This window comes from Rhodocyclaceae bacterium (assembly GCA_020248265.1).
Lineage (GTDB): Bacteria > Pseudomonadota > Gammaproteobacteria > Burkholderiales > CAIKXV01 > CAIKXV01.
Window position 1 is genome coordinate 1 of sequence record JADCHX010000003.1, and the last position, 44,813, is coordinate 44,813.

Annotated in this window: 41 protein-coding genes; 23 read left to right on the forward strand and 18 right to left on the reverse strand. The window is 69.8% G+C overall.

All coding sequences use genetic code 11. The annotated features are described in order from the left end of the window. From ING98_03530 to ompR, 4 genes are all read right to left on the reverse strand, one after another. Window positions 1–444, reverse strand: a 444-nt coding sequence (locus tag ING98_03530; protein ID MCA3100919.1) for a saccharopine dehydrogenase NADP-binding domain-containing protein, incomplete at its 3' end; no start/stop codon positions are given. A gap of 387 nt (window positions 445–831) precedes the next feature. Beyond that, entirely contained in the window at window positions 832–1,272 is a 441-nt protein-coding gene (locus ING98_03535) for a host attachment protein (protein ID MCA3100920.1), read from the reverse strand. Window positions 1,273–1,401: 129 nt separating this feature from the next. After that, the gene (locus tag ING98_03540) at window positions 1,402–2,709 is read right to left on the reverse strand and encodes a HAMP domain-containing protein (GenBank protein MCA3100921.1); all 1,308 of its coding nucleotides are present in this window, start codon (window positions 2,707–2,709) and stop codon (window positions 1,402–1,404) included. Window positions 2,710–2,742: 33 nt separating this feature from the next. Further along, the gene (gene ompR, locus ING98_03545) at window positions 2,743–3,468 is read right to left on the reverse strand and encodes a two-component system response regulator OmpR (protein ID MCA3100922.1); all 726 of its coding nucleotides are present in this window, start codon (window positions 3,466–3,468) and stop codon (window positions 2,743–2,745) included. Window positions 3,469–3,645: 177 nt separating this feature from the next. On the opposite strand from ompR, the gene ING98_03550 reads away from it, so the two are divergent. From ING98_03550 to ING98_03580, 7 genes are all read left to right on the forward strand, one after another. Continuing rightward, complete coding sequence (locus ING98_03550; GenBank protein ID MCA3100923.1) at window positions 3,646–3,969, forward strand: hypothetical protein; 324 nt, start codon at window positions 3,646–3,648, stop codon at window positions 3,967–3,969. 108 nt (window positions 3,970–4,077) lie between these two features. Beyond that, window positions 4,078–4,866, forward strand: a complete 789-nt coding sequence (gene tsaB, locus ING98_03555) for a tRNA (adenosine(37)-N6)-threonylcarbamoyltransferase complex dimerization subunit type 1 TsaB (protein MCA3100924.1) — start codon at window positions 4,078–4,080, stop codon at window positions 4,864–4,866. A gap of 35 nt (window positions 4,867–4,901) precedes the next feature. Further along, on the forward strand, window positions 4,902–5,324 hold the full coding sequence (gene rimI / locus ING98_03560) for a ribosomal protein S18-alanine N-acetyltransferase (protein MCA3100925.1): 423 nt from the start codon (window positions 4,902–4,904) through the stop codon (window positions 5,322–5,324). 28 nt (window positions 5,325–5,352) lie between these two features. Further along, a complete protein-coding gene (locus tag ING98_03565) occupies window positions 5,353–6,144 on the forward strand; it encodes a uracil-DNA glycosylase (GenBank protein MCA3100926.1) in 792 nt (263 codons plus the stop codon). Between the two features lie 96 nt (window positions 6,145–6,240). Beyond that, on the forward strand, window positions 6,241–6,891 hold the full coding sequence (locus ING98_03570; GenBank protein ID MCA3100927.1) for a LemA family protein: 651 nt from the start codon (window positions 6,241–6,243) through the stop codon (window positions 6,889–6,891). A gap of 109 nt (window positions 6,892–7,000) precedes the next feature. Next, window positions 7,001–7,840, forward strand: coding sequence for a TPM domain-containing protein (locus ING98_03575; GenBank protein ID MCA3100928.1), 840 nt, complete (start codon window positions 7,001–7,003; stop codon window positions 7,838–7,840). Window positions 7,841–7,853: 13 nt separating this feature from the next. Then, window positions 7,854–8,351, forward strand: a complete 498-nt coding sequence (locus ING98_03580; protein MCA3100929.1) for a TPM domain-containing protein — start codon at window positions 7,854–7,856, stop codon at window positions 8,349–8,351. 22 nt (window positions 8,352–8,373) lie between these two features. Here the strand turns inward: ING98_03580 and ING98_03585 are convergent, their stop codons facing one another. From ING98_03585 to ING98_03595, 3 genes are all read right to left on the reverse strand, one after another. Next, entirely contained in the window at window positions 8,374–8,856 is a 483-nt protein-coding gene (locus ING98_03585) for a hypothetical protein (protein MCA3100930.1), read from the reverse strand. Between the two features lie 186 nt (window positions 8,857–9,042). Continuing rightward, window positions 9,043–10,182: a glycosyltransferase gene (locus tag ING98_03590; protein ID MCA3100931.1), complete on the reverse strand. Its 1,140-nt coding sequence runs from the start codon at window positions 10,180–10,182 to the stop codon at window positions 9,043–9,045. Between the two features lie 8 nt (window positions 10,183–10,190). Next, window positions 10,191–11,504 (reverse strand): DUF3422 domain-containing protein, encoded by a 1,314-nt coding sequence (locus tag ING98_03595; protein MCA3100932.1) that lies wholly within the window; start codon window positions 11,502–11,504, stop codon window positions 10,191–10,193. 107 nt (window positions 11,505–11,611) lie between these two features. On the opposite strand from ING98_03595, the gene ING98_03600 reads away from it, so the two are divergent. The 10 genes from ING98_03600 to ING98_03645 all read left to right on the forward strand — a co-directional run bounded on the left by ING98_03600 (window position 11,612) and on the right by ING98_03645 (window position 29,699). Next, on the forward strand, window positions 11,612–17,653 hold the full coding sequence (locus ING98_03600) for an alpha-2-macroglobulin (GenBank protein ID MCA3100933.1): 6,042 nt from the start codon (window positions 11,612–11,614) through the stop codon (window positions 17,651–17,653). After that, the gene (gene pbpC / locus ING98_03605; protein ID MCA3100934.1) at window positions 17,650–19,890 is read left to right on the forward strand and encodes a penicillin-binding protein 1C; all 2,241 of its coding nucleotides are present in this window, start codon (window positions 17,650–17,652) and stop codon (window positions 19,888–19,890) included. Before ING98_03600 ends, pbpC begins: the two co-directional genes overlap by 4 nt. A gap of 65 nt (window positions 19,891–19,955) precedes the next feature. After that, window positions 19,956–20,798 (forward strand): CbbQ/NirQ/NorQ/GpvN family protein, encoded by an 843-nt coding sequence (locus tag ING98_03610; protein ID MCA3100935.1) that lies wholly within the window; start codon window positions 19,956–19,958, stop codon window positions 20,796–20,798. Window positions 20,799–20,846: 48 nt separating this feature from the next. Continuing rightward, window positions 20,847–21,437 carry a DedA family protein gene (locus tag ING98_03615; GenBank protein ID MCA3100936.1) on the forward strand — a complete coding sequence of 197 codons (591 nt, stop codon included), beginning with the start codon at window positions 20,847–20,849 and terminating at the stop codon, window positions 21,435–21,437. Window position 21,438: 1 nt separating this feature from the next. Continuing rightward, window positions 21,439–24,030, forward strand: a complete 2,592-nt coding sequence (locus ING98_03620; GenBank protein MCA3100937.1) for a VWA domain-containing protein — start codon at window positions 21,439–21,441, stop codon at window positions 24,028–24,030. 30 nt (window positions 24,031–24,060) lie between these two features. Then, a complete protein-coding gene (locus tag ING98_03625; GenBank protein MCA3100938.1) occupies window positions 24,061–25,047 on the forward strand; it encodes a hypothetical protein in 987 nt (328 codons plus the stop codon). A 65-nt stretch (window positions 25,048–25,112) separates the two neighbouring features. Next, window positions 25,113–26,342, forward strand: a complete 1,230-nt coding sequence (locus ING98_03630) for a CoA transferase (GenBank protein MCA3100939.1) — start codon at window positions 25,113–25,115, stop codon at window positions 26,340–26,342. A 48-nt stretch (window positions 26,343–26,390) separates the two neighbouring features. Further along, complete coding sequence (locus ING98_03635; GenBank protein MCA3100940.1) at window positions 26,391–27,365, forward strand: tripartite tricarboxylate transporter substrate binding protein; 975 nt, start codon at window positions 26,391–26,393, stop codon at window positions 27,363–27,365. 81 nt (window positions 27,366–27,446) lie between these two features. Then, entirely contained in the window at window positions 27,447–28,475 is a 1,029-nt protein-coding gene (locus ING98_03640; protein ID MCA3100941.1) for a tripartite tricarboxylate transporter substrate binding protein, read from the forward strand. 90 nt (window positions 28,476–28,565) lie between these two features. Then, entirely contained in the window at window positions 28,566–29,699 is a 1,134-nt protein-coding gene (locus ING98_03645; protein ID MCA3100942.1) for an alanine racemase, read from the forward strand. Between the two features lie 46 nt (window positions 29,700–29,745). Here the strand turns inward: ING98_03645 and ING98_03650 are convergent, their stop codons facing one another. Next, window positions 29,746–30,564 carry an MliC family protein gene (locus ING98_03650; protein ID MCA3100943.1) on the reverse strand — a complete coding sequence of 273 codons (819 nt, stop codon included), beginning with the start codon at window positions 30,562–30,564 and terminating at the stop codon, window positions 29,746–29,748. A 140-nt stretch (window positions 30,565–30,704) separates the two neighbouring features. Between ING98_03650 and ING98_03655 the strand changes: the two genes are divergently transcribed. Next, window positions 30,705–31,460 (forward strand): class II aldolase/adducin family protein, encoded by a 756-nt coding sequence (locus ING98_03655; protein ID MCA3100944.1) that lies wholly within the window; start codon window positions 30,705–30,707, stop codon window positions 31,458–31,460. A 59-nt stretch (window positions 31,461–31,519) separates the two neighbouring features. Beyond that, window positions 31,520–32,491: a tripartite tricarboxylate transporter substrate binding protein gene (locus ING98_03660; protein ID MCA3100945.1), complete on the forward strand. Its 972-nt coding sequence runs from the start codon at window positions 31,520–31,522 to the stop codon at window positions 32,489–32,491. Window positions 32,492–32,537: 46 nt separating this feature from the next. Here the strand turns inward: ING98_03660 and ING98_03665 are convergent, their stop codons facing one another. From ING98_03665 to ING98_03685, 5 genes are all read right to left on the reverse strand, one after another. Next, window positions 32,538–33,389 (reverse strand): alpha/beta hydrolase, encoded by an 852-nt coding sequence (locus tag ING98_03665; GenBank protein MCA3100946.1) that lies wholly within the window; start codon window positions 33,387–33,389, stop codon window positions 32,538–32,540. A gap of 78 nt (window positions 33,390–33,467) precedes the next feature. After that, window positions 33,468–34,319, reverse strand: a complete 852-nt coding sequence (locus ING98_03670) for an alpha/beta hydrolase (GenBank protein MCA3100947.1) — start codon at window positions 34,317–34,319, stop codon at window positions 33,468–33,470. Between the two features lie 103 nt (window positions 34,320–34,422). Continuing rightward, a complete protein-coding gene (locus ING98_03675; GenBank protein MCA3100948.1) occupies window positions 34,423–34,737 on the reverse strand; it encodes a redoxin domain-containing protein in 315 nt (104 codons plus the stop codon). Window positions 34,738–34,746: 9 nt separating this feature from the next. Continuing rightward, window positions 34,747–34,884 carry a redoxin family protein gene (locus tag ING98_03680; protein ID MCA3100949.1) on the reverse strand — a complete coding sequence of 46 codons (138 nt, stop codon included), beginning with the start codon at window positions 34,882–34,884 and terminating at the stop codon, window positions 34,747–34,749. A 110-nt stretch (window positions 34,885–34,994) separates the two neighbouring features. Further along, the gene (locus tag ING98_03685) at window positions 34,995–35,963 is read right to left on the reverse strand and encodes an ornithine cyclodeaminase family protein (GenBank protein ID MCA3100950.1); all 969 of its coding nucleotides are present in this window, start codon (window positions 35,961–35,963) and stop codon (window positions 34,995–34,997) included. A 138-nt stretch (window positions 35,964–36,101) separates the two neighbouring features. On the opposite strand from ING98_03685, the gene ING98_03690 reads away from it, so the two are divergent. Next, window positions 36,102–37,124 (forward strand): LLM class flavin-dependent oxidoreductase, encoded by a 1,023-nt coding sequence (locus ING98_03690; protein MCA3100951.1) that lies wholly within the window; start codon window positions 36,102–36,104, stop codon window positions 37,122–37,124. Between the two features lie 33 nt (window positions 37,125–37,157). Here the strand turns inward: ING98_03690 and ING98_03695 are convergent, their stop codons facing one another. Next, window positions 37,158–38,390 carry an insulinase family protein gene (locus ING98_03695; protein MCA3100952.1) on the reverse strand — a complete coding sequence of 411 codons (1,233 nt, stop codon included), beginning with the start codon at window positions 38,388–38,390 and terminating at the stop codon, window positions 37,158–37,160. 187 nt (window positions 38,391–38,577) lie between these two features. Between ING98_03695 and ING98_03700 the strand changes: the two genes are divergently transcribed. From ING98_03700 to ING98_03710, 3 genes are all read left to right on the forward strand, one after another. After that, window positions 38,578–40,065: a DUF945 family protein gene (locus tag ING98_03700; protein MCA3100953.1), complete on the forward strand. Its 1,488-nt coding sequence runs from the start codon at window positions 38,578–38,580 to the stop codon at window positions 40,063–40,065. A 71-nt stretch (window positions 40,066–40,136) separates the two neighbouring features. After that, window positions 40,137–40,406, forward strand: a complete 270-nt coding sequence (locus ING98_03705) for a hypothetical protein (GenBank protein MCA3100954.1) — start codon at window positions 40,137–40,139, stop codon at window positions 40,404–40,406. 136 nt (window positions 40,407–40,542) lie between these two features. Further along, window positions 40,543–41,493 carry a tripartite tricarboxylate transporter substrate binding protein gene (locus tag ING98_03710; GenBank protein ID MCA3100955.1) on the forward strand — a complete coding sequence of 317 codons (951 nt, stop codon included), beginning with the start codon at window positions 40,543–40,545 and terminating at the stop codon, window positions 41,491–41,493. An 85-nt stretch (window positions 41,494–41,578) separates the two neighbouring features. Here the strand turns inward: ING98_03710 and ING98_03715 are convergent, their stop codons facing one another. The 4 genes from ING98_03715 to nthA all read right to left on the reverse strand — a co-directional run bounded on the left by ING98_03715 (window position 41,579) and on the right by nthA (window position 44,299). Continuing rightward, the gene (locus ING98_03715) at window positions 41,579–42,562 is read right to left on the reverse strand and encodes a tripartite tricarboxylate transporter substrate binding protein (protein ID MCA3100956.1); all 984 of its coding nucleotides are present in this window, start codon (window positions 42,560–42,562) and stop codon (window positions 41,579–41,581) included. A gap of 84 nt (window positions 42,563–42,646) precedes the next feature. Continuing rightward, the gene (locus ING98_03720; GenBank protein ID MCA3100957.1) at window positions 42,647–43,030 is read right to left on the reverse strand and encodes a nitrile hydratase accessory protein; all 384 of its coding nucleotides are present in this window, start codon (window positions 43,028–43,030) and stop codon (window positions 42,647–42,649) included. After that, complete coding sequence (gene nthB / locus ING98_03725; protein ID MCA3100958.1) at window positions 43,008–43,667, reverse strand: nitrile hydratase subunit beta; 660 nt, start codon at window positions 43,665–43,667, stop codon at window positions 43,008–43,010. Before nthB ends, ING98_03720 begins: the two co-directional genes overlap by 23 nt. Then, complete coding sequence (gene nthA, locus ING98_03730; GenBank protein MCA3100959.1) at window positions 43,664–44,299, reverse strand: nitrile hydratase subunit alpha; 636 nt, start codon at window positions 44,297–44,299, stop codon at window positions 43,664–43,666. Before nthA ends, nthB begins: the two co-directional genes overlap by 4 nt. Between the last annotated feature and the right edge of the window lie 514 nt (window positions 44,300–44,813).

A 44,813-nucleotide genomic window follows, 5' to 3' on the forward strand; every position in this document is an offset into this window, starting at 1 on the left:
CGCGATTCCTGCGGCGATGTCTGAGGGCGCGACGTTGAAGCCGGCGCCGGGCATGATCATGAGGTTTGCCAGGCGCGCCCTTTCGTCAAAGGTAAACGCGTGCGAAGTGTCCGCCACCTCACCGGCGAGGTCGACATAGTGGACACCTGAAACGAGGCAGGCCTCGATGAGAAGCGTCTGGGTGGTCAGGAACTGGCCGGAAAGGTGCAGGAGAAGTCGTACCCCCTGAAGGCGGCGCTCGATCTCGCGCGGGTCGCTCAAATCGAAAATCGACGATTCGAGGTCCAGCCGAGCCGCTAATCCGCGCACGGCGTCCTGGCGCCCGCCAAGGACGGGACGCAACCCGGCCCCAACAAACCCCTCGGCGCAAATCCGGCCCGTATAGCCCGCTGCGCCATAAATCAAAACTTCCGACACGGCTCCTTCTTCACCAAGATGGATCATCGGTGGGGCAGATAGAGCCAGATGATGTCACTCCCACCCCCCCCTCCCGAACTTGTCGAGGTTGTCCTGTTCCCTCTCGGTCGTGGCGACTGTATCCGCTGACCAACAGGAACTTGAAGCGCTTTTCCTCGCTAGACAAGGCCGACGGCCGCGACATCGCAGGTCAGGTTGGTCGCCAGTACGACTTACTCCCAGACCTGCGCGTTGTCCTGCACCTCGTCGTGCGGCAGGGCCAGCACATCAGTTCGGGCTCTTGCTGGCGGCGCTGGCCTAGACGCTGCTGCAGCGACTTCGGGTGTTGGCGCTACAGCACACGGAACTGCAGCGCGCCAGCGCGGCCGGTTGCCCTGCTTACCCCTTGCAGCAGTGACTGGTGAAACACTTGGGCTAGAGGTAGATGCACCCCTCCAGCTTGCGCGTGAGGCTGCGGGGGTCTGCCTTCGTGTAGTCTTTCTCGAAACAGTCGGTGAGCATCCGCTGCAGCGGCGCACCGAAGTGGCGCCTGAGCCGCCCCATGAACTGCGGTGCGGCGCAGACGATCAGGCGCTGGTAGTGCTGCTGCTGGCGGCCAGTCTCGAGTGCATCCTTCAGTTCGCTCGCGAACCGTTCTGCCTCGGTGGCCCTGGGATCGGTAGCCGGCTGGTAGGCGGCGCGCTGGGAGGCGCCGCTTCGACCGTGCGCCGAATGGTCGGTGATCAGTTCGGCGAGCTTGGCCCGACTTCGGGCGTGGGCAAACTCGCGGAGCTTGCGCAGGCCTTTCTTCGGGCCCTCGTTGATGTACAGGCTTGCTGCACTTGCATTCGCCACCAGGATCCAGGTCACACTCATCGCGCTACCTCCGTTGGTCGACTGCTGCGGGATCATTATGGACACCGGTTGCATCGGACCGCAAACGGTTTCTGCGCGACGCGCGAAATCCGGGTCGGTGGCGGTGGGCAAGCGGTACAAGTCCATTCTTCACTTTATCGGCAGCTCGACCGTAACCTTTAGCCCGCCGCCCTCGCGGTCTTCGAGCAGGACGCGCCCGCCATGCAGCCGCGCGATGCGGTCGACGATCGCAAGCCCCAGTCCTGAACCCGGATCGGTGCGCGCGCTGCCGATGCGCTGGAACGGCTGCAGCATGCGTGCGCGCTGCGCCTCGGGGATGCCCGGCCCCCGATCGAGCACGCTGACCTGAACGCTCGACGCGCCGGTGCGTCCGGCACGGATCTCGACTGCGCTACCGCCGTGACGAAGGGCATTGTCGATGAGGTTCGACAGCAGGCGCTGGAAAGACAGCGGACGCAGGCGGACCTTCGGCAGCTCCCCGGCCTGCGCGTGCACTGGCTGCCCGCGGCGTTCGTAGCGTTCGACGACCGCGCGCACCGCCGCGCCAAGGTCGGTGTCGATCGTTGCCTCTTCGTTGCTGCCCTCGCGCACGTAGCTGAGGAACTGGTCGATGATCGCATCCATGTCCGCAATGTCCTGCACCATGCCCGCGCCGAGCGAGGCATCGCCCCCGGACGGCAGCATTTCGACGCCCAGCCGCAGTCGCGCGAGCGGCGTGCGCAGGTCGTGCGAGATGCCGGCCAGCAGGAGCTTGCGGTCCGCGTCGAGCGAGCGGACATCGCGCGCCATCTCGTTGAACGCACGCCCGAGCGCCGCCACTTCCTGCGGGCCCGACTCGGGCAGCGGCGGGGGCAGTTCGCCGCGGCCGATCGCGGCGGCCGCCGGCACTGCGGCACGCAGCGGTGCCGTGATCCGGTGCACGATCAGATAGGCGCCGATGATCGAGAGCATCAGTACCAGCAGGCCCCAGGCGAACCACGTCCACGGGAACGGGTGCCGTTCGCGCGCCGGTGGCAGCTCGACCCAGAACAGGTCCTCGTCGATGCGAAAGCTCACCCACAGTGCGCGCTCGCCGCCGCGGGCATCGTAGATGATCGTGTCTTCGCCGAGCCGCCGCCGCAGTTCGGCCACCACATGACCGATCACCGGACCGGTGCCGAGCGTGCCCTCGGGCAGTGAATCGTCGCCGGGATAGACGCGGATGCCCTCGGACTCGTTCAGTTCCGCCAGCAAAGCGCGGCGGCGCTCCGGTCGGGAGCCGATCAGTGCCGCCCGGGTGAGGTTGACCACGCTCGATACCCGCTCGGCGATCTGCCGCGCGCGCGGCTCCCGCTCGGACAGCGACAGCAGGGCGAACCAGGCCAGTTGCGACAGCACCAGCAGCGGGATCAGCATCGCGACCGTGCGCCAGAGCAGGCTGCGCGGCCAGGGGATCATCGTGGCCCCGACGGCTGCGCCGCGCGCTGGCGGTCAGCGCGACGCATCGGGGACGAAAACGTAGCCGAAGCCCCAGACGGTCTGGATATAGCGCGGCTTCGCAGGATCTTCCTCGACCAGCTTGCGCAGGCGCGACACCTGCACGTCGATGCTGCGGTCGAACGGTTCCAGTTCGCGCCCGCGCGCGAGTTCCATGAGCTTGTCGCGCGAAAGCGGCGTGCCCGGGCTGGCGGCGAGCACCTTCAGCAGCGAGAATTCGCCCGTGGTCAGCGCCACGGATTTTCCGTCGCGGAGCAGGGTCCGGTTGCCGGTGTTCAGCGTGAAGGGGCCGAAGGTCACGTTGCCAGCCTGCGCATCGGGCGCGCCGGGGGGTGTTGTCGGGCCACGCCGACGCAGCACCGCGTTGATCCGCGCGACCAGTTCGCGCGGGCTGAACGGCTTGGGCAGATAGTCGTCCGCGCCCAGTTCGAGGCCGACGATGCGGTCGACCTCGTCTCCCTTCGCGGTCAGCATCACGATCGGCAGCGTGGGCGAGGCCGCACGCAGCCGGCGGCAGATCGACAGGCCGTCCTCGCCCGGCAGCATCAGGTCGAGCACGACGAGATCGATCACGTTGCGTGCGAGCTGCTTGTCCATCGCCGCCCCGTCTGCCGCCACCTGCACCTGGAACCCCTGCTCGGTGAGGTAGCGGTTGAGCAGTTCGCGCAGCCGCACATCGTCGTCGACCACCAGCAGTCGCGTCTTGATCGTCTTGTCCATGGGTTGCATCGTAGCGCCACGCGGGGCAGGCGTGTGCGGGCGTCGTCCGCCGCTTGTAACCGGGCATGACCCCGGTACAGGGGGGCCAACATATTGTTACAAAGGACCGCTTCCATCGCTTGGGTTGCGCCGTCAATCGCTCTACGATCGGAGCCTGGGCATTCCTTCGGGGCAGGCATGGTCGATCGGCAGCAGGCAACACGGGGTTTCGGGAGGCGTCCGGCGCTGCATGCGCTGTGCCTGCTGATGCTGCTCGTGCTGTTGCCGCCTGGGCGGGCGTCGGCTCAGCCTGCCGAGCCGCAAGGCGGGGCGCGCGAACGTTTCGAAGAGCGCCGGCAACGGCGCGACGACGCCCGCAATGATCACCGCCGCGACGAATTCCGGGAGCAGCGCCGTCGCCATCTCGAGGAACGGCGCGACCGCATGACGCCGGAAGAGCGACGCAGCCTTCGGCGCGACCTGCACGAGGCCGGACGCGACCTGTACCGCCAGGATCGTTGATCCCGTTGCGATGCCCCCAGCAGTGCTCCTTGCCGCGGGGCACCGCGGCTGCACGCCGGTGGCTGCCGGTGCTCCGGTAGAATCAGCATTCCGCGCCGGTTGCCCACCATGGTCCTGCTCGCCGTCGATACCACTGCCGGTTGCTGTTCTGTCGCACTTCTGCGTGACGGTCGCCTGTGCGCGCGCAGCGCGGACGCCGGGCAGGGTGCGTCGTCCGCGTCGCCGCCGGCCCATTCGCAGCTGCTGCTGCCGATGATCGATGCGTTGCTGGCCGAGGCGGGTACGCCACTGTCGGCGCTCGACGCGATCGCCTTCGGTGCGGGGCCGGGTTCGTTCACCGGGCTGCGCATCGCCTGCGGCGTCGCGCAGGGGATCGGTCTGGCTATCGACCGGCCGCTGATTGCGGTCGATTCGCTGTCGTCGATCGCATGGGCCAGCGGACAGCCCCAGGTGATCGCCTGCCTGGACGCGCGGATGGGCGAGGTGTACTGCGCCGCATACCGGATCTGCCGCACGCAAGCCGGCCCGCATCTGCCCGACGTCCCCGATGCCTCGATCGAGGTGGTTTTCGAGCCCTGGGCCTGTGCGCCGGATGCCGTGCCGGTGCCGCCTGGTGCGGGCTGGGTGGGCGGCGGCAACGGCTTCGCCGCGTACGGCGCTGCGCTGCGCCGGCGCCTGCCGGAACTGGGCACGATCGACGCCGCGCTGATGCCCGATGCACGCGCGGTGGCCGCACTGGGGGCGATCGCCTATCGCGCCGGCGCTGCCGTGGATGCCGCGCTGGCGGCGCCGTTGTACGTACGCGACAAGGTGGCGCTCGACTCGGCCGAGCAGGCCGCGCTGCGCGCTGGGGCCGTGCAGTCGCGTGCCGCGGTGCCGGCCGGGGTGGCGCGGTGAGTGCGCGCTGGGATGTCCAGCCGGTTGCCCGCCGGATGCTCGTGCAGGACCTGCCCGATGTGATCTCGATCGAGAATCGCATCTACGACTTCCCGTGGACCGACGGAAACTTCCGCGATGCGATCCGATCGGGCTACGATGCCGTGGTGGTGGAGTTCGGCGGCTCGCTGGTCGGCTATCGCGTGATGATGTTCGGCCCGGGCGAAGCGCACCTGCTGAACCTGTCCGTTGCGGCCGACTGGCAGCGCCGCGGCTTCGGGCGGCACCTGCTGGTGGCGTCGATCCACGACGCTCGGCGCGCGGACGCGCAGGCACTTTTCCTGGAAGTGCGCCCCTCTAATGCTGCCGGTATCTCGCTGTACGAAGGCATCGGCTTCAAGCGGGTCGGCGTGCGCAAGGGCTACTACCCCGCGCTCGGTGGCCGCGAGGATGCGTGGGTGATGTCGCTGCCGCTGTGACCGACCTGGACCCGTTCTGCCCTGCACGATGAGCCGCCGCAGCGAAATCCTCGATGAAATGGGCCTTTCTCCGCGCTGGACACTGCGCGAGGGTCTCGCGCGTGCTACGCCAACGGTGGCGCCAGGCACCGTGGCCAGCGCCCCGGCTGCGGCGGACGACGCACGCGGTCCGGACACGCACGCAGCGCCTGCAGCCGTCGATGCGCAGGGTCGTGCCGCGGCGATCATGCAGATGGACTGGCCACCGCTTGCCGAAGCGGTGGCGGGCTGCACGGCCTGCCCGCTCGCGGCCACCCGCAACTGCACGGTATTCGGCGTCGGCGACCGGAAGGCGTCCTGGCTGTTCGTCGGCGAGGGGCCGGGCGCCGAAGAAGACGAGCGCGGCGAACCGTTCGTCGGCCAGGCGGGGCGCCTGCTCGACAACATGCTTGCCGCACTCGGGATGAAGCGTGGCGACGACGTCTATGTCGCGAACATCGTCAAGTGCCGGCCACCGGGCAACCGCGTGCCGGCGGCCGCCGAAGTCGCTGCCTGCGAGCCCTACCTGCACCGGCAGATCCAGCTGCTGCAGCCGAAGGTGATCGTCGCGCTGGGCAAGACCGCGGCGGTCACGCTGCTGGGCAAGGAGCAATCGATCGCCAGCATGCGCGGCAAGGTGTTCCGCTATCGCGACACGCCGCTGATGGTGACCTATCACCCGGCCTATCTCCTGCGCACCCTGCCGGACAAGATCAAGGCCTGGGAAGACCTCTGCTTCATCCGCGAGCGGGTGGCCGAATGGCGCGCCGGCGCGGTACAGGATCTCCAGCCGCCGGGCTGAGTCCGTCGTCCGGGCTTGAATGGCGTGGTAGCGTCCCCATGTTCCCGTCATTGCCCGGGGTGTGTCCGGGCACCGCCCCGATCCAAGGAGTCACCGATGCGCCGACCGCTCTCCATACTTTCGCTCTGTACCGCGCTGCTGCTGGGCGGCTGCGGCTACAACACGCTGCAGGTGACCGACGAGACGATCAAGTCGTCCTGGTCGGAAGTGATCAACCAGTACCAGCGCCGGGCCGACCTGGTGCCGAACCTGGTGGCGACGGTCAAGGGCTTCGCCGAACAGGAGAAGGACATCCTGCTCGGGGTGACCAACGCGCGTGCGCGGGTCGGGTCGCTGCAGGCCACGCCCGAACTGGTGAACGACCCTGCTGCGTTCGCGAAGTTCCAGTCGGCGCAGGGAGAGCTGTCGTCGGCACTGTCGAGGCTGCTGGTGGTCGCGGAGAACTATCCGCAGCTGAAGTCGGACCAGAACTTCCGCGACCTGCAGGCGCAGCTCGAAGGGACGGAGAACCGGATCACCGTCGCGCGCAAGCGCTACATCGATGCGGTGCAGGCGTACAACGTGACCGTGCGCCAGTTCCCCAGCAACCTCACCGCCATGGTGTTCGGCTACGGCGTCAAGGCGAACTTCACGGTCGAGAACGAGGCAGCGATCGCGAAGCCGCCGACGGTGGATTTCGGTGCGCGGCCTCCTGTACCGGCTGCACCGGCGGCGCCCGCCGCGCCGGCGCCTGCCCCCGCGAAATAGCGTGACCTGCGGCCGCATCGCACCGTCCCCGGCAGGCGTGCCTGCCGGCGGTCGCCGGTGGCAGGCCGCCTTGCGCACGGCGGCGGCGCTTCTCGCGGCCGTCCTCTGGCTGTCTTCGCTTCTGGTGGCCGTCGTGCCATCCACGGCCGTGGCACAGTCGCTGGTGGCCGTGCCTGCACTGGAGCGCCGGGTCACCGACCTCACGAAGACGCTCGATGCCGCCCAGGCCGCCGCTCTGGAGGCGAAGCTGGCGGCGTTCGAGGCGCGCAAGGGCAGCCAGATCACGGTGCTGATGCTGCCCACGACGAAGCCGGAAGCGATCGAGCAGTACTCGTTGCGCGTGGCGGAGGCATGGAAGATCGGCCGGCGCAAGGTCGACGATGGCGCGCTGCTGCTGGTGGCGAAGGACGACCGGGCGTTGCGTATCGAGGTCGGCTATGGCCTGGAAGGCGCGCTGCCCGATGCGGTGGCCCGGCGCATCATCGACGAGGTGATCGTGCCGCGCTTTCGCAGCGGAGACTTCGCCGGTGGCATCGATGCAGGCGTCGATCGGATGATCCGGGTGATCGACGGCGAACCACTGCCTCCACCGCCGGCACGCCAGGGCGGCCAGAAGCGTGACGGTATCGATTACGAAGCATTGCTGGTGCTGGTGCTGGTAGGCACTGCGTTTGCAGGCGGCATCCTGCGCGCGATCGTCGGCAAGGGCTGGGCTGCCGGTATCGTCGGCACCGGCATCGGATTGATCGCCTGGTCGATGAGCGGCGTGCTGGTGGTCGCCGTGGTGGCGGCGTTGATCGCGCTGGTCCTGACGCTGGCCGGTGCCGGCACCCGCGGCGGTGGCTGGTCTTCCGGCGGCGGCTGGTCCTCCGGCGGCGGCAGCAGTGGCGGAAGCTGGGGCGGCGGTGGCGGCGGGTTCGGGGGCGGCGGCGCCTCCGGCCGCTGGTAGGGGAGGCCTGCCGATGAGCCTTTCGCGACGGCTGCGCCACCTGTTTACCGCCGAGCGTGCGATGCGCCGTGCCTTTCCGCCGTCCACCCTAGACCGTATCGAGCAGGCGATCGCACGCACCGAACGCCTGCACCGCGGGCAGATCTGCTTCGCGATCGAAGCCTCGCTCGACGGCGATGCGTTGTGGTCAGGGCAGCACGCGACCGACCGCGCGATCGAACAGTTCGGCCGGCTGCGCGTCTGGGACACTGCCGAGAACAACGGCGTGCTGATCTACCTGCTCTGGGCCGATCGCGATGTCGAGATCGTCGCAGACCGCGGCATCCATGATCAGGTCGGTGCCGACGCGTGGGAGGCCGTGTGCCGGCAGATGGAAGCCGCATTCCGCGAAGGGCGCTTCGAGGAGGGTGCGATCGCAGGCATCGAGGCGGTGGGCGTACTGCTCGGGCGCCACTTCCCGGGCGATGGCAGCGAGCCGAACGAGGTGTCCGACCGTCCGGTCATCCTGTAGGCGCTGCGCATTCGGCTGCGGATCACCCGTGTGGCCCGGCGCGGCCGAATGCGCCGCGCCAGAAGAACAGGACGAGCCTCGCGAGTTCGAGCACGCCGACGATACAGGCGGGGGCAACCAGCAGGGCGAGCAGCGGTGACTGCGCCCCGTGATCCTTGATGACCAGAGCGCCCGCGCAGATCAGGGCGAGTGCGCCCACGATCAGCACAGTGCCTGACGCGAGCCAAGAACGACCGATACGCTCCGGGCCCGCGATGATCATCCACAACAGTACGCCTGGCGCGACACCGCTGGCCAGCATGAATATCGCGCCAAGGCCGGTGATGTGCCGATGCGCGGCTGCGTTGAGCGGATCGCGCGGCGACTCGAAGAATCCCCAGCCGAACACCATGCCCACGACGAGCGCAAATGGTGCGATAGCCAGGGTCGGGAGGACGGCCATCACCTTGAGTGCGAGTCCGAGGTCGGCCAGCGTGCTCCGGCCAGATGTCGAGGAAGAGTCCATGGAGGTATGTGAACATGGCGACTACTGCAGCCACTGCCGGGTACGTCGCGGATCCGGATCGGCCCGGGCCGACCGCGGCATGCATGCGCGGGTCGGTGCCGAGGCCTGGGAGGCCGCATGCCGGCAGATTACAGGCGCTGCGCGTCAGACGTCCAGCGTCAGACGTCCAGCGTCAGACGTCCAGCGTCAGACGCCGAGCACGCGCGCCAGTTCGCCGGTGACCTTCGACCAGGTGAAGTGGCCATGCACCGCGGCACTGACCGTTGCCGGATCGAAGCGGCGGCGTCCGTCGATGACCTGGCCGAGCGCCTCGAACAGCGACTCGGGATCGGGCTCCAGCCAGGCCCGCTGGCCGGACTGCATCCGGCGGCTGTCGACCTGCAGGCCGATCGCCGGGTCGAAGTAGTCGTCGGTCGATCCGCCGCGCGTGACGACGATCGGCACGCCGCAGGCGGCCGCTTCCAGCGGCGTGAGGTTGAAGCCTTCGGCCTTGTACGGCGACACGTAGCAATCCGCCGCGCCGTACAGCGCAGCCAGCTCGGCGATGCCGAGGTTGTGCGATACGAACACGATCGACGACACCACGTCTTCGGTGAACAGGTGGCCGTCCGGTGACGCGGCGAGTCGCGCCAGGATGCGGTCGGCGGTCAACCCGTACAGGTTGCTCTGGTCCTTGAGCACCAGCTTCAGGTGCCGGTGCTTCGGACGCAGCCGTGCAAAGGCGGTGAGCAGCAGGTCGATACCCTTGTTCTCGGTCATCGCGCCCACCGACAGCAGCACGAAGTCGTCGTTGCGCACCCGCATCAGGTTGCGCAGGGTCTTGCGCGCCCTGCGCTCGATCGGCCTGAAGCTCGCCGGGTCGATGCCATGGGGCACCACATGAACCCGCGCCGGATCGAAGCCGGTGGCGACGAAGCCGGCCTTCGACCAGTGCGAGGGCGTGACGATGGACAGCCGCTCGTCGCCGATCGCGCGTGCCGTATCGCCGCTGCCGAACATGCCGTCGGTGTGCTGGTACTCGGCGGTGCCGAACACGAACACGCGGCCGGCCTCGCAGGGGGACACATCGAACGGGAAGGCGATCCGCAGGACGACATCGGGCACTTCGCCCGGTCGCGGACCGCGGACGCCCTCGATCAGCTGCCGCTGCGCCGCGCTGAAGCCGCTGCCGTTGGCGCCGGCGTTCCAGCCGGCGTTGAAGAACGGCCGATCGACATGGCACAGGTCGAGGTCCGGGCGGCGGCACAGTTCCAGCAGCTGCCACTGGTTGACGATCGCATACGAGTGGTTGATGCCGCGCCAGCCTTCGACCTGCAGTGTCTTCATCGACGGCTTCAGTCGCCGATCGGGGTGGGCGGGTTGCGCGCGGGGGCGCTACCCACGACCCGGCGCCGCACCCACCGGACGGTCATCGCCACCGCGAATGCCACCAGCGGAATCGCCACTCCGGACACGATCGCCGCATCGATGCCGGTGCCGGCTGCCTCCAGGCCCTTCGCGGCATAGTCGATCAGCCCGACCACGTAGTAGCTGATCGCGACCACGGACAGTCCTTCCACCGTCTGCTGCAGCCGCAGTTGCAGCCGTGCACGGCGGTCCATCGAGGCGAGCAGCGCCTGGTTCTGCTTCTCGCGCGCGATGCTCACGCGCGTGGACAGCAGGCTGCTCGCGCGCGCGACCCGCTCTGACAGTTCCTGCAACCGGCTCGACAGCGAGGCACAGGTCGCCATGGCCGGCGACAGCCGCCGCGCCATGAATTCCTCGATGGTCTGCAGGCCGGTGATGCGGCGCTCGCGCAGTTCGCTGATGCGTGCGGTGACCAGCGCGTTGTACGCACGGCTGGCGCCGAACCGGTACTGGCTGGATGCGATCGCGCTCTCGACCTGCGCCGCGAGCTGGGTGAGTTCGCCGAGCAGCGTCTCGTCGCCGCGGTCCTCGTTCGCCATTTCCTGGGTGAGCATGGCGAGCGAGCGCTCGATCTCGACCACGCGCGGCGATTCGCGCCGGGCGATCGGCAGCGCGAGCAGTGCCAGCACGCGGTAGGCCTCGATCTCGAACAGCCGCTGCATCATCCGCCCGGCCTGGTAGTCGGTGAATGCGCAGGACAGCATCAGGAAGCGCACGAACCCGTCGTGCTGGATCTTGAAGTCGGTGTACGCGAAGCCCGCGCCGTCGCCGATCGCCGCGCCGACGACCGCCGCCGAGCCGAAGAAATCCTGCAGCAGTGCCGGGTCGTCCGGCGTCTCGGGCGCGCGCATCACCTGTGCATGGGTCGCCACGATCACCCGGCCGGGGATGTCGGCCAGCCACTCCGGTGGCAGGTATTCGATCGCCGGCTGTGCGAACGGACGGCTCGGCAGCCCGGGTACCAGCACGATGTAGGTGGAGAACTCGCCATGGCGCTCCCACTTCAGCTGGAACTCGCCGAACGGCACGCTGAACTGGTTCAGGTCTTCGCCCGGCGGCGAGCAGCCGAAGCGCTCGCACAGCGTGCGCAGGTGCGCGCGTTCGAGTTCTCGCTGTCCGGTTTCGACCTGGATCGCGAGGTAGGACCCGCGCACCGGGATGTCCAGCGGCTCGTAGGGTCGTGCATGCACCTCGTTCGCGGCGAGGAATCGGTCTGGAAGGTCGGGCGGCAGGCGGATCATCGTTGGTATGTAGCCTGAAGGCATCGGTGGCCGCAAGCCCCACGATGGAAAACGGAGCGATACACTCGACCGTCCGATCGACTGACGGTTCCATGAATGGTTGCGGGATGACATTCCTCGCGCGGGCAAGGCTCCTGTGGCTGGCCGTGCTGGCGTCGGTTGCCGCTGCCGCTGCCGGCGCCACGCCGGTGTCGGTCGAGACCGCGCCGTCGGGTACGGTGAAGAACGTGCGCCAGTTCACCGCGCGCTTCTCCGAGCCGATGGTCCGGTTCGGCGATCCAAGGCTGGCCGATCCGATGGAGGTGTCTTGCCCGGTGCCCGGGCGCGGCCGCTGGATCGATGACCGGACATGGGCCTACGACTTTGCTCGCGCGCTGCCCGGCGGCCTGCAGTGTCGGTTCACGCTGCGCGACGGACAACGCTCGGTCGCGGGGGCGCCGGTCGAGACGGGGCGTGCCGCCGGGTTTTCGACCGGGGGGCCGGCGATCGTCGCGGTGGCGCCGAGGGCCGGCGCCGGCGATGGCGACGGCCGGATCGGCGAAGACCAGGTGTTCGTCCTCGCGCTCGATGCGCATGCGACCACCGCCAGCGTGCTGGCCCATGCCTATTGCAGCGCCGACGGGATCAACGAACGCATCCCGGTGCGCATGGTCACCGGCAGCCTGCGCGCCGCCATCCTCGCGCGCAGCGAACTTGCGCCGGTCGGGGAGGTCGACAGTGGCGGGTTCGAGGCCTTTCTGGAGGCGAGTGCCGGCGCCGAGGCAAGGTCGCGCCGGCTGCTGGTCCGCTGCAGCCGCGAGTTGCCCGGCGACCGCGACGTGCGCCTGGTCTGGGGCAGGGGTATCGCGACGCCTGACGGCGTCGCCACCAGCGACGATCAGGTGCTGGCCTTCCGTACCCGCCCGGCGTTCCGTGCGCGGTTCAGCTGCACCCGTGCGAACCAGGCCGCGCAGTGCATCCCGGTGCTGCCGATGCGCGTAGCGTTCACCGCCCCGATCCCGGCCTCCATGGCCAAGGCGGTGACGCTGCGTGGGCCCGACGGGCGGCGCTACGCGCCCGTCCTGGAAGGCGAGGATCGGCCGGACGCAGGCGGGGACGTGGCGGCAGCCGCCGCGCCGGAGGGCTTCGTCGGTCGCTTGCGCGGCTGGTGGTCGGCGCTCACCGGCCGGTTGCGCGCATCCTGGCGCGATCCCGCGGTCGACTGGGTGGAGTTCCGCGGGCCGTTTCAGGAGAACGCGTCGTTCACGCTGGAACTGCCGCCGCGGCTGCGCGATGACGCCGGGCGCCCGCTGGCCAACGCGGACAGCTTTCCGCTCACGGTGCGCACCGACGAAGATCCGCCGCTGATCCGCTTCGCGGCGCGCTTCGGGCTGGTCGAGGCGAACGCGGGCGCGCTGCTGCCGGTCACGGTCCGCAACCTCGACGCCGGCAGCGGTGCCGACGGCACACAAGGCCGGCTGTTGCGCGTGGAGTCCCCGACGCCGCGGGAACTGGTCATGTGGATGCAGCGCGCCAGCGAGCATGGCGGCGATGGCGGGGGGCCGGGCAAACAGTCGATCCTGCGCGGCGTGGAAGCTGCGCGCGACCTTTCGCTGCCGCGGACCACCGGTCCGCGCGAGTTCGAGGTGATCGGCATCCCGCTGCAGCGGCCGGGCTTCTATGTGGTCGAGTTCGCCAGCCGCCGGCTCGGCGCGGCACTGCACGACACGCCGGAGGCGCAGCGGCAGCGCGAGGCGATCGACCGCGCCGCGGCCGAGGGACGGCCGCGCCCGTCCTTCGCCCCTCCGGCGCCGTCGCGCGACCCGTACTACGTGCCAGCCACGGCACTGGTGACCAACCTGGTCGCCCACTTCAAGCGGGGCCGCGAGGGGTCGCTGGTCTGGGTGACCTCGCTCGACCGCGGCGAACCGGTGGAAGGGGCGCGTGTCCGGGTGCTCGATTGCGACGGCCGTACCTATCACGAAGGCATGAGCGATCGTGATGGACTGGTGCGGGTGGAGGTGGCATTGCCCACGGACGACCTGCTGCCGGGCTGCGAAAGCCGCTACGACCGGCGCCTGATGGTGATGGCTTCGCGGGGCGAGGATTTCACGTTCACGATGACCGGCTGGGACGACGGCATCGCGCCTTGGCGGTTCAACCTCCCGACCGGCGACGCCGACGATCCCTACTCGGTGCGTGCCGTGCTCGACCGGTCTCTCCTGCGGGCCGGCGAGACGCTGCACCTGAAGCTGTTCGCGCGCGAGCGCCGGCGCACCGGCTTCGCGCTGCCGCCGCCCGCGCTGCTCGTGCCGACGGTGGTGATCGAACACCTCGGCAGCGAACAGAAGTACGAGGTGCCGGTGCAGTGGGAGCCGCGTGGCGGCAGCGCACTCGGCACCTGGGATGTCCCGAAGGACGCCCGCCTCGGCGCGTACCGGATCGTCGCCCGCGAGCGACTGCCGGCCCGCGGCGGCGGCAGCCGCGAGCGTACCCGCGAACTCGGCGAGTTCAGGGTCGAACAGTTCCGGCTGCCGACGATGCGCGCGGCCGTGCGCCCGCCCGCGCTGCCGCTGGTCGGCGCATCGGAGGCCTCGGTCGACGTGCAACTCGCCTACCTGGCGGGCGGGCCTGCCGGCGGGGCTGCGGTGCGCCTGCGTACCGCAGCGATGCCGCGCACGATGGGCTTCCCGGGCTACGAAGGCTTCGTGTTCGCCAATGGTGATGTGGCGGAGGGCGTGATCGGCAGCCGTACCGAGGTCGACCTGCTGGACGAACTGGATGGCGGCGCAGCCGAGCCGGACAGCCGCCGTGTGCGCGCCGACGACGATGCGCTGAAGGTGGTCGGCCTGCAGCGTGCGACGCTCGATGCCGCCGGCGGGGCCCGGCTGCGCGTGGCGGGCCTGCCTGCAGCCGCGATCCCTCAGGACCTGCTGTTCGAGCTCGAGTACCGCGACGCCAACGGCGAGACGCTCACCGCGAGCGCGCGCTCGGCCTGGCTTCCCTCGGCCGTGGTGGTCGGCCTGCGCGCCGATGACTGGGCCCGCGCGCGCGACCGCGTGAAGATGGAGGCGGTCGTGGTCGATCCGTCCGGAAAGCCGATGGCCGGGCTGCCGGTCACGGTGGACATGTTCCGGCGCGAGACCTTCTCGCACCGGCGCAGGCTGCTCGGGGGCTTCTATGCCTTCGAGAGCTACACGGAGACGTCGCGGCTGGGCACGCTCTGCAGCGCGCGCACCGATGCCGCCGGGCGCCTGTCCTGCGAAGGCAAGCCGCCGGCCAGCGGCAACCTGATCCTGCGTGCACGCGCGGTGGACGCAGCAGGCCGGCCGAGCATCGGGCATCGCGAGGTCTGGATCGCCGGCGGCGAGCCCTGGTGGTTCGGCCAGCAGGACAGTGATCGCATGGACGTGCTGCCCGAAGCGCCGCGCTATGAGCCGGGGCAGACCGCGCGCTTCCAGGTGCGCATGCCGTTCCGCTCCGCCACCGTGCTGGTCACCCATGAACGCGAGGGCGTGGTCGATGCCGTCGTGCGCCGGCTGGCCGGCGATTCGCCGGTGATCGAGGTGCCGGTGCTGGCACGGCATGCCCCGAACATGTTCGTGTCGGTGCTTGCCGTGCGCGGGCGGGCGGGCGAGGTGCAGCCGACCGCGACCGTGGACCTCGGCAAGCCGGCGTTCCGGATGGGCATCGGCGAGATCGCGGTCGGCTGGCGCGCGCACGAACTGAAGGTGCAGGTCCGTCCGGAGCGCGAGGTCTACCGCGTGCGCGAGCGCGCGCGGGTGAACATCCGGGTGACGCGCGCCGACGGTTCCATCCCGCCGGTGGGCAGCGAGATCGCGCTGGCCGCTGTCGATGAAGCATTGCTCGAACTGGCGCCGAACGATACGTGGGCACTGTTGCAGGCCATGATGGGCCGGCGCGGCATCGAGGTGCAGACCGCCACCGCCCAGATGCATGTCGTCGGCCGCCGCCACTTCGGCAAGAAGGCGGTGCTGTCTGGCGGTGGCGGCGGCCGGCAGTCCGCGCGCGAACTGTTCGACACGCTGCTCGCATGGCGCGGACGGGTCGCGCTCGACGCGAATGGTGAAGCGGTGGTCGAAGTGCCGCTGAACGATTCGCTCAGTGCGTTCCGGATCGTGGCCATCGCCTCTGCCGGCGACGCGATGGGCGCCGGCCTGTTCGGAACCGGCTCGGCCAGCCTGCGCACGACGCAGGACCTGATGCTGCTGTCCTCGCTGCCTGCCCTTGCGCGCGAGGGTGACCGGTTCGACGCCGAGGTGGTGGTGCGCAATGCGTCGGAGCGCGCGATCGAGGTCATGGTTTCGGCCTCCGTCACGCCCGCGCCGGGCGGCGGCCCACCGGGTGCCGGCGCACGCCCGTCGCCTGCGGCGCCGATGCCGCTCGCCGCGCAAGCCCTGTCGCTGGCACCGGGGGAGGCGAAGCCGGCACGCTGGGCGTTCCAGGTGCCGGCCGGTGTCGATCTGCTCGCCTGGGAGATCGCCGCCGGCGAGCGCGGTGCGGCGAGCGCCGACCGGCTGCGCGTCGCGCAGCGGATCGTGCCGGCCGTGCCGGTGCGCACCCTGCAGGCCACCCTCGTGCAACTCGCCGCGCCAGGCGAAGCGATCGTGGTGCCGGTGCAGCGTCCGGCCGACGCGCTGCCCGGGCGCGGCGCGATCGAGGTGTCGCTGGCGCGTACCCTCGGCGGCGACCTGCGCGGGGTGCGCGAGTACATGCAGCAGTACCCGTACTCCTGCCTCGAACAGCAGGGCTCGCGCGCGATCGCGCTCGGCGACCGCGCGGGCTGGGATCGGCTGATGGGTTCTCTGCCGGCCTGGCTCGACCGCGACGGGTTCGCCCGCTACTTTCCGTCGATGCGCGAAGGCAGCGACGTGCTGACCAGCTACCTGCTCACCGTTTCGCACGAAGCGGGATGGCCGATCCCGAAGGCCGCTCGCGACACGATGGCCGACGCGCTTCGCCGCTTCGTCGAAGGTCGCGTCTCGCGCGCATCGGAGATGCCCGCGGCCGACCTGCTGCTGCGCAAGCTCGCCGCACTCGATGCGCTGGCGCGCAGCGGCGTCGAGATCGAGCCGCGCTGGCTCGAGGCGTTGTCGATCGCCCCGCAGTCGTGGCCGACCTCCGCGCTGCTCGACTGGCAGTCGCTGCTGCGCCGGGCGACGAAGCTGCCCGACCGTGAGCGCCGGCTGGAGGAGGCCGCGCGCATCCTGCGCGCACGCCTGACGATGCAGGGCACGGTGATGGGTTTCTCCACCGAGAAGACCGACCAGCTCTGGTGGCTGATGGTGTCCGGCGACGTCAACGCCAACCGGATGCTGATCGCGGCGCTGGACGATCCGCGTGCCGCCGATGAGGCCGGTGCCCAGGACCTCGCGCGCCTCGCACGCGGTGCGCTCTCGCGCCAGCAGCGCGGCCGCTGGAACACCACGGTCGCCAATGCCTGGGGCGTGCTGGCGCTGGCCAGGTTCGCCGCGCGCTTCGAGGCGCAGCCGGTGGCCGGCCGCACGCTGGCGTCCACCGGCGGCGCCGCGGCACCGGTGTCCGTCGACTGGTCGCTGCCGGATGCAGTGCCCGGCACCGGCCGCGAGGCTTCGCTGCCCTGGCCGGAGGGCGCGACCGGCTCGCTGATGCTGCGCCAGGACGGCAGCGGGCGCCCGTGGGCGACCGTGCGCAGCCGTGCCGCGGTGCCGCTGCGCGAACGCCTCGACGCGGGTTTCCGCGTCGAACGCGAGGTCAGTGCCGTCCAGCAGAAGGTTGCCGGCCGCTGGTCGGTCGGCGACCTGATGCGGGTACGGCTGACGGTCGATGCGCAGGCGGACATGACCTGGGTGGTGCTGAGCGACCCGGTACCCGCCGGTGCGACGATCATCGGTTCCGGCCTCGGCGGACAGTCCTCGCTCGTGGCCGAGGCGCGCGGCGCAGGGCGGGGCCGGGTGGCCGAACCGGTGGCGCCGGTGTTCGAGGAGCGTTCGTTCGAAGGCTGGCGCGGCTACTGGCGCTACGTGCCGCGCGGCGGTTTCTCCGCCGAGTACGTGGTGCGGCTGAACCAGGCCGGTCGCTTCGAACTGCCGGCCACCCGCGTCGAAGCGATGTATGCGCCTGAAGTATTCGGCGAGCGGCCCAACCTGGCGTTCGAAGTCGCGCGATGACGGCGCTGCGGCGCGTGGTGCTTCCGGCCAACGCGGTTTCGCTGCTGCTGGCCGGCCTGTTCCTGCTGTCATGGGCGGTGGTGCCGTCGTTCGAGCAGGTACGCGCCGATACGCTGCCGAGCGACCGCTGGCTGCTCGACCGCCATGGTGCGCCGCTGCAGGTGCAGCGGGTCGACGAGCACATGCGCCGGCTCGGCTGGACGCCGCTCGATCAGGTGTCGCCCGCATTGAAACGGGCAGTGATCGCCACCGAGGATCGCCGCTTCGCGCATCACCCGGGCGTCGATCTGCTGGCTATCGGCGCCATCGTGAAGTCTGCGCTGCAGAGGCCGACGGCGGATGCCGCGGCTCCGGTCCGCCGCCATGGCATCCGCGGTGCGAGCACGATCACGATGCAGCTGGCAGGGCTGCTCGACCCTGCGCTGGCGCCGGTGCAGGGGCGCCGTTCGATCCCGCAGAAGCTGCGCCAGGCCGCGCTGGCGCTGGCGCTCGGGCTGCACTGGCAACGCGATCAGGTGTTCGAGGCCTACCTGAACCGGGTGTCGTTTCGCGGCGAACTGCAGGGCGTCGAGGCCGCCGCCCAGGGGCTGTTCGGAAAGTCACCTTCGGCGCTGGACGAAGCCGAGTCGTGGCTGCTGGCGGCGCTGATCGCGCGGCCGAACGCGTTGCCTGCACTGGTCGCCGCGCGCGCCTGTCGCCTCGCGCGCAGCGCTGGCGCCACGGCCGGCGCCGACGCAATGCCCGGCGGCGGCAGCCAGTCGTGCACGCGGTTCGAGGCACTGGCCGCCGCGCGGCTGTCGATGCCGCCGTCGATCGCGCCGCCGGTGGCGCTCGCGCCGCATGCCGCGCGGCTGCTGTTCGCGCAGGAGAGCGGCGCCCGCCGGCAGCCGCCGCTGGTGTCTTCGCTCGACCGCGACCTGCAGCGGTTTGCGACCGACGCGCTGCGTGCGCAGCTCGAAGCGATCGCCGGTCGCAACGTACGCGACGGTGCGCTGCTGGTGGTCGACAATCGCACCGGCGAAGTGCTCGCGTACGTGGGCAACGCGGGCGAGCGGTCCAGCGCGCGTTTCGTCGACGGCGTATCGGCGCCGCGGCAGGCCGGTTCGACGCTGAAGCCGTTCCTCTACGAGCTGGCGATCGAGCAGCGGCTGCTGACCGCGGCATCGCTGGTGGATGACTCGCCGGTCGACCTGGTCGCACCCAACGGGCTCTACGTTCCGAAGAACTATGACCGGCAGTTCACCGGCTGGGTGAGCCTGCGCACCGCGCTGGCCGGTTCGCTGAACGTGCCTGCGGTGCGTACGTTGATGCTGGTCGGTCCGGAGCCGTTCGCCGACCGCCTGCGCGCGCTGGGCTTCGCGGATGTCAAGCGCAGTGGGGACTACTACGGATACTCGCTGGCGCTCGGATCGGCCGAGGTGCGGCTGTCGCAACTGGTCAATGCGTTTCGAACGCTGGCCAATGGCGGTATCGCCTCGCCGCTGGTGATGCGACCCGGCGAGGCCGCACCCGACAGCGTGCGCCGCGTGATGGCGCCGGCTGCTGCCTTCATCGTCTCCGACGTACTGGCCGACCGCACCGCAGGGGCGCGCACTTTCGGTCTCGCCAGCGCGCTGGCCACGCGCGGCTGGAGCGCGGTGAAGACCGGCACCAGCAAGGACATGCGCGACAACTGGTGCATCGGTTTCTCCGGCCGGTACACGGTCGGCGTGTGGGTCGGCAACTTCGACGGCTCGCCGATGCACGACGTGTCCGGCACGACCGGTGCCGCGCCGGTCTGGCAGGAGGTGATGGACTACCTGCATCGCAACCTGCCGTCGGACGCCCCGGTGCCGCCCGGCGGTCTGGTGCGGCAGTCGACCGACCCGGCGGCGGACCGGCCGGAGTGGTTCATCGCCGGTACCGAACTGGACCGTGTGCAGCGAGCCCCCGTCCGCGGTGGTGCCCCGCGCATCGTGTACCCGGGTGCCGGCATCATCGTCGCGATCGATCCGGACATCCCGGCGCCGCATCAGCGCCTGCTGTTCGCCGCCGGGCCGGGCGCGCAGGGCCTGCACTGGCGCATCGGTGGCCGGCGGCTGGCGCCGGCGGACCGTCCGTATCCCTGGCAACCGGTCCCGGGCAACCACCGGCTGCAACTGGTCGATGCGCAGGATCGCGTGATCGACGAGGTACGATTCGAAGTACGCGGCGCGGCGCAGACGGGGTCCGCCGCTGCGCCGGTGTCACCCGGCTAGCACTGGGCGGCGTGCTATTCTTGCCCCGCCTTTCCATCCCGTCGACTCCTGGTTCAGACCCTCGAATGAACGATCCGATTGCGCCGCTGCCGGCCGACCACGACATCGTCCCGCCGGCCCGTCCGACGGCCACCGCGCCCTACTACGAACCGCAGGGCCGTGAAGTCGAGATCTTCGAGGCTGCCTACAGCAAGCGCCTGCCGATCATGCTCAAGGGCCCGACCGGCTGCGGCAAGACCCGCTTCCTCGAGCATATGGCGTGGCGGCTGAACCGCCCGCTGGTCACGGTGTCCTGCCATGAAGACCTGACTTCGTCCGACCTCGTCGGCCGCTTCCTGCTCGAAGGCAGCGAGACGGTGTGGCAGGACGGTCCGCTGACGCGTGCGGTGAAGGCCGGGGCGATCTGCTACCTCGACGAGATCGTCGAGGCGCGCACCGATTCGACCGTGATCATCCATCCGCTGACCGACCACCGGCGCCGCCTGTCGCTCGAGAAGATCGGCCGCGAGATCACCGCGCATGAAGATTTCCTGCTGGTGATCTCGTACAACCCCGGCTACCAGACGGTACTGAAGGACTTGAAGCCTTCGACCAAGCAGCGCTTCATCGGCCTGAACTTCGACTTCCCGGCCGAGGAGACCGAACGTCGTATCCTGTTGAACGAGGTGGCCGGCCTCGACGCCGAAAGCGCGGCCCGGCTCGTGTCGGTGGCGCGCAAGGCGCGCGCCCTCAAGGACCACGGGCTCGACGAGGTCACCTCCACCCGCGCGCTCGTCTACGCGGCAAGCATGATCAGCGCCGGCCTGTCGCCGATCGAGGCCTGCCAGGTCGCGATCATCAATCCGGTGACCGATGACATCGAACTGTCTGCGGCCTTGCTGGAAATCGTGCGGGCGCATTTCGAGTAACGCCGGTCGCGCCCGGCCTGGTTTCTCCGGGCGAGCCGGCACCCGACAATGAGTTTCCTGTCGAGCCTCGGGCTGAACCTGCCCGAACTGATCCGTGAATACGGCTACCTGTTCGTGTTCATCGGTACCATGCTCGAGGGCGAGACGGTCCTCGTCCTGGGCATGATCGCCGCCCAGCAGGGCCTGCTCGATGCCTGGCTGGTCGGCGCGGCCGCGATGCTCGGCACCTACATCGGCGATCTGGGCTACTACGTGATCGGTGTGCGTTTCGGGCGCTCGTTCCTCGACCGCTTCCCGAAGGTCGAAGCGAAAGTGCAGCGGATCAAGGGCTGGATCGTGCGCTACGACATCGCGATCATCATCATCAATCGCTTCCTCTACGGGTTCCGCATCGCCGCGCCGGTGGCGCTGGGCATGAGCGCAGTGCCGGCCTGGCGGTTCATGGTGTTCAACGTGGCCGGGGTCGCGGTATGGACCGCCGTCATCGGCGGCGCCGGCTATCTTTTCGGCAGCGCGCTCGAGACGCTGTTCGAAGATGTGCGCTGGCATGATCAGATCATCATCGGGCTGGTGCTGCTGCTCGGAATCGGGCTGTGGATCGGCCGCTACATTGCGCGCCGCGTGATGCGGGGAGGTTGAGATGAGCGAACCCTCGGTGCCGGCCGACTCCGGATCGAACGCAGTCGCTGGCATGCCGGCCGGCGAGGCGCTGCGCGGCGCGCTCGACGAACTGTCGAAGGTCTCCTTCGTCGCCCACCGCGATGCGTCCTCGGCGCTGCCGTCGGTGCTGGCGGTGACCGGGGAGGCGGAAGCGCTGGAATGGCTGGCGGCCTGCCGCCGTCTGTTCGAGTTCGACCGCGACGCCGGCCGCGCGTTCACTCGCGGTACACCGGAGGCGATCGCGGCGTGCGGCGCGGTGCTGCCCTGGACGCGCCAGGCGCTGCACTTCCTCGACCTTCAGGGCTCGTGGAAGGCGATCGACGGCTTCATGGCGAACCTGGGCCATGCCTACGGCGCGCTCGGCCCGATCGGCCAGATCCGCTGGGCCGACATCGGCTTCGCCTGGTGCGCGCGCCATGCCGACAGCGGCAACGCCTACTTCAGCACCCCGGTGCGCGACCTCGCCGGGCGCCAGGGCGTGCCCGGCATCGAGCAGCTGAGCGCTCCGGCCGAGGAATTGTTCGCCACGCGCAGGCTCGGCCTGGCGACCTTCCTGCCCGGCGCGATCCGCGTGCGTGCGCTGCTCGGTGCCGGCGCGATCGCGCCCTGGGCGCGGCGCGGCATCGACGTGCTGACCGCCGACCGCTTCCGCGGCGAGGCGTATTTCCGGCTCGAGTCCGAGGAGAGCCTGCGCCTGCTGCTCGACGATCTGCCGGGCTTCCGCGCGCAGCAGAACGAACGCTTCCTGAAGATGGTGCTGACCGCCTGGTATGGCGAGGCAGTCGAGGTGCAGGACAGCGGCTGGGCGCCCGACAAGGGCCGGCCGTTCGTCGAAACCGACGGCCGGGTGGTGCTCGCGCCGGTGACGCTGCCCGACCGCGAGCATGCGGTGCTCGGGGTGCTGCATGTGGCCGGCCACCTGCAGTTCGGCACCTATGCAGTGGCGCCGCTCAAGGGCCTGTTCTCGGAGCTCGGGCTGGACGCCGAGATCACCGAGGCGCGCGCGATCTCCTGGGAGCCGCTGATCGCGCAGTTCGGCGATGACGTAGTGCGTTTCAAGCTGTTGTTCGACATCTGCGAAGACCTGCGCGTCGACAACGCGATCGCGATGATCGCACCGACCCACCTGCGCCGGATGGCACGGCTCGCCGCGCTGGTCGCGATGCCCGAAGGCATCGCGCGCGACTACTACCAGCTTGCGCTGTCCACGCTGCAGCTCGCGCTGGGACGGCCGCACCCGCTGCCAGAACCGGTGGCCGACCAGCTCGCGCGGCTGCTCGAACCGGATGCGACCGTGATCGATGCCTTCCGCATCGCGCGGCTGCTGCTGCCGGTGCTGGCCGACCTCGGGCACCCCGAGACGCCCGAGGACGTGCAGGGCGCCTACCTGCCCGGACGTTCGCCCAACCTGGGCCGCGAGGTGAAGGCCGCGCAGGGACCGGGCAGCCAGGCCGAACGCAGCGAGCAGAAGGAATCCGAATCGGGCGAAGGCGAGGGCGAGCCCGACGAGGACAGCGAATCGGTCGAGCAGGAGATGGGTCCGCAGGACGCCGAGGCCGACGACAGCGGCGGTGCGGCGGCGCATGCGCAGTCGGCGGCCAACCGCAAGGGCTCGGGCGAGACGAAGACGGGCGAGCGCGCCCAGCAGCAGGCGAACAAGGCGAACGGACCCGACCGCGGGCTGCCGTATCCCGAGTGGGATTACCGCGAGAACCGCTACAAGGCCGACTGGGCATGGGTGGCCGAGAAGGTGTTGGCCGAGTCGAACCCGGCCGAGGCGCAGCGCCTCGCCGACCGTCATGCCGGCACGCTGAAGCGCCTGAAGAAGGCGATCCAGTCGCAGAAGCCGACCCGCCCGGCACCGCTCACCCGGCAGATGGATGGCGACGACCTCGACCTCGAGGCTGCGATCCGCTATGTCACCGAGCGAGCGGCCGGCCGCTCGCCGGAGGCGCGCGTCTACAAGCGGCGCGCGATCCGCAACCGCGATGTCGCGGTGACCCTGCTGGCCGACCTGTCGACCTCCATCATGCAGACCGTGGCCGACGGCAACGGCCGGCTGGTCGATACCATCCGGGCCGGCGTGATGCTGTTCGCCGAGAGCATGGAGGAAGTCGGAGATCCCTACTCGATCGCCGGCTTCTGTTCGAAGTACCGCGACAACGTCAACTACTATCGAATCAAGGATTTCGACCAGCCGTACAACGACACGGTGCGCGCCACGGTCGGCGGATTGTCCGGAAGGCTGGCCACGCGCATGGGTGCGGCGATCCGCCATGCGGTGCACCGCTTCGAGGGCGTGCAGACGCCGCGCCGGTTGCTGCTGCTGCTGTCCGATGGCCGCCCCGAAGACTATGACGACGGCGGCGACCGCCGCTACCTGCACGAGGACACGCGGATGGCGGTGAAGGAAGCGGTCAACGCGGGCGTACATCCGTTCTGCATCACTGTCGACACGCTGGCCAACCAGTACCTGCCGCAGATCTTCGGGCGCGGCCATTACCTCGTGCTCGACGATGTCGGCAGCCTGCCCGCGAAGCTTCCGGAGATCTACCTGAGGTTGCGCCGCTAGCCGGCGGCGCAGCCTCGGGCGGGGCGTGCGATGGACGTGATCGCCATTGTGTTCGCGCTGCTGCTCGAGCAGTGGCGTCCGGTCACCCACTGGCCGCTGCAGCGCATCGATGCCCTGTTGCGCGGCGCGATCGACAGCCTGCCCGAACGGCTCGACGGCGGCCACGAATGGCATGCATGGCTCGGCTGGTCGCTGGTGGTCGGCCTGCCCGCGCTGCTGGTCGGGTCGCTCGGTGCCGCGCTCGGCCTGCTGAGCGGTGTTCTCTGGTTCCTGTTCATGGTGGTGGCGCTGTATTTCACGCTCGGCTTCCGGCTGTTCAGCCATCGTTTCACGGCGGTGCGCGACGGGCTGGCTGCGCGCCGGCTCGACCTTGCCGGCGCCGCGCTCGCCGACTGGCAGGGTGGTCCGCTGGCACCGACCGGCGGCGCCATGCCCGCGACCACGCCGGAGACGATCGCGCGGCAGGCGATCGAGCGCGGCATCGGTGAAGCGGGGCGCTGGCTGTTCGGGGGTGCGTTCTGGTTCGTGCTGCTGCCCGGGGCGAGTGGCGCGGTGCTCTATCGTGCGGCCGACCGGGTCGCGCTGCGCTGGTGCGCCGCCCCGGTATCGACGCCGCACCCCGGCTTTGCCGTGGTGTCGTTGGCAGCCCTGAGCTGGCTTGACGCACTGCCTGCCCGCCTGGCGGCGGGGGCGTTCGCGCTGGTCGGCGATTTCACCGGCGCGGTCGAGGGATGGCAGGGGGCGACGCGCGAGCGCCCGGGCGAGCCGCGCGCGCTGATGGTGGCGGCGGCACTGGGTGCGCTGGGCATGGGACCCAACGCGCCCGCGGCGGGGGCCGGGGCCGAGCGCATGCCTGCCCGGGATTCCGACGGCACCGTCGATGCGTTCGACGGCGCCGGCTGGGATGCAGATTCTTATGCAGTCGCCGTGCGCCAGATGGACGGCGCGGCGGCGCTGGTCTGGCGCAGCCTGCTGGTCTGGCTGGGCGTGCTGGGCATCGCTGCGCTGATCTTCTGACCGCTATACTCGTGGCAAAGAACAGCGCGCAACACACGCATCGAGTCTTTCCTCGGGGGAATCCAATGGCATCGCCATCCACGGGCGCCGCACTGTCGGGCCTGAAGGTCGTCGACCTCACGCAGTACGAGGCCGGTACGTCGTGCACCCAGGCGCTCGCCTGGCTCGGTGCCGATGTCGTGAAGATCGAGCCGCCGAGCGGCGAGAGCGGTCGCTACGCGTCGACCAACGACAAGAAGCTCGACTCCTACTACTTCATCCTGATGAACGCCAACAAGCGTAGCGTCGTCTGCGACCTGAAGTCCGAGACGGGCAAGGCGACGCTGATGCGCCTGGTCGAGAAGGCCGACATCCTGATCGAGAACATGTCGCCCGGCGGCATCGAGCGCCTGGGCTTCGGCTACGACGTCGTGAGCAAGCTGAACCCGCGGCTGATCTATGCACAGATCAAGGGCTTCGCGCCCGACGGGCCGTACGCGAACTACCTCAGCTTCGACATGATCGCGCAGGCCACCGGCGGCGCGTTCGCCATCACCGGGGAGGCCGGTGGTCCGCCGATGCGGCCCGGCCCGCACGTGGGCGACACCGGCGCCGGGCTGCATTGCCTGGTCGGCATCCTCGCCGCGCTCAACCAGCGCCACGCCACCGGGCGCGGCCAGCGCATCGAGGTGTCGATGCAGGATGCGGTGATCAACTTCAACCGCATCGTGTTCGCCGGTCAGCTGATGACCGGGCAGCCGGTCGCGCGGTCCGGCAACCAGAGTTCGCTGGGGGCAGCCGCGCCGAGCGAACTCTACCTGTGCCAGCCCGGCGGGCCGAACGACTACGTGATGGTCTACACCACGCGTGCCGGCAACTGGCACTGGCAGCGGCTGCTGAAGGTGATGGACCGCGAAGACCTGAAGGACGATCCGCGCTTCTCGACGCCGGGCGCGCGCGCGAAGAACGCGAAGGAAGTCGATGCACTGGTCGGCGCCTGGTGCAGCACGCGCACCAAGGTCGAGGCGATGGAGACGCTGCAGGCGGCTGGCGTGCCGGCCGGCGCGGTGCTCGACACGCAGGAACTGATGGAAGACCCGCACCTGCGGGCGCGCGGCATGTTCGCCGACATCGACCATGCGACCCGCGGGAAGATGAGCATGCCCGGCTGGCCGGTGAAGATGTCCGAATCGACGGTGCCGGTGACCGCAGCGCCGCTGCTCGGCGAGCAGACCGCCGAAGTCCTGGTCGACTGGCTCGGCATGGACGAGGCGCAGGTCGCCGAGTACGCGAAGGTCAACCGGCCCGCCGCCTGAGCGGTGGTGGCAGCCGCCCGGATACCGCACAACGTCGACGGAGGCACGATGGCACGATCCGCCCGTACGCAGGAAATCGTCGCAGCCGCCCTGATCGGCGTGGCCACGCTTGTATCGAACCTCGCCGCCGCGCAGTCGTACCCGTCCAGACCGGTACGCATCGTCGTGCCCGGCACCGGCGGCGGCGGCGACTTCGCTGCGCGGCTGATCGGGCAGGGGCTCGCGCCCGTGCTCGGGCAGCCGTTCGTGGTCGAGAACCGCCCGGTCGGCACCATTCCCGGCGAGATCGTGTCGCGTGCCGCACCGGATGGCCATACGCTGCTGCTGTCGGCCTCCACGCTCTGGCTGGCGCCGCTGCTGCAGGCGAACGTGCCCTACGACCCGCAGCGCGACTTCACCCCGGTGTCGCTGGTCACGATGTCGCCGAACATCCTGGTGGTGCCCAATTCGCTGCCGGTGAAGAGCGTGAAGGAACTGATCGCGCTGGCGCGCAAGCGTCCGGGCGAACTCAACTACGGCTCGGGTGCTGCCGGGTCGTCTAACCACCTGTCGGCCGAGCTGTTCAATGCGATGGCCAAGGTCGATATCCCGCGCATCAACTACAAGAATCCTTCGCAGGCGGTCACCGACCTGATCTCGGGGCAGATCCAGGTGCTGTTCTACAACGCCTCGACCGTGATCCCGCACATCCAGTCGGGCAAGCTGCGGGCACTGGCGGTGACCAGCGCGAAGCCGACCGCGCTGGCGCCGCAGTTCCAGACGATGGCGCAGGCGGGCCTGCCCGGCTACGAGGCGGTCGCGACCTTCGGCCTGTTCGGTCCGGCGGGGCTGCCGGCCCCGGTGGTGTCGCTGCTCAATGCCGAAGTGGTGCGCTACCTGCAGCGCGCCGAAGTGAAGGAGAAGTTCATCGCCGCCGGCAGCGAGACCGTCGGCAGCACGCCGGACGAACTGGCTGCACTGCTCAGGGCCGACCTCGCGCGCTTCGGGCGCCTGATCAAGGATGCGAACCTGCGGGCTGACTAGCCGTGGCGCAGGCAGTGCCGCACGCCCGGACCACCGGGCGGCGGAGGTGGCAGGGCCGGCAGCCGGCCGGAGGAGGAAGCAATGAAGGCAGATCGTTTCGCGTGGCATGCCTGGCGGGGGTGCCGCGAGCGGATTTCGAGGTTCGCGCCGGTCGCCGTGGCCATGGCGTGGCTGCCTGCCGGCGCGCTGCCCGAGGCAGTCGCCCAGCAGCCATCGTGGCCGGCGAAGCCGCTGCGCATCGTGGTGCCGTTTGCCGCCGGGGGCAGCAACGACGTGTTCGCGCGCGCGGTCGCCGAGCGCCTGCCGGCCGCACTGGGCCAGCCGGTGATCGTCGAGAACCGCGCCGGTGCCGGCAGCGCCACCGGGACGGCCTACGCTGCACGCTCGGCCCCGGACGGGCATACCCTGCTCGCGGTCTCGAGCACGCTCACCACGCTGGCCGCGGTACAGCCGAACCTGCCCTACAGCGTGCCGGGCGACTTCGCGCCGATCGGCCTGGTCGCGCGCAGCGCGCTGGGCCTGTTCGTCCACCCTTCGCTGCCGGCGAAGGACGTGCAGGGCCTGGTGCGGCTCGCGCGGGCACGGCCGGGCGAGGTCAATGCCGCGAACGCCGGCATCGGCGGCATCAACCACTTCGCATCCGAGATGTTCCAGTCGATCGCGAAGGTGAAGCTCACCCACGTGCCCTACAAGGGCAACGCCCCGGCGCTGGCCGACGTGATGGGCGGCCATGTACAGATGATGATCAGCAGCCTGCCGCCAGCCCTGCAGCATGTGCGCAGCGGGCGGCTGCGGCTGCTCGCGGTCTCCAGCCCGGAGCGTTCGACCTTCGTGCCGGAGCTGCCGACGCTGGCCGAGGCCGGCCTGCCCGGCTACGCTGCCGAGTTGTGGTGGGGCCTTGCCGCACCGGCGCGCACGCCCGACCCCGTGGTGCGACGCTTGTCGCAGGAACTGCAGAGGCTGCTCGCCGACCGTGACCTGCGCCAGCGCTTCCTCGACGAGGCGGCTGTGCCTTCGCCGGGCAGCCCGGAAGCGTTCGCCGACCTGATCGCACGCGACCTCGCCACCTGGCGCAAGGTCGCCGCAGAGGGTGGCATCCGGCCGGAGTGAACCGGCACCGTCGCATCGACGGCGGCAGCTATGATCGTACAATCGGTGGCTGGATCGGCGTTCGCCCGTCCTTCAACGAGGCGAAATCCCTTGGCTGACCTGCGTTCGATCGAAACCCCCGCGCTGCTGCTCGACCGCGCACGCATGAACCGCAATGTCGGGCGCATGCAGTCGCAGGTTGACGGGCTCGGCTGCCGGTTGCGCCCCCACGTGAAGACCAGCAAGAGCTGGCCGGTGGTGCAGGCGCAGATGCAGGCCGGGGCAGCCTCGATCACCGTGTCGACGCTGAAGGAAGCCGAGCAGTTCTTCGCGCAGGGCGTGCGCGACATCCTCTATGCGGTGGCGCTGGCACCGAACAAGATCGCCCATGCGCTCGACCTGCGGGCACGCGGCTGCGACCTGGCGGCGATCGTCGATTCGGTCGCTTCGGCCAAGGCGATCGCCGGTGCCTGCGCAGCCGCTCGCGTGCAGTTGCCGACGCTGGTCGAGGTCGACAGCGATGGCCACCGCTCCGGCGTGCGGCCTGGCGACCCGATGCTGGTCGAGATCGCACGCGTGCTTCACTCGGCCGGGTCACTGGCCGGAGTGATGACGCATGCCGGCGGGTCCTACGACCTCGACACCCCGGAGGCGCTGGGCGCGATGGCGGCGCAGGAGCGCGATGCAGTCGTGGCCTGCGCTGCGGCACTGCGTGCCGCAGGGTTGCCGTGCGAACGGGTCAGCGTCGGCTCCACGCCGACGGCGCTGTCGGCGACCGGCCTCGAGGGCGTGACCGAAGTGCGCGCCGGGGTCTACGTGTTCTTCGACCTGGTGATGGCCGGCATCGGCGTCTGCGGCCAGCAGGACATCGCGCTGTCGGTGCTGACCAGCGTGATCGGGCACCAGCCCGCGAAGGGTTGGATCATCGTCGATGCCGGCTGGATGGCGATGAGCCGCGACCGCGGTACCGCGAAGCAGAAGATCGATCACGGCTACGGCGCGGTGTGCGACGTAGCGGGTGAGCCGGTGCCCGCCTTGTGGATGGGTGCGGCGAACCAGGAGCACGGCATCGTGTCGATGCGCGACGGCAGCTGCCCGGACGACCTGGTGCAGCGTTACCCGATCGGTACGCTGCTGCGCGTGCAGCCGAACCATGCCTGCGCGACGGCAGCCCAGTACGAGGCCTATCGCGTGGTCGACGGCGGCGCGATCATCGACACCTGGCCGAGGTTCTCCGGCTGGTAGGTTCACCGGCGAGTCGGCAGCGCGCGTCAGTGCGCGTCAGGCCGTATCAGTGCGCGATCGGCGTGCCGCAACCGCGCAGCCGGCGGCCATCCACCTCGATCAGCACGGCCGCCGGGAACCGTTCGCCACTGATGTCGTCGACGCACGGGTCGGGCAGCACGACGATCACATGGCGGCGTCCGCCAGCCTCGGCGGTGTAGCGCGTGCTGCCATAGGCCGGGCCGGGCGCGGCGGTCAGGTCCGGCCATTCGTGCCGACCCTCGATGTCCCGGCTGCCGGCCGGCCCCGACAGCACGACGCGATTGTCCGGCCCCACCTCCAGCAACCAGCCGGGCGCGCTGCCCTGGCCACGAAAGGTGATGCCGCGTGCCCGTGCATCCTCGACGAGCGACAGCGCACGCACCTCGTTGCAATACACCGGCGGTGCCGGCTTGCGCTGGAGCATCGCCTGCGCGCCGCGTTGCCAGAACAGCCAGTCGGCATCCTCGAAACGCACGCCCGATGCACTGGCCGCCTGAGGCAGTGTCCGACGCACCTCGCCGATGCGCAGTTCGACCGTCTTCAGCCCGGCCAACGCGCGCGTGCCCAGGGTCTGGCCGTCCTCGCAGCGCCAGCCCTCGGCGAGCAGGCGGGGCTGCATGCCTGCCGGCGCTGCCGTTGCCGGCCCGGCCGCCGCGGCCGGTGGCTGGACCGCCGCGGGGCCGGGGCGCAGCCAGCGGCAGCCAGACAGGGTCGCGGCAATCACCAGCAGCAGTGCAGGCAGCAGCAGGCGGTGCCGCCGCGTACGTGGCGCGGCAGCGGGGGCAGTGGCGACGGCGACGGCCGCCGCTACGGTCGCCGCCGTGTCTTCGCGGACGGTATGCATGCCAGGATTGTATGCGCGGGCCTGCGCGACTGGTCTGCAGCACGGGTCTGCGGCGCCCTTGCGCACGCGCGCCGATTGTCCGACCCTTGAGGGGTTGACCCTGCCGCTGATCCGAATCCCCCTGCAAGGACCTCGCCGCGATGGACACCCCGACGCCGGACCCGCGCCTGAACCTCATCGACCCCGATCCCGACGTCGCCTTCGACCGCGCGGTGGGCGAGTCGTACGTCCGCTACGCGGGGATGCTCAACCAACGCGGCTACGTGCAGAGCTCGCTCGGCAACATGGTGATCCGCGTGCCCCATCCCAAGTACGCCGACGGCCTGTGCTACGTGAAGCCGCAGGGGCTGTCGCTGGAAGAGGCGACGATCGACGACCTGGTGATCACCGACATCCCGCATGGCGCGATCGTGCATGGCACCCGGGCCACCACCGTCGGCCACCAGATGAACCGGGAGATCCTGCGCCTGCGCCCCGACGTCAACTGCGTGATCCACCTGCACCATGACGAGACGATCGCATTCCTTGCCGCCGGCTTCGAGGAGATCCGCTCCACCTCGCTCACCTTCTCGTACCTGATGCAGAAGCCTGCCGCCTACCTGCCGGCGCACCTGAACGTCGAGGAGGACGTGGCGCCGATCAAGACCTTCATCCACGACACCAACTGCATCGTGATGCGCAGGCATGGCTTCACCGTGCTCGGGCGATCGGTGTCCGAGGCCTACCATCGCACCAACGTCCTGGTGTCCGAGGTGAAGCGCAACATCATCGTCGAGACCCTGTGCGCCGCGCGAGGCACCCGGGGCGAGTACCTGTCGAAGGAAGACATGCAATGGATGTTCGAGCGCGGCGATGCGGTCGTCTACCCGGAGGCGAAGCAGGCGGGCAAGGCATGAGGGCGCCGGGGCGGCCGTCGCGATCGCAGGTTCGCCCGACCGGATGCCTGCAACGGTTTGTGCCGGCCGTCGCCGCACTGTGCGTGCTGCTGGGTACGCAGGCTGCCGCGTCCATCGCGCAGGCGCAGCAGCCTGGCGCATGGCCGTCGCGACCGGTGCGCATGCTGGTCGGCCTGCCTCCGGGTGGAACCACCGACCTGATGGCGCGGGCCACGGCGGCGCGGCTGTCCGACGGCGTCGGCCAGCCGGTGGTGGTCGACAACCGGCCCGGTGCCAGCGGTGCGATCGCGGGCGAACTGATCGCGCGCGCGACACCGGACGGCCATACGCTCGGGCTGGTCACCACCAGCACGCACTCGGTCGCACCGCTGCTGCTGTCGGTGCCACGCTTCGATCCGCGCAGGGACTTCACCCATGTGACGCTGGTCGGCACCACGCCGTACGTGCTGCTGTCCTCGGCGGCCTTCCCCGCCAAGACGATGCGCGAGGCGATCGACTACCTGCGTGCCAACAGTGGAAGGCTCAACTACGCGAGCGCCGGCGCCGGCACGCTCGGCCACCTGATCACCGAGGCCTTCCTGACCGAACTGCGGGTATCCATGACCCATGTGCCCTACAAGGGTGCGGCGCCGGTCTATCCCGAGCTGATGGCCGACCGGATCTCGCTGTTCTTCGACAACCCGGGCTCGTCGGTGCAGCTCGTGAAGGCCGGCAAGGTACGTGCGCTCGCGGTCAGCCGGCCGGTGGCGGTGCTGCCCGGCGTGCCGACCCTGATCGAGGCCGGCCTGAAGGGCTTCGACCCGGTCTTCTGGTACGGCGTGGTCGGGCCGGCAGGTATTCCGCGCCCGGTGGTCGAGCGGGTGCAGGGCGAACTGGCGAAGTCGTTCTCGAGCGACGCGGGCCGCGCCGAACTGGCCGGCTTCGGCGTCGACGCCGTGCTGTCGCGCCCGGAGGCCTTCGAGGCACAGAACCGTGCCGACATCGAGCGCTGGGGCAAGGTCGCGAAGGCGCTCGGGCTGAAGATCGACTGAGTGCCACCGCGCGGGTCGCGGTGGCGTCCGGCGCCGGTTCTCGCGCTCAGCCTCGGGCCAGCACGCGCGCGATGAAGGCCTTCACCATCGCATGCGCGCGGTCGGTCTGCGGCCCCGGGTCGGCCACCCAGATGTGGCCGCAGCCCTCGAAGACCTCGCAGGTGCAGTCGCCGCCGGCCTTGCGGTATGACTCGGCGAACTTCACCTGGATCTCCGGCAGCACGTTGTCGTCGTCGCCGCCCTGCATCACGAGCATGGGTGGCAGGGCGACCTTCTCGCCGCGGTCGAGGATCTCCTGCGGGTTGCCTTCGTGGATCGACCCGGGCGGGCTCCAGTAGATCGACGACCGGCGCACCATGTCCTCCACCCCGCGCCGCTCGGCGTTGAGATGGCGTGCATGCGGGTCGCTGATCGGCGAGCGCGTGGCCACGTAGCGCAGGCTGGCGTCGATCCCGGGATGGCCTTCCAGCGGCAGCGCAGCATAGCGCGCATCCGCCGGACGCATTCCGATCAGCTGGGCGAGGTGCCCGCCGCTCGAACTGCCGAGCACGCCGACGGTGGACGGGTCGCCCTTCCACTGCTCACAGTTGGCCTTCAGCCAGCGCACGCCGTAGTGCGCGTCCTGCACCGAGGCGGGGTAGGGCGCTTCCGGCGCGAGGGTCAGGTCGATCGCCACCACCAGCAGGCCGCTGGCGGCGAGCGCCTCGTCCATCGGCACGTTGGCGAAGCGGTCCTTGTTGTTCCAGGCACCGCCGTGCAGGTCGAGCACGACCGGGAACGGGCCGATGCCCTGCGGCTGGTAGATGCGCGCCATCAGCTGGCGCTTCGGCGTCCTGCGGAACTCGACATCCCAGGTCCGTACTTCGAAGGTCGCATCCGGGTCGTAGCGCGTGGCCATCGTGGTCTTCTCCCTGCTCCGGCATCGGCCGTGAAGGGGCGATTGTCGCCCGGTTCACGGCCGACCGTCCGCAGCCGCTCAGGACGACAGCGATCGTGCGATGAAAGCCTTCACCACCGCTATCGCGCGATCGGTCTGCGGACCCGGATCGTCGACCCAGGCATGGTCGCAGCCTTCGAAGATCTCCAGGTCGCAGATACCGCCTGCATCCCGGTAGGATTGCGCGAAGCGTTCCTGCAGCCCGGGCAGCACGTTGTCGTCGGCGCCGCCCTGCATCACCAGCATCGGCGGTACCTCGACCGGCTCGCCGCGGTCGAGGATGGCCTGCGGGTTCGCCTCCGAGATCGTGTCCCACGGCTGGAAGTAGCGCAGGCTGTTGTCGATCATCTCGGTCCAGTCGCGCTGCTTCGCATGGTCGTAGCGCGCCTGCGGGTCGCTGATCGGCGAGCGGGTCGCGACATAGCGCACGCCGCCGGCATCGAGGGCAGGGGCTTCGGCCAGCGGCAGCGCGCCGTACACCGGCTTGTGCGGCTGCATCGCGATCAGCTGCGCGATGTGGCCGCCGCTGGAGCTGCCGACGATGCCGAGCAGGGACGGATCGGCATTCCACTCGCGGGCATGGGCCTTCAGCCAGCGCACGCCCAGATGGGCATCCTGCACGTTGGCAGGGTACGGTGCCTCGGGCGCACGGGTCAGGTCGATCGACACCAGCAGCAGGCCGCTGGCGGCGAGCGCATGGGCCATGATCGGATTGTGCAGCCGGTCCTTGTTGTTCCAGGCGCCGCCGTGCAGGTGCAGCACCGGCGGGAACGGGCCGGGTCCTTCCGGCTGGTAGATGCGCGCGAGCAGCGTGCGCGTCGGGGTCTTGCGGAACTCGATGTCCCGGCAGGCAACCGCATGGCGCGCGGCGGGATCGTACGGTGCAGCCATTGCGTCCTCCTTGCATCCGGCCCTTGCCGGCAGGGAGGCATTGTCACGCAGATTGCGCCGGGGGAGGCGGGGCTGAGGTTCTCAGGGCCCGCCTCCGTCACGCTCAGATCGCGGCGAGCCTCGCCAGCAGGTCGGCGCTCTCCGGGACGGTACCCGGTGCGTAGACATGCGAGTGTCGGATCACGCCGGTTGCGTCGACGATGAACACCGAACGCGCATCCATCCCGCGTTCATCGTTGAACACGCCATAGGCGCGGCCGACGCTGCCATGCGGCCAGAAGTCCGAAAGCAGCGGAAACGGCAGGCCACCGAGCGATTCCATCCACGCCTTCAGGCTGGGGACGGGGTCGGCACTGATCTGCAGGATTTCTGCGTCGAGTGCCTGGAATTGTGCGTAGTTCTCACGGAACCCGCTCACTTGATTCTTTCACCCACCGGTAAATGCGAAGGGCAGGAAGGTCACCACGGCGCGCCGGCCGCGGAAGCTGGCGAGCGTGAGCGTGGCACCGGTGTGCGATGCGAGCGAGAAATCCGGCGCGGCTGTGCCGGGTTGAAGAGCGGCCATGGACGATGCTCCTTGGGCGGGTCGCGGTGCGGGAAATTGCACCGTGCCGCCATCGTAGCGCAGTCCGCGTTCGTCGGGCGCAGGCCGCCGCCCACCGACCCCCGCGCGGGTCAGGCGCCGCCTGCGGGCATCACCAGGCCGAGCTTGCGCTCGACCGCTCGCACATAGGCCAGGTGCGCGAGCGCGATGTCCTGGCTGGCCATGCCCTGGGTGACGATCAGTGCGCGCTGCTTTGGATCGGTGCGGCCGGGATGCTTGCCACCGACGACCTCGGCCACCGTCGCATCGACCCAGCCCGGACCTTCCTCGCCGAACAGTTCGAGCAGTTCCTTCTGCAGCTGCTCGCGGCTGTCGACGACGAACAGGTCGGCCTGCTCGGCGTAGTCGCGGCCCGGTTCGGCGGTGTCGAGGGTCGCCACGACCGCGCCGGGCGCGATCCACGCCGCCTCGATCAGCGCCTTGCCGCTGTTGGTGGCGGTGAGCACCAGGTCGGCCCCGGAGACCGCAGCCTCGATGCTGTCCATCGCGCGGGCGGGGATCTTGTAGTGCGACTCGGCGCGGCTTGCCAGCGCCTCGCGGGTATGCGGCCGGCGCGAAACGACGCGCACCTCGCGCAGGTTGAAGAGCTTCGAGTAGTACTCGAGCGCGGTGGTCGCGAGGTTGCCCGCCCCGACCAGGGCCAGTACGCCGGCATCGGGCAGCGCGAGCTTGCGCGCAGCCATCACGATAGAGGCGACAGTGCGCTGCGCATAGCTCCAGGTCTCGTCGACGAAGGCCAGCGTGCGCGAGGATTCGGCATCGACCACCACCACGTAGCGGGTCGCATTGCTCGAGTTCTCTTCCGTCGACAGATGCGCCACCACGCGGAAGCCGGCGATCGACAGCGGGTCGAGGATGCAGGCCTTCAGGTGGTAGTGGTTCTCGTGCACGTCGCGCATGTTCATGTTGCGCGGCGACGGCCAGCGGATCTTCCCCTCTGCGTCCCACGCCACGACGCGTTCGATCTGCTCGATCACGTCCTGCGAGGTGAGCAGCGACTGGCACTGGCTGGAGGTCAGGTAGATGGGCGGGTTCTGCATGGTCGGGCTCCGGCGGAGATGTACTCAACCCCGGAGTCTACCGTCAAGCCTCCAGGGCCATGCTATCTTTCCGTGATCACACAATGCAGTCACACCCGCCCTGCCGGCGCCGGCTGGCGATCGAACGGATCCGCGAAGATGCGGAAGGACAGGAGCGCGCTGGGCATGCGGCCGAAACGACTGGGCATACGGTTCGAAGGCTTCGAAGGTCTGGACGAAGCCAGGTCACTGGCGCTCGCGGCCGAGGCGGCCGGCGCTTCGAGCATCTGGATGTCGCAGCACCTGGGCGGACGCGATGCGCCGACGCTGGCCACGATCATCGCATCGGGCACGAAGCGCATCCGCGTGGTGCCGTCCAACCTGTCGCCGTTCATCGCGCACCCGACCACGGTGGCGATGATGCTGGCCACGCTGTCGGAGTTCGCACCGGGCCGGGTCGCCGCATCGATCGGCATCGGCAATCCGCTCGACCTGTCGCAGTCGGGCGCGGTGGTCGAAGACGCGGAGGACGCGGTGTGCGATTTCGTCGGTGCGCTCGACCGGCTGTTCGCGCGCCAGCCGGTCGAATTCGCCGGCCGCACCTTCAGGCTGGACGGCGCTAAGCTGAACGTCGCCGCTGGCGTGGCGATTCCCGTCTACGTGACCTGCCTCGAGCCGAAGATGGCGCGCCGCGCAGGTGCGACCTCGGCCTCGCTGCAATTGTCGGCCGGTTTCTCGCCGGCCTTCGCCGGCGCCTGTGTCGAGGCGTTCGAGGGTGGCGCCTCCGGCGCAGGCATCGACGCGTCCGGCCGGCCCCGTGCCTGCTTCGCCTACTTCGGAACCGACGAACGCGAATCGTTCGAAGGCGTGCGGCGCAAGCTGGCCTACCTGTTCCGCAACCGGCTGATGGCCGAGAACATCCGGCTGTCCGGCCTGCCCATCGACCAGCCGGCGATCATCGAGTGCATCGCCCGGCGCGACCTCGAGGCGGCGACGAAGCTGGTGCCCGATGCTGCGGTCGAGGCGTTCGCGGTCACCGGCAGCCTGTCCACCTGCGCTACGACCGTTCGCCGCTTCTTCGATGCCGGCATCGACGAGATGCTGATCAACGTCGGCTCGACCGAGGCCGAACGCAGGGCGGCGTTCGACCTGATCGCGGCGGTCAACGGCACGGCAGCCTGATTCCACGCGGCATGCGTGGAGGGGCTGGCCCTGTCAGGCCAGCCGTGTCCGAAGCAGCTTCTCCGCCTGGTCGCGCATGCCGGGGCGCACATTGCCGGTCAGCGCGACCGCCGGGCCAGCATCGAGCATCCGCTCGAACAGCTGGCGCACCTTCGCACCGGTGACCGAAGCGATGCGGTCGAGCCATTCTTCGTGGCTGCGCGCGCGGCCGAGCGCGAACAGGTCCAGCGCTGCGTCTTCCAGCCGGCGTCCGGCGCGCTCCAGCGTGCGCAGCCTTGCGACGAGTACCTGGTTGCGCGCGCGGCGCAGTTCAGCGGGATCGACGCGGGCCGCATGATCGTGCAGCATCTTCGCGAGTTCGCCCAGCAGCGCCTCGACGTTGGCCGGCGACGTCGAGGCCTCGACCATGAACTGGCCCCAGCTGTCCATCACGTCGGCCGAGCAATCGGCGTGGTATACGAGACCGAGTCGTTCCCGCAGGTGGTGCAGCAACGGCGAGCTCATCCCTTCGCCCAGCACGGCTGCGGCGACACGGGCGGTCGGATCGTCCGCACGCAGCGATGCGATCGGGAACCCGGCGACCAGATGGGTCTGGCTGCTGCCGGTGACGCGGCGCGCGCGTACGCCGCCGACGAAGGCCGGCGCGGCGATCGTGTTCTCTTCGCCGCGCGGCATCGACGCGAACGCCTTCGTCAGCGCGGCGAGCGCGGCGTCCGGATCGATGTCGCCGATCACCCCGGCGACCACGTTCGCGCCGGAGTACTGGCGCCCGACATGGCGCACGAGATCGTCGCGCGTGAAGCGCGAGATCGTCCGTGCGGTGCCGATCACCGGACGCGCCACCGGATGCGCGCCGAAGCTCGCCTCGTCGAACAGGCGGTAGGCGGTGGCGACCGGATCGTCCTGCTCGTCGGCGAGCTCGGCCAGCAGCACGGTGCGCTCGCGCTCGAGCTCCGCCTCGGGATAGGTGGCGTGGCGCACGATGTCGCCGAGCATCCCGATCATCGCGACTGCATCGCGCGGCATGCCGTACATGTAGTACGCGGTGTGGTCCTTGTCGGTATGCGCGTTCACGTCCGCGCCGAGGCGCTCGGCGTCGAGGTTGATCCGGCGGGCATCGCGCCTGGGCGTGCCCTTGAACGCCATGTGCTCGATCACATGGCTGATGCCGTTGTCGCGCGCCGGTTCATGGGCACTGCCCGAGCGAACGAACACGCTCACCGACGCGGTGTGCAGGCCGGGGGCGCGTATCGCGAGCAGCCGCACGCCGTTGGCGAGGGTCGTGAAGGGCAGGGATGCGGTGGCTGGGGTGGTGCGGGCGGTTCTGATCGGGCGCGTCCTGTCTGGCGGGTCCCGATGCTATCGTAGTAGGCCTAAAGATTTCCGCCAGCCTGCCGATGTCCCGGCCGTACATGCCGGAAATCGGCATCTGGAGCTCGCATCGGGGAGACGAATGAACAAGTCCGCAAAGATCGCCGTGCTCACGCTCGGCGGCATCGCAGTCATCGGCGCCGGATGGGCTGGCGCCAGCATCTATGCCGGCCGGATCGCCGCCGCTGAAATGGGCAGCCTGGTTGCACGCGCGCCCGGGGGATCCGGGGTGAGCATTGCCGCCGCGCGCCACGACACCGGGCTGTTTTCGTCCGGCGGAACCTTCGAAGTACGCTTCGACGAGCACTGCGACACCACCGGGGGCGCCGGCGGGATCGCGCTCAAGGTCGACTATCGCGTGTCGCACCTGATCCGCCCGGGTTCGATGATGCGCTTCGACTGGACCATGGTGCCGTCGGGCGAAGTCGGTGCGGCGCTGTCCAAGGTCACCAACGGCGCGTTGCGGCTGGACGGGCAGGGAACGGTCGGCTACGGCCGGCAGGTCGCGTCCAGCCTCGCGATGCCTGAACTCGTCCTCGGCAGTGGCGCGCAGGCGATGCGCGTGTCGGCCGGCAGCGGCCAGGCAACGCTCGCCGGCAGTGCCTTCGGCATGCAGTGGAAGACCGAACGCATCGCCGGTCGCGGCGCGGGCAGCGCGCTGGAAGTGCTGAACTTCGGGATCGACGTCGATCTCAAGGACCGTGTGCGCGGTACCGGCAGCATGGCATTGAGCGTCGACCGGGTCGGCACCGGGTTGGGCACTGCCGAAGGCTTTCGCCTGGTGACAGCGGCCGCCGAGCGCGGCGACCGTACCGATGTGACGATCACGCCGAGCCTGCGCACCTTCACCATGCCCGGGCAGAAGGCGAGCGACCTGTCGATGCAGATCTCGCTGCGCGACCTGCATACCGCCAGCCTCGAGGCGATCCAGCAGATCGGTCGCGAGAGCTGTGGCTTCAAATCGCTCAAGGCCGAGGAAGAGCAGAAGCTGCGCGCGGCGGTGCGTACTGCGCTGACCGGTGGCCTGTCGCTGGGCATCACGGAGGTCAAGGGCAGCGTCGGCGACGGCAGCCTCGAAGGCTTCCTGAAGGTCGAACTCAAGAAGGCCGCACAGGCCGCGGTGGCGGCCGCCGGCGCCGAGCCTGTCGCGATAGAGCTGGCGAACCTGCTGACCTCGAGCGGCGAGATCACCGTCAAGGGTAATGCGATCAATGCCGGGCAGCGCCAGATGGCGGTCGGCATGGGCATCGCCACCGAAGTGCCCGGCGGCCTGAAGGCGACGTTCGAGTACGCCGATGGCCTGTTCAAGGCGAATGGCCGGGTGTTCGACGCCAGCGCGGTGCAGGTTGCACTGTCGACGGCGGACCGCCGCCTGAACACGTTCCTCGGGGTGTCGATGCCTGCGCGGGCCGAACCCGGGGAAGGGCGGGCACCGGGACCCGATGTCTCGAGCGCCACCAGCCTTGCTGCGCCCGCCAAGCCCGCCAGCCCTGTGAATTCGGCGGTGCCCTCCGGTGCGAACAGTGCCGCTGCTGCACCGAATGCATACCCCGCAAGCAATTTCCGATGAGTACATCCATGAAGAATCGTTCCTTCCATGCAACGGCCGTCGCGGCGGCTGTTGCCTGCCTGCTGTCGGGCATGGCTGCCGATCTCCTGGCCCAGCCGGCGGCGGTCGCATTGCCCAAGACCGGCAGTTGCCCCAGCGGCTACTCGACCAGCGGCAACTACTGCGTACCGGGCAGCGGTGCGCGCTTCGCGCTGCCCAAGGTCGGCAGCTGCCCGAGCGGCTACTCGACCAGCGGTGACTACTGCCTGGCCAGCCAGGGGGCCAGGCATGCGATGCCGAAGACCGGTAGCTGCCCGAGCGGCTATTCGACCAGTGGCGATTACTGCCTGAGTTCGCGTTGAACTCGCGCTGAGCGATCCCGGGGCCGGCCGCCATCGCCCGGCGATCACTGCGATAATCAGGGTCACGCCGTCCCCGACGAAAAGGAAGCTGCCCATGTCGTCCGGTTCTGCATCCACGCGCAGGTTCGCCCTCGCGATGACCCTTGCGACCTCCCTGCCGCTGCTGCCCTCGGCCGCGTACGCGCAGGCGTTCCCTGAAAGGCCGCTGCGTGTGGTCGTGCCGTACGGCCCGGGCGGTGGCACCGACAACCTGCTGCGCGTGATCGGCCCGGCCGCGGGCGCGACGCTCGGCCAGCCGGTGGTGCTCGACAACCGCCCCGGCGGTGCATCGATCATCGGCACCGAACTGGTGGTGAAGGCGGCAGCCGATGGCTACACGCTGCTCGCCACTGACAGCGCGGTGCTGGTCAATCCGGGCCTGTTCAAGGCGAAGATGCCCTTCGACACCGTGAAGTCGCTGAGCGCGGTGACGATGCTCGCGTCCGCACCCGTGGTGCTGGTCGCGCATCCGGGCGTGCCGGCGAAGACGCTGGCTGACCTGCTCGCGCTCGCGCGGGCGAAGCCCGGCACGCTCAACTACGCATCGGGCGGCCTGGGCGCCTCGACGCACCTCGCCGGCGAACTGATGAAGCAGGTGGCCGGCGTCGACATCGTGCACATCCCCTACAAGGGAACGGGCCCGGCGATGAGCGACCTGCTCGGCGGCCATGTGAGCATGCAGTTCTCCGGCATCAGCAGCGCACGTCCGCATGTCGATGCCGGCAAGCTGCGCGCGCTGGCCATCACCGGCCGGCAGCGCAACGCGGCGATGCGCGACGTGCCCACGTTCGAAGAGTCAGGCGTGAAAGGCGTCGACGCGGATACCTACTGGGGCCTGTATGCGCCCACTGGCGTGCCTGCGCCGGTACTCGCGTCGCTGAACCGCGCGTTTGGCGGCGCGATGCGCAGCGCCGCGCTGGCCGACCGGCTCGCCGACCTCGGCTTCATCCCGATCGCAAACTCGCCCGAAGAGGGCACGCGGCAGATGCGCGCGCAGATCACGCGCTGGGCCGAGGTGGTCGACCGCGCGAAGATCAAGGTCGAGTGACCGCTGGCAGCGGCGCGAACCTGCGTGCCGGGCATTGCTTCGACATGGACACCAGGATGACCGCGTGCGACGGCCACGGGCGGCCTCAGTCGGGCTTGACCGCCGCCGCCTTCACCACCTTCGTCCACTTCACGATGTCCTCGCGGATCACCTGAGCGAAGCGCGCCGGCGTGCTGGCGATGATCTCGGTGCCCTGGCGCAGCAGGTTGTCGCGTACCTCGGGCGCCTGCACCGACTTCACCAGCTCGGCGTGCAGGCGGTCGACCACCGGGCCGGGCGTGCCGGCCGGCGCGAGCAGGCCGTACCACGCGATCGACTCGTAGCCCTTCAGGCCGGACTGGTCGACGGTGGGCACCTCGGGCAGCAGCGGGGTGCGCGTGGTCGAGGCGACCGCGAGCGGCCGCAGCTTGCCCGCCTTCACGTGCGGCAGCGCGATCAGCACGGTGGTGAAGGTGAGCTGCGTCTCGCCGGTGATCATGCCGATGATCGAAGCCGCCGCGCCCTTGTAAGGGATGTGGGTCATCCTGACCCCGGCCATCATGTTGAACAGCTCGGCCGACAGGTGTGCCGGCGTGCCGTTGCCGACCGACGCGTAGTTGATGTCGCCGGGGCGCTTGCGTGCGAGCGAGATCAGGTCGCCGACGGTCTTCGCCGGCAGCGAGGGATGCACGACCAGGATGTTGGGCACGGTCGCGATCAGCGAGATCGGCGCGAAGGCCTTCTCGGTGTCGTAGGACAGGTCGCGATAGAGCGTCGCGTTCATCGAGTGGCTGGCGAAGGTGGCCAGCAGCACATGACCGTCCGGCGTCGCGCGTGCGACGACCTCTGTGCCGACCGTGCCGCCAGCACCGGAGCGGTTGTCGATCACCATCGGCTGGCCGAGCGCCTCGCTCATCTTCGGCACGACGATACGCGCCACCGTGTCGATGCCGCCGCCCGCGGGGAACGGCACCACCACTCGGATCGGCTTGGAAGGCCAGGCCTGCGCGAGAACGGTCGCCGGCAGTGCAAGCAGCAGGGCCACCACGGCGGCGGCCGGGCGGGCGTTCGATCGGTGCGGAGCAAGCATCGGGCGGTATCCTGTCAAGGGTGGCAGCCGGATTGTAGTACCTGCGTGTAGTGCCTGCGCCGGGTGCAGGCGCCCGTGCGCGGTTCAGGCGCGGGGCAGCACCACCGGCTTGCCATGCGGCGTGGCGTGCGCCGCGCGGTCCCAGGCGTCGATCCGCTCCGCCAGTTCCGCGTCGCCGACCACCGCCTTGCGTGCCGCCAGCGCCTCGAGCGCGGCGAGCCAACGCTCGTAGTAGCGGCTGCCATCGTCGTGCTCGTGCCGCGCGTTCGCCGCGGCGATCTCGGCCGATAGCGTGGCTGCCCATTCGCTCCAGGTGAACACACCGCGGCGATGCAGCTCGAGCGCCATCGCGAAGGCCTGCGCTTCCCAGGGCGCCCGGAACACCGGCCCGGCCTCGTCGCGCGGCAGTGCCGGCAGCGCGTCGAGATCGGCGGCGGTGTCGGCTTCAGGCCGGCAGTAGGTAGTCATCCCAGACGTCCAGGCAGAGGGTGTCGCGCGGGGAGGCCGCCTCGCCCCACAGTTCGGTGGCGGCGAAGCGGATGCTGTACATGTGCTGCGGCTTGCGGTCGCGGGTCATCGCATTGCTGTCGGCGAACGAGAACACGCCGTGGTCACGGTGGACGACGCCGCGCCGGCCGCGGGCATAGCGCGGCAGCCGGGTATGGCCCTCGGGCTGGAAGTTGCGCGTCATCACCGCATCGCCGACGCGGAACTTCGGCGCGACCTGCACCTCGTCCATACGCGTGCGCCGGCGGGTACGCGTGATCGCCTCGACCTGAGACGGCTGCAGGCAGGCAGCCGCACGCTCGGCCGACGCGGGCTGTCCGCTCGCCAGTTCCGCCTCGTCGATCATGCCGCTCTCGACCAGCACGCGCTCCAGGCCGTACAGCGCGCGCTCGTAGTAGCTCGCCGCGAGGAAGCGGGCCGGGGGCATCCGTTCGCGCGCGTAGCGTCCCATGTCGCCGTTGTAGCGGCGGTGGAAGGCGCAGGCCATGCGCAGCGCGAACACCCGACCGTGCCAGTACTCGTGGAACACGCCGTCTTCCTGCTCGATCACCAGCGGACCCATGCCGTGCATGCCGCCCATGTCGTGGATGCTGTTCATGCGCCGCCCTCCGGACGCTTCGCGCTGCCGACCCCGACCATCGAGTCGCGGGTGACCAGCGCGGCGAGCGCCTCCTCGCTCCAGCCCTCGGTGCCGGCCGGTCGTTCGGGCACCACAAGGTAGCGCATCTCGGCGGTGGAGTCCCAGACACGTACCTCGACGTCCTCGGGGATGTCCTCGCCGAAGGCCTTCAGCACGCCGCGCGGGTCGACCACCGCACGCGCCCGATAGGCGTCGGACTTGTACCAGGCCGGCGGCAGGCCGAGCACTGGCCACGGATAGCAGGAGCACAGCGAGCAGACGACCAGGTTGCGCACCGCCGGGGTGTTCTCCACCGCGACCATGTCCTCGGCATGCGGCTCGATGAAGCCGAACTCGGCCACCGCCGCAGTCGCATCGGCCAGCAGCCGCTCGCGGAACGCAGCGTCGACCCAGGCGCGGGCCACCACGCGCGCGCCATTGCGCGGCCCGACCCGATGCTCGTAGGTGTCGACGATCTCGTCGAGCGTCTTCGGGTCGATCAGGCCCTTCTCGACGAGCAGGGACTCCAGCGCCTTCACGCGCAGCGCCGGCCCGGAGAGCGGGCGATCGTGCGCATTTTCATGGTCGTGGTCGTGATGGTGGTCGCTCATGATCCTCACTCAGGTGGCGTACAGGCCGCGCGGCAGAGGCAGCCGCGCGACACCGGCTGATCGATTCTACGGAACAATCGGTCCGGGACGGATTCGGCGGTGGCGCAGGCTGCGAGGGCCGCGCGCGACTTCGGCAGCGAGATGGCTGTGCTGCGGGTGCGGGCGCTCATGGTGGGCGGCGTTCCGTCCTTGCAGGGCGCGCGTCAGGCATCGGTGAAGCATCCCGAATCGCCGCCGTGCCAAGTGGCTTCGTCATTTCGTCGCCCAAATGACTGCGCCCACTGTTGGCGGCAAGTGCGTCGTCAGGTTGTCCGTTAGGCGGACCGATTGAGTAACATGAGCGTGTTTTTCGAAGATCGTATCGTCCGTTTAACAGTTTGTTGAAATACCCCCGCATCTTGGGGCACTTTCCGTCGTGAAGCCAGTCGAAGGTACAAGAGCCCCAGAGGCGAGAGTGGAACGATGCGCGGAGCCGACGTAACCCAGGAAAGGCTGTTTACGGTCAAGCAACTGA

Coding starts and splice junctions, on each gene's coding strand:
- ING98_03620 (MCA3100937.1), top strand. CDS start 21,439: ATGAGCGAACCCTCGGTGCCGGCCGACTCCGGATCGAACGCAGTCGCT.
- ING98_03665 (MCA3100946.1), bottom strand. CDS start 33,389: ATGGCCACGCGCTACGACCCGGATGCGACCTTCGAAGTACGGACCTGG.
- rimI (MCA3100925.1), top strand. CDS start 4,902: ATGCTCGTGCAGGACCTGCCCGATGTGATCTCGATCGAGAATCGCATC.
- ING98_03690 (MCA3100951.1), top strand. CDS start 36,102: ATGCGGAAGGACAGGAGCGCGCTGGGCATGCGGCCGAAACGACTGGGC.
- ING98_03680 (MCA3100949.1), bottom strand. CDS start 34,884: ATGGCCGCTCTTCAACCCGGCACAGCCGCGCCGGATTTCTCGCTCGCA.
- nthA (MCA3100959.1), bottom strand. CDS start 44,299: ATGAGCGACCACCATCACGACCACGACCATGAAAATGCGCACGATCGC.
- ING98_03565 (MCA3100926.1), top strand. CDS start 5,353: ATGAGCCGCCGCAGCGAAATCCTCGATGAAATGGGCCTTTCTCCGCGC.
- ING98_03650 (MCA3100943.1), bottom strand. CDS start 30,564: ATGCATACCGTCCGCGAAGACACGGCGGCGACCGTAGCGGCGGCCGTC.
- ompR (MCA3100922.1), bottom strand. CDS start 3,468: ATGGACAAGACGATCAAGACGCGACTGCTGGTGGTCGACGACGATGTG.
- nthB (MCA3100958.1), bottom strand. CDS start 43,667: ATGAACAGCATCCACGACATGGGCGGCATGCACGGCATGGGTCCGCTG.
- ING98_03600 (MCA3100933.1), top strand. CDS start 11,612: ATGACATTCCTCGCGCGGGCAAGGCTCCTGTGGCTGGCCGTGCTGGCG.
- ING98_03715 (MCA3100956.1), bottom strand. CDS start 42,562: ATGCTTGCTCCGCACCGATCGAACGCCCGCCCGGCCGCCGCCGTGGTG.
- ING98_03610 (MCA3100935.1), top strand. CDS start 19,956: ATGAACGATCCGATTGCGCCGCTGCCGGCCGACCACGACATCGTCCCG.
- ING98_03550 (MCA3100923.1), top strand. CDS start 3,646: ATGGTCGATCGGCAGCAGGCAACACGGGGTTTCGGGAGGCGTCCGGCG.
- ING98_03635 (MCA3100940.1), top strand. CDS start 26,391: ATGGCACGATCCGCCCGTACGCAGGAAATCGTCGCAGCCGCCCTGATC.
- pbpC (MCA3100934.1), top strand. CDS start 17,650: ATGACGGCGCTGCGGCGCGTGGTGCTTCCGGCCAACGCGGTTTCGCTG.
- ING98_03670 (MCA3100947.1), bottom strand. CDS start 34,319: ATGGCTGCACCGTACGATCCCGCCGCGCGCCATGCGGTTGCCTGCCGG.
- ING98_03630 (MCA3100939.1), top strand. CDS start 25,113: ATGGCATCGCCATCCACGGGCGCCGCACTGTCGGGCCTGAAGGTCGTC.
- ING98_03540 (MCA3100921.1), bottom strand. CDS start 2,709: ATGATCCCCTGGCCGCGCAGCCTGCTCTGGCGCACGGTCGCGATGCTG.
- ING98_03700 (MCA3100953.1), top strand. CDS start 38,578: ATGAACAAGTCCGCAAAGATCGCCGTGCTCACGCTCGGCGGCATCGCA.
- ING98_03580 (MCA3100929.1), top strand. CDS start 7,854: ATGAGCCTTTCGCGACGGCTGCGCCACCTGTTTACCGCCGAGCGTGCG.
- ING98_03720 (MCA3100957.1), bottom strand. CDS start 43,030: ATGACTACCTACTGCCGGCCTGAAGCCGACACCGCCGCCGATCTCGAC.
- ING98_03625 (MCA3100938.1), top strand. CDS start 24,061: ATGGACGTGATCGCCATTGTGTTCGCGCTGCTGCTCGAGCAGTGGCGT.
- ING98_03655 (MCA3100944.1), top strand. CDS start 30,705: ATGGACACCCCGACGCCGGACCCGCGCCTGAACCTCATCGACCCCGAT.
- ING98_03710 (MCA3100955.1), top strand. CDS start 40,543: ATGACCCTTGCGACCTCCCTGCCGCTGCTGCCCTCGGCCGCGTACGCG.
- ING98_03595 (MCA3100932.1), bottom strand. CDS start 11,504: ATGATCCGCCTGCCGCCCGACCTTCCAGACCGATTCCTCGCCGCGAAC.
- ING98_03585 (MCA3100930.1), bottom strand. CDS start 8,856: ATGGACTCTTCCTCGACATCTGGCCGGAGCACGCTGGCCGACCTCGGA.
- ING98_03535 (MCA3100920.1), bottom strand. CDS start 1,272: ATGAGTGTGACCTGGATCCTGGTGGCGAATGCAAGTGCAGCAAGCCTG.
- ING98_03685 (MCA3100950.1), bottom strand. CDS start 35,963: ATGCAGAACCCGCCCATCTACCTGACCTCCAGCCAGTGCCAGTCGCTG.
- ING98_03640 (MCA3100941.1), top strand. CDS start 27,447: ATGAAGGCAGATCGTTTCGCGTGGCATGCCTGGCGGGGGTGCCGCGAG.
- ING98_03705 (MCA3100954.1), top strand. CDS start 40,137: ATGGCTGCCGATCTCCTGGCCCAGCCGGCGGCGGTCGCATTGCCCAAG.
- ING98_03570 (MCA3100927.1), top strand. CDS start 6,241: ATGCGCCGACCGCTCTCCATACTTTCGCTCTGTACCGCGCTGCTGCTG.
- ING98_03590 (MCA3100931.1), bottom strand. CDS start 10,182: ATGAAGACACTGCAGGTCGAAGGCTGGCGCGGCATCAACCACTCGTAT.
- ING98_03615 (MCA3100936.1), top strand. CDS start 20,847: ATGAGTTTCCTGTCGAGCCTCGGGCTGAACCTGCCCGAACTGATCCGT.
- tsaB (MCA3100924.1), top strand. CDS start 4,078: ATGGTCCTGCTCGCCGTCGATACCACTGCCGGTTGCTGTTCTGTCGCA.